We start from the raw sequence: 46440 nt of genomic DNA on the forward strand, positions 1-46440 counted from the left end.
ATAAAGTAGTCTATCCTCCATCCGATATTTCGTTCTCGGACGGTTTTCATGTAGGACCACCAGGTGAAGATGTCGTCACGGTCGGGATGGAAGTGTCTTAATGTGTCGATAAACCCATTGTCTAGTAAGCGGCTCATTTTCTCGCGTTCTTCTTTAGTAAAACCAGAGTTACCATGATTGGTTTTGTCGTTTCGTACATCAATCGTTTCGTGCGCGACGTTCATATCGCCACATAAGATGACGGACTTGTCTTGATCGAGTCTATGAATATAGTCAAAAAACTCATCTTCCCACTCAAGACGGTGAGGGAGTCTTGCGAGTGTACGTTGTGAATTTGGTACATAGACCGTGACAAAATAGTAGTTTTCGAACTCAAGTGTGATGATGCGACCTTCTGGGTGTGAGTCTCCGTTCATGCCGTACGTGACCTTAATTGGCGTTTGTTTCGTAAAAACAGCCGTTCCTGCATAGCCTTTCTTCTCAGCATAATTCCAATATTTTTCGTAGCCTTCAAGCTCTAAATCTATTTGGCCTTCTTGTAATTTAATTTCTTGTACGGCAAAAATGTCCGCATCGACTTCATGAAAATAATCTAAAAAACCTTTTCGAACGGCAGCACGTAAGCCGTTAACGTTCCATGATACGAGTTTCATAGCGTGTTAATCTCCTCTCTAATTTCCGACCACCATTTTACCACACAAAATTTTTTTCGAAAAAGTGATTGACTTTTAAAGTGTATTAACCATATAATACAGTTATCGGTGTATTAAGCGCTTAATACATATTTTTTTGCGCAAGGTGTATTATGGTGTTAATACACTAACGATAGTAAGCTTACGTCAAGATCAACGGGAGTGTGTGAGATGAATATGCAATTCAACAATCGAGATCCCGTCTATGTGCAAGTAGTTCGTCATTTTAAGAATCAAATTGCGAAAGGGTTTCTAGAGCCTGGGCAAGCGATTCCTTCTAGGAGGGAGTTAGCTAACCAGATTAAGATTAACCCGAATACGGCACAGCGGGCTTATAAGGAAATGGAGGAAGAGGCTTTGATTAAGACAGAGAAGAATCAACCGAGTCGTGTGACCTCTGATGAGAAAGTATTACAGAATTTAAGAGAAGAGTTAGTCGGTCAGGCTGTCAATGATTTTGTGACGTCAGTCAAATCGATTAATGTGCCTCTTGATGATGCGCTAAATCTCGTCAAACGAAAGTATGAAAAGGGGGATTCCAATGATTGAAGTGAAGGATTTAGTTAAGAATTACGGGCGTAAAAAAGTGTTAGATGGCGTCAGTTTTACTGCCGATAAAGGTGAAATTACATGTTTAATTGGGGTCAATGGTGTTGGTAAAACGACGATCTTAAACTCCATTATGAAATTAACGCCATTTAAGGGTGAAATTTTAGTTGATGGTGAAAAGGTGAGAAAGAACACGTTTGAGAAAATCACATTTATACCAGATTCAACAACGATGATACCGAGCTTTACAATCGATGAAGCGATGGATTTTATGAACGACTATTATGAGGCGTGGAATCAAGGTCGCGCGGATGATCTGCTTAAGTTTTTTAACTTAAAACGAGAAGAAAAAATATCGAGCTTATCTAAAGGTAATACCGCAAAAGTGAACCTGTTACTCGGCCTTGCATTAGATGTGGATTACATATTAATGGATGAGCCATTTTCAGGAATTGATATTTTCAGCCGTGAACAGATTGCGGAAGTATTTACGACACATTTAATCGAAGATCGTGGCGTGATTATTACAACGCACGAGATTCATGATATTGAGCATTTAATTGATAAAGTTGTGTTATTAGATGAAGGTACGATCTATAAAGAGTTCAGTACTGAGGAAATACGTGAGACGGAAGGTAAATCCGTTGTTGATGTGATGCGGGAGGTGTACCGAGGATGAAGAAGTTTTTAAAATTAACGAATTTTGAATTCAACCGTGTGAGTAAGATGTTGTTTGTGTTAATGGGATTTGTGTTAGTTGTTCAGTTAATCGGTGTTGTTTATGAAGTTTTAAGTTATAAGAGCAGGTTGGATGGGCTGATTAAAGAGGCGCAGATGACGCAAGAGCAGGCGCTGAATCAAATCGGCGAGTTATCATTTGAAATGATTATGTACAATATGTTCTTCTCCGGACCGATTTTTATTTGTGTAGGTGCGATCTTGTTTTATATATTTTTAATTTGGTACCGTGATTGGTTTGGGAAAAATACGTTTATTTATCGGCTTTTAATGCTGCCGACAGAACGTCTTAATATTTTCTTATCGAAACTTGTGACGATTTTATTGGCCACACTAGCGTTAGTTGCTTTTCAATACTTTGCGTTATTAATTGAAAAGTCGCTGTTTGACTTAATGCTGCAGGAACAGTTTAGATCTGATGTGTCATTAAGAATGTTAATCGTAAGTAATCCGATGTTTAACTTAATTTTGCCTAAAAGTATTGATGGAATTGTCATTATGTATGGATTAGGTGCTGTTACCGTCACTACCACTTTTACCGGCATTATAATGGAGAGAAGCTTTCGTATTAAAGGAATTGCGCTGGCAGTAATTTACGTTATCTTGAACTTAGCTATTGTTTTTGCGCCGGGTATACTTAATTATGAACTAATGGACCGCGGATTCTTATATGAATCCGAAGTGTTAATGGTGACAGGTGTTTTGATTTTAATTTTGACAAGTATTTCAATTTTAATTAGCCGAAAATTATTGAACGACCGAATTCGGGTGTAAGGGGGAGAAGACATGAGGAAATATTGGAAAGTTGTTGCCATTTTAGCGTTAATCGTTGTTGGAGTGAGTACTTATTTAGTTCAAACGGCACTTGCAAGTCAAGACTTGCCGCGATTTGAAATTGAACATAAAAACGGAGATGAAAGTGTTGTTGAAGACGTTAGTTTCTCAGGGGCTTATGTTCAGCATAACATCCAAAATGTTTTTAGGTTTGATGGTGAAGAGACAGAATACAGCATTGAGTCTAGCTTTATTGAAGAGATGATTGGTTCTAAGGGTCCGGTTGAAGAAGAGCTTATTGAAAAATATCGCGACTTTATGAGAGGGAAGCCTTACTTATACAATAACTTTTACAATGGTGACGATGCGTTAGTGATTGTCGAAGAAGACTGGAACTATACAGGACAGTCTAGAGCCAAATTAAATGTATCTTATTTGAATAAGGAAACGGAAAAAGAGCTTGAGACCGTCATTAATGTAGAAAACGCACACTATGCCAACGTGATCGAAGTGCAGTATATGGACGGAAGAATCCATATTTATGTTAATTATGCCGAGCAGGAATCGAGAATTTTGAGAGAATTTATTTATGATGTAGAAGGCGAAGCGATTGTAAGTGACAAAAAAATCTTAGAGACAAAAGAACCAGAGGGTCAAGGATTTACTGAAATTAACAAGTTAACCGAATCTGTTACTTATCAGCCAACTCAATTTATGGTGATTAGAGCAACGGACGTGTTGTTAGAGGAAGGACTTAATGGGGATTTTCATGAAAAAGAACGTGATGAAGGACTTTATCGTTACGATATTAAAAACGGTGAACTCTCTGAATTAGATCTTCCTAGTGAAGAATACGGACATGCGAATCGTTTTGATGGTAAGTATCTTTATTTTGAACAGCCGACTGAGGGAGAACAACTATTGATTAAGCCTTATGATATAGTAGAAGAAAAATTTATTAATGACATTGAGCTTCATCCATCTGGCCAAAAGAACCACCAAATGACTTTTTCCTATGAGGTCTACGATCAGAAGCTTTACGTATTAAACGGTCTAAATCTAAAAGTTATTGATGTTGCGACGGGTGAAACTATTTATGAAGGTGAGATTGTAACAAAAGGAAATGTTGATTTAGATCAAGTTCGATTGGATACTATTATAAATTTTGATTAATAATTAAGCCCTCATCGTTGCGATGGGGGTTTATTTTTGATTAGAATTCAGCTGATCAGCTCTTCTTATACTTAAAAATGAAATAATAAATGACAGTACAACACAAAGTACCCAAAAGTTATTTTCGCTGACAGCGAGCACTACGCCAAGTGCGGCGGTTAATATAGATAAGATTAATCCTGCAACAGTCTTAACATCTTTTAAGGCAGCCCAATTCATATGATCACTCCACTATTTGTTTATTGTATTAAATGTACCATAAAAGAAGGATTTGCGCATCGGAGCGAACGGGTCTAAAAAGTTTTTAAATTAGAAGCTATTGCGCGCCCGGCCGTGAAAAAGCACTATCCTATCATCCTCAAGTGTTAGATAAATTCGTTTGAAGGGTAGATAAAATGGTGATTTTTACTCCGTCGACAAATTTCTGGGTAGATATATTCCGAAATGGGGTAGATAAACTCGGAAAAGGAGTAGATAAAAAGATTCAAAAAAGAAGCTTTTGCGCACCCAGCGCAAAAGCCTCTAATTATAATTCATTTGGTCACTTTTTCGCATTAGCGAAAAAGCATCTACATTAAGCCTTAACCTCACTCGCCCTCTGAGCGGCATGCAGTCCTGCGACGAAACCAGTTGAAAAGGCCGCAGTTATATTGAATCCACCTGTGTAGCCGTGGATGTCCAAAATCTCGCCGCAGAAGAACAAGCGATCCATGAGTTTAGACGCCATTTCGTTCGGAACGATTTCCTTAAGCGACACGCCACCTCCTGTGATAAAGGCCTTTTCAATCGATAGGGTTCCGTTGACTCTCATTTTAAAACCTTTCATCATGGCTGCTAAGTCCAGCACCTCTTTTTTCTTGAGGTGGTGGTACGTTGTGCTTGGGTCAAGTCCGATTTGTCCCATTAAAAATAACAAATATCTTTCAGGTACAAGGCCTTTCCACACTTGCTTCACCGACTTGTTCGGACTTTCTTTGGCCATCTTCATTAGTTTATCGGCGACGTTTTGCTCCCCTTCATCTGGAAAGCAGTCGATCGCGACATCAAGCGTATCAACTTTAAACTTTTTAAGTGCTTTAACAACGAACTGGCTGAGTCTTAAGGCGGCTGGTCCTGATAAGCCTTGGTGGGTAAATAAGATGTCCCATCTGTGAGCTTGAATAGGTTTGCCGTTTGGTTTCAGGGCTGTGACCTCAACGTCGTACAAAGAAATGCCTTGAAGTGTTTTATCTTTAATAAACGACTCGTTTGACGTCAAAGGCACTTCGGTCGGGTACAATTCAGTTATCGTATGGCCAGCTTTCTTCGCCCAGGCGTACCCTTGTCCTTCACTGCCTGTGTTCGGAACGGACTTTCCGCCAACCGCGATGACAACACACGATGTCTTGATTTTTTCATTTTCCAAAATAATCTCATGCGAATCATCACCGTAATGAACAGCTTCAACCTTCGTATTGAGCCTGGCCTCAACCCCGAGCACGTCTAACTGTTTTACCAGTGTGCTCACGACTGTTTTCGCGCTGTCGCTCACGGGGAACATGCGGCCTTTATCTTCTTCTTTAAGCTTCACGCCTAGCGATTCGAAGTACTCAATAATCGAAGAGTTGTTAAAAATGGAAAAGGTGCTGTATAAAAATTTCCCGTTCCCAGGAATGTGCGCGATTAACTCTTCATCAGGTAGCACGTTGGTCACATTACAACGACCACCCCCGCTAATCGCAAGCTTGCGCCCTAATTTATTCCCTTTTTCGATCAATAAAGTGTTGGCTCCGTTTCGGCCTGCGGTAATGGCTGCCATTAGTCCGGATGGGCCACCGCCAATTACGACTACATCATATGTCAATTTATTCAAGCCTTTCTGTATTAAAATTCGTCATATTTCTACAACACGTGTGTTTTTCTTCATTTATATCGTTCTATTATATGATAAAATATAATGGTTAGATTGAACAACAATTGTAGGTGAAAACATGTCAAACAAGATGTTAAGGGGCACCATGCTGTTAACGGGTGCGAACTACACGTCTAAAATTTTAGGCTTATTATATGTGATTCCGTTCTATGCGTTAGTTGGAAATACGGGCGGGGTCCTTTATTCATACGCTTATAATCCATATCAAATATTTTTAACCTTATCGTCATTAGGCATACCAATGGCGATGTCGAAATTTGTCGCGAAATACGATGCTTTAGAAGATTATGAAACGAAACAATCCATGTTTAAAACAGGCATGATGTTTATGATGGTCATGGGACTTGTCATGTTTTTAATTATGTTTTTTAGTGCTGATTGGTTAGCGCAAATTTTTATATCGGATACTGATTTAGATAACTCCGTAGAAGATGCGGCGTTTGTTATAAAAATGGTCAGTTTTGCGCTGATTGTTGTCGCACCTATGAGTTTGATTCGAGGATATTTTCAGGGGCATCAATCGATGGCGCCAACTGCGTTTTCAATTGTCGTCGAACAAATTGTCAGGATTGGCTTTTTATTACTTGGGGCATTCATTGTAATGAAGGTGTTAGACGGAACGATCAGACTTGCGGTTGGACTTGCTGCTTTTGCGGCTTTAATTGGTGCAATTGCAGCGGCGTTTATACTTTATTATTTCTACAGGCGCCATAAACCACAAATGGAGCGTGAGCTTGAAGAAAGTGGAGGCGTTCTATCGTTTCCAAAATCAGAGCATTACCGGGAGCTATTATCTTATGCCGGGCCGTTCGTGTTAGTCGGAATTGCGACGCCCCTTTATCAAATGGTCGATCAATTTACGTTTAACCGAATTATGTCCTCAATTGGACAGGCTAAGATCTCAGAAGATTTATTGTCGGTTATTCTCGTTTATGGTCATAAGCTTGTGATTATTCCGGTGACTCTTTCGATTGGACTAGCGATGGCCGTATTACCGGCGATTACGAAAGCGTTCACCGAAAATGATAATAACCTATATAAACATTATATTAATCAGGCCATACTAATCGTCGTGTTGTTAGTGTTACCAGCTGCTGTTGGTTTGTCCATTTTATCGGTACAAGCTTATGGTGTGTTATATGAAGTGCAAGACGCTGTAAAATTCGGAGGTGCGATCTTAAGTTATTATGCTCCAGTATCGTTGTTCTTCGCGTTATTTACCGTCAGCGCAGCAATTTTACAAGGGATAAACCGACAAAACTTTGCCGTCATAAGTCTTGCGGTGGGGTTAGTGCTTAAGATTGTTTTGAACTTCCCACTCGTGTCATTATTCCAGGGTAAAGGTGCGGTTATGGCGACAGGTATTGCCGTTTTAACAGCGGCAGCCTTAAACTTGTATAAAATTCATCGCGTGACAGGATTTAATGTGAAACCTTTATATAAACAAAGCTTATTAATCGCTATATTAACCGTTGCCATGGCAGTTGTGGTCATCGCAGCTCGCTTTATTGCTGGCTTACCATTTAGTGACGACCCAAGCAGACTAAAGTTTGTCATTCAAACTCTTATTGCCGTTCCAACTGGGGGTTATGTTTACTTATGGCTGGCGTATAAAACAACGTTATTACAACGGTTATTAGGTGACAGGGTCAATCGTCTTGCGAAACTTTTCCCATAAGAGGTGTGGTCATGAGATTAGATAAAATATTAGCCAATCAAGGATTTGGTTCGAGAAAAGACGTGAAGAAGTTAATTAAAAAAGGAAAGGTTCAAGTGGATGGGAAGGCGATTAAAGATTCGTCTTTCCATTGTGAACCTAAGGAGTCTGAGATCGTTGTGAATGGACAGGTGCTCGATTATCGAGATTATGTCTATATCATAATGAACAAGCCTAAAGGCGTGATTTCTGCGACTGAGGACCACGTGGAAACATGTGTGACAGATTTATTAGATGAGTTCTATCAACCATTTTCACTATTTCCAGTCGGGCGCTTGGATAAAGATACGGTCGGTTTACTGTTATTAACAAATGATGGGGAATTAGCTCATAGGCTATTATCTCCTCAAAAACACGTTGAGAAGACATATGAAGCGCATATCGATGGTTATGTGACAGGTGCAGACGTAGATGCCTTTAAACAAGGCGTTGAACTTGACGATGGATATGTGACGAAACCTGCTGAATTAATAATTGCTGAAGCGGGTGACATTTCGTATGTACGTGTTGTGATTACAGAAGGAAAGTTTCATCAAATTAAGCGTATGTTCGCATCACGCGGTCATAAAGTGGTTGAATTAGAGCGTGTACAAATGGGAAGTTTAGTGTTGGATGAAGAATTAGCTCGTGGTGAGTATCGTGAGTTAACGGAACAAGAGCTATCATTACTACAAGCTCATTAATCGACTTTAGGCAGTTTAACTTTTTTATCAGTTGTTGTCCATTCGCCTTTTTTATAGCTTTCAACGAGTCCGTTATATTGTAAAATATTTATATCACGCTGAATCGTTCGCTCTGAAAGACCGAATTGCTCTGATAGTTCCTTTGTTGTGGCTGTTCCTCTCTCATTAAGGTACAAATAAAGATCCTTAATCCGATTTAACATCGTTTGTGATGGGTAACTCAAAAAACCACCTCTGGAATTTATTTGAATACATGATATTATTGATTTAGAAATATTGTACTATAAAATAAATAAAAAAATCAAAAAATTTTAAATAGAAAGAGAAGTGACGAGTAAATGCCTGACGATCCTCATTATTTTATTGGTTTTTCCGTGCCACAAGAGTACAAAGAGTTTTTAGTGAAGTGGCAGGAGGCTTTAAAACCTTTTGTGGATTATCATAAGTGGGTTCATGGAGATGACTTTCATGTCACCCTTAGGTTTCTTGGTGCTGTAAAGCCGAAGACGCTCCATCAACTTAAACGACTTTTGTCTACCCTTAAGAGTGCTCCATTAGAGCTTCAAATGAATGGTCTAAATTTCTTTGGTAAGGAAGAACAGCCGCGAGTGATGTATGCCGAAATTGAACGGGATCAAGAGGTTCTTGATTTTAAACGTGGTGTGGATGAATTATTAGACTCACTCGGAGTCGAAGAGGAAAAACGCCCGTACCGCCCGCATATAACACTTGCAAAGAAGTGGGGAAAAGGGAAGCTTCATTTATCCAAAGAAGCGCTTGAGAATAAATTAGATGACCCGAAGTCGTTTTCATTTGATGTAAGGCATGTGAACTTATACCGCGTCCATCCTGATCGCGAAAAAAAATATGAAGTCATTGAATCTTTTGATTTGAAGTAAGGTGTTGTTATGGGGCAATTAGTAAAGTTACAAGATTACATATCTAGATATGAAACCGATATTTATAAATATCCGGGCCAGTTCATTAGGTTAAAAAAAGATCAATATGAACGGTTAGTTGCGCGCTGGGAACAGGAGCAGCAAGGAGTGTTTACAGGTGAGCCTGATTTAGAGAATCATGCTGAGAAAGAACCTTCCTTTTTTAAGCGCTTTTTTCAACGTAAAGAGGAAGTGGATGATCCCGAAGATGAAGATGAGGTTATGGCTCTTCCGGAACGGGAAGAGGACGTAAAGCAATTTTTCTTAGATCAAGTGTTTGACACCCAGCTTATTTGGGCTTCGAGTACGCTTCAAGAAGTATCTTATTTTGATAAAGGTTATGAGCGCGACCCGTGGTTAAAATATTTTTTGCAGCGTTTTCCTGATACATATCTCGTATTCTATCAACCTTCTTTTAAGCTTAAAAATGCCACGCTTGATGCTGAAGTTATTATGTTAACGCCAACTGAAGTGATGTGCGTGTCCATATTAGATCGTGATTATCAAGATGCTGTATTTTATCCCTCTGATGATCGCAAATGGACGGTTATGAAAGATGAACAGGAGAAATCGATTGTTAACCCGGTTATTAAACTTAAGCGGATGGAAAAGCTCGTTCAAAGTATTTTTGATTATTATGAGGTTGATTTTCCTATTAAGAAGTATTTACTTGCCCAGCAAAATCAAATCGTCCATCAGTCATTGCCGTTTCAAACGGAGTACATAGATCAAACGAATTATCCAGAATGGTTTCATAAACAAAGAGAGTCCAAGTATCCGATAAAAGCCCAGCAGTTAAAGGCATGCGAAAAAATGTTAGAACATACGTTAAGGCATTATGTGAAACGTCCTGTTTGGCTGGATGATGAACGTCGAATTGGTTTTGAGGAGTCATGATATGTATGTTCTAATTATTAATCCAGTTGCAGGTAGAGGAAAAGGAATCAAAATTGTTAAAGAGTATTTGAAAGGCGTACAAAATCCCCAAAACTATAAATCTTATTACACGGAATATCCTGGTCATGCGACGAAGCTGGTGGCTCAAGTTGTTTCCCTTCACGAGGAGAAAATTGAAATGTTAGTAGTCGTAGGAGGCGATGGAACGTTTTATGAAGTCATAAACGGGGTAAAAGCCTATGGCGATTTGCCACTTGCCTTTGTACCAGTTGGGTCAGGGAATGACTTTGCTAGAGGCTGCAGCATGCCACTAGATCCGAAAGAGAGTTTAAGGACTATTTTTAAACAAAAACGTTTTCAATCATACTGGGCTGGTACTTATTTAACTGATGGACGGCCTGCTAGGTTAGAGAAGCTTTTTGCCTCAAGTTTAGGCATTGGCTTTGACGCTGAGGTCGCTGAACGGACGAATGAATCGAAGTGGAAGGCATGGTTTAACCGAATTCATTTATCATTTTTAGTTTATGTTATTGGACTTATTGTGACCATTTTTAAATTTCAGCCAAAAAATATTCATTTAACGATTGATGGCAAAGAGCGTGAGCTTAAGGGCATTTGGATGCTAACGATTACAAATCATCCTTATTTTGGTGGTGGCATGAAAATCGCTCCAGATGCTACAATAAATAAACAAACTTTTCATGTAACGATTGTTCATCAAATTTCTAAGTTGAAATTACTTCTTTTGTTTATCACGGTGTTTTTCGGAAAACATACTAGATTAAAAGAAGTGGAAATGCTGAAAGGTTCTGAGATTATGGTTCGTTCAGATGAATCTATAATCTACCATGCTGATGGTTACACTGGTAAATGCTATGAGTGTCACGTCAGAAAAGAACAGGGGCCACGTCGTGTCGTTAGAAAAAACTAGGAAATTTATGAAATCCTCTTGAAATTGAGTCGGTTTATAAGGTAATCTAATTAAGTATCTCTAAAAATTTGAGGTACCAAACACGAAGACTACATGTGCAAAAAGTGGGTGAGTGAATTGGAACAGTTTCTCGGTTCCGAATGGGCTATAACTCCTGCAGGTGGCACCACAGGAGAAGCTTTCTTAGCACAAAATGATCATCAAAAATTATTTTTAAAGCGTAACTCGTCACCGTTCTTAGCGGTTTTATCTGCTGAAGGCATTGTACCAAAGCTCGTTTGGACAAAGCGTTTAGAAAATGGCGATGTGATTACAGCTCAAAAGTGGTTAGAAGGCCGCGTTCTCACAAAAGATGAAATGAAAGAAGATCAAGTTGCCAAGCTACTCAGCAAAATTCACCACTCATCTGAAATCTTACATCTTTTTATGAGAATGGGGAAACAACCACTTGATCCGTCTAAATTATTGGTTAGACTTATTAACCAATACCGCGGGAATCAGCATGTGGATCAGGCACTGATTGCCCATGCGCTAGAGTTTTTACATAAGCATCTTGATCAAGTAAGAACGCAGGAAATGGTCGTTTGCCATTCAGATATTAACCACGAAAACTGGTTACTCGGTGAAGACGATCACTTGTATTTAATTGATTGGGATCAAGCTGTCATCGCGGACCCTGCTCTTGATTTGTGCATGCTTTTATATCAGTATGTACCAAGGGAAAAGTGGTCTGATTGGCTCAAGGTTTATGGCGTCCAGTTAGATGACAATCTATATTTACGCATACAGTGGTACATGATTGCCTCAGCGCTATCCTATTATATTTGGTACTTAGAGAAGGGTAATATGGAGTACTCGAATAAATGGAAAGAGCGTTTGATGCAACATAAAATGGTCATTTATTCATAGAGTTTAAGTCTATATCCTTAAGGTTAGCTTTTGGATATAGACTTTTTTTAGTATAATAGAGTTTAATAAATGAACTAGGAGTGACAGCATGCGTTTACGACATAAACCATGGGCAGCAGATTTTATAAAAGAAAATGAAGGGCTTATGGTCTTAGATCCGTTTGACCAAAAAGGGAAGTGGCAATCGTTATATGACGATGAACAGCCAATTGGACTCGAGATTGGAACAGGAAAGGGGCAGTTTATCGCTAATATGGCGAAGCAGCACCCTGAGATGAATTTCATAGGCATTGAAAAGGCTGAGAGTATCATTGTGACAGCTATTCAAAAGGTGTTAGATCGTGATGTTTCGAATGTTCATCTTGTACATGAGAATGCGGAAGACCTGAGAGACATGTTTGCCGAGAATGAAGTGGATACGATTTTCTTAAACTTTTCAGATCCATGGCCGAAAACAAGACATGAAAAACGTCGTTTAACTTATAAGACGTTCTTAGAACAATATGAGAATATTTTAAAAGATGATGGAAGAATTATTTTAAAAACGGACAACCGAGCGTTATTTGAATATTCGTTAGTTAGCTTTTCCCAATACGGGATGAAGCTTGAAGATGTCTCACTAGATTTACATGCAATAGAGGATGACAACAATGTGATGACAGAATATGAAGAGAAGTTTTCTAGTAAAGGACAACCTATTTATCGCTGCATTGCGACATTTCAGTAATGGATAAAAAGGAGAGGATCTCATGGAAACACTAACAGTTGGTCGTGCGAAATTAACTTGGTTAAATGGCGGTGTCACGCATATGGATGGCGGGGCGATGTTTGGAGTCGTTCCTCACCCGCTTTGGAGTAAAAAGTATCCTCACAATGATAAAAATCAAATCGAATTACGCTGTGATTTAATTTTACTTCAGTTAGATGGCAAGAATATGGTCATTGACTCTGGCATTGGCCGCGGGAAGCTTAATGATAAGCTAAAACGTAACTTCGGCGTACTTGAGGAGTCCAAAGTGGAAGATTCGCTTGGTGAGGTAGGACTGACACTTGAAGATATTGATATAGTGCTTATGACGCATCTTCACTTTGACCATGCCAATGGATTAACGAAGCCTGATGGCGATGACTTAGTAAGCACATTCCCAAACGCGACAATTTATACATCTAAGGTTGAGTGGGATGAGATGCGAAATCCTAATATGCGTTCAAAGAATACTTACTGGGAAGAGAACTGGAAGCCTGTTCAGCATCAGGTTAAGACGTTTGAAGTTGAGGTTGAGATTGCACCGGGTCTTACGATGCATCACACGAGCGGGCACAGTGACGGCCATTCGGTCATTAAATTTAAAGACGGGGATGAGTCATTTGTTCATATGGCAGATCTAATGCCAACCCACGCGCACCAAAATCCGTTATGGGTGCTAGCGTATGATGATTTTCCGGTTACAAGTGTTCATGAGAAGAAAAAGTTGCAAGATGAAGCATACGAAGCGGGAAGCTGGTTCGTGTTTTACCACGATGCTTATTACCGAGCGATTAAGTTTGATGATGAAAAACAAATCAGCGAGTCGATTGAACGTCCGCGTTATGAGTATAATTAGAATGGTCAAAGCCTGCCAGGACGGCAGGTTTTGTTTGTTTTTCATGGGAAAGGACTATTCCGATAAATTAAAGGACTATTAAACAGACTTTTTGCATCATTTTTTCTAGAGAAAAAACCATTCCTGCTGAACAAGGGTCCATTTGCATGATTCCGAGGACTATTCAGTTTATAAAAAAGTAGCATTTGCGCGCAAAAGCCACAATTATTTACTAGAAACTTTTCTCGTTTACTAGACAAAGTTGGTCGCTTACTAGACACTTTTAAAGATTTACTAGACAAAATCAGAATTTTACTAGACAATTTCGAGAATTAACTAGACAAAATCGCGATTTTACTAGAAGAATTTTTGAAATACTAGACATTTTATTCAAACAGCACTTTCTCTCGCCATTTTCCAAACCTGAAATATAGATAAGCGAACAAACTACTGATCACGAAGCTTCCTCCCATACCAATGGCGATACCAACTTCACCCATTAGATCGGCAAATAATGCTGATAGCGGAAACCGCAAAACCCAAAACGAGATGATGTTTAGAACGAGTACTTGATACATGGCGCCAGATGCGCGGACGATGCCGTTTAAGACGAAATTGATGCCTAAAAACGGGTAACAAAGCGCAATAATCTGTAGGTACGTGGTGCCGAACTCGATTGCTTCCGTCTCATCAATAAACAGTGAAACTCCATACTTCGCAAGTGGAATGACGAGTAGTCCAATCGTAAACATAATGCCGAAGTTGTATAGAACAGCTGTCTTGGCAATTTTACTGACTCGTTTCATGTTCCCGATTCCGATATTCTGTCCTGCCATACTGTTAACTGCCGTTCCTAAGGCGTGTGCAGGTAACATGATTAAGCTATCAAGACGCTGGGCTGCACTGAACCCTGAGACAACTGAAGGTCCAAACGATGTGACGACAGACATAATGGCTGCTACTCCAGCTGAAATCATCGTCATTTGCAAACCTGACGGGATTCCAAGGTGCAGAATTAATCTCACTTCTTCCTTACTTGGTAAAAATGGAATCGAAAATGGTGCCAGCTGCTTTTTTAATATATAAATTAATCCGATTAAAAATGATACGCCTTGCGAGAAGATTGTAGCAAACGCAGCACCTGAGATGCCAAAGCCAAACACGGAAATGAACAATGGATCTAAAATAATATTCAGAATTACAGCAATGGCAACAATTCTAAGTGGCGTCCGGCTATCGCCTAAAGCCCGTAGCACTGTGCTAATAAAGTTATATCCAAATAAAAAGATGATTCCTAAAAAGTTAATCTGTAAATAGAGCTTGGCCTCTTGTAACATGGCCTTAGGTGTGCCAAGCAGGTTCAATAATGACTCTGCGAATATATAGCCGAACGTTCCCATGATTATGGCCAGAACAGTCAGTACGATGACAAATCCATTCAAATAACGCCTTAAGCCTTCGTCATCATCACGGCCTTTTTGCTGAGACAAAATGGTGAGGGAAGCGTTGTTAATGCCAATCGCAAAGGCGAGCATCGTAAATATAATCGTACTTGAGATCGCTACTGAACCGAGCGCGTCATCACCTATTAAATTACCTACCCATAGGCTGTCGATAAATTGATAGGACGTTTGAAGTAAGCTAGCTAAAATTAACGGTCCTGAGAAGATGACTAATTGTTTTAGTATGTTTCCTTGCGTGAAATCCTGCTGGTTCTTCTTCATAACAAGACAACCTTTCAACTTTACTACTTCATATATTATCATTAATTGGATGTTCATAAAGTGTTTAGAAATTGACAGTTTTTTAAATTGATATGCTTTTAAATCAGCTAGTATAATATAGTTAAGAGATTTGGCTTTCACAAGCCGCTAAAGGTGATGGATAACATGAAAAAGCTTTTATTTTCACTTCTAGGATTCATATCGCTTGGAATAGGTGTAGCCGGAATTATATTACCGATTATTCCTGGAGGACCATTCTTTTTATTCTCAGCTTACTGTTTCGGAAAGAGTTCGGAGCGACTAGAAAAATGGTTCAAGCAAACGACTTTTTATAAAAATTACGTGGTCAGGTTTAAAGAAAATAGAGGGATGACACTTAAAGAGAAAATACGGATCAACATTATTGCCGATAGTTTTATCATATTATCGATTATAATGGTCGATATACTGATCGTACGATTGTTTATGATTTCACTTGCCCTTTATAAGCATTACTATTTTGTCAAAAAGATTAAAACGATTAGTCAAGAAGAGTATGAAGCGCAGTATATTAAAACGGATTCAGCAACATAAAACCGCCCCTTTCGCTATTCACGAAAGAAGGCGGTTTTTCTAATCTTTCTTAACTTCTTCTTTACTTGATGGTTCTTCAATTAGGTTGTTTGCAGACTTTTTAAACTCAGATAGCGTTTGTCCGATTGCTGATCCAATCTCGGGTAGTTTTTTCGGACCGAAAACGACTAAGGTGATGATCAGGATTAAAATTAATCCCGGTACCCCTATGCTGGAAATCCCCATTGAGGTTCTCTCCTTTCCATTAAGTTAGGCTACTTTTGCTCTTGCTTTTAACAAGGGCACCGCCGCCTTGTTTAAGATACTTCTGGATGCCGTCAGCTGCACGATAAGCTAGAGCTCCAACTGTGCCTGTTGGGTTATAGCCGCCATTATGAGCAAAAGCTGATGCACCAACAACAAACAAGCTTTCAGAATCCCACATTTGTAAGTAATTATTTACAGCTGAGGTTTCGGAGTCTCCACCCATAATGACCCCGCCTGTATTGTGAGTTGTTTGATAAGGAACGATGTCATAATGCTCATCCATGGAAGCTTCTTCGATAATGTCTGCACCCATTTCACTCATAATGTCTTTACAAACTCCTGAGATATGTTTGTGTAACTTGCGGTCTTGTTCAGTGAAATCATACGTTAATCTCAGAAGCGGGTTCCCGTAAAAGTCTGTATAAGTTGGATCTAGATCCATATAGTTGTTGCGATGCGGGATGGATGCCCCTTGTGAGCCGACATTTAATGTACGGTTATGATATTTTAATGTAGCTTTTTTAAACTCAGGACCCCAAGATGGTGTGCCTGATGGCGTTACGTTAGATCCAATTGGTCTTCTACCTGTTTGAGTAATTGAAATTGAACCGCCATGAATGAAGTCTAAATCGGAATGATCAAAGTTATCACCATTATAATCATCCACTGAAGCACCTAAGGAACCAGCTCCCATGAAAGTGTTAAACTTTTTCTCTTCAAAAAATCCAGCCGCACCAGGTAAGATCTGATAGCAATAGTTTTTACCAATAACACCTTCACCAGTCTTATGATTATAAGGTTGTCCAATATTGGATTGTAATAACAAGCGTGTATTGTTTAAAACATAACTCGTTAGGACGACTACATCCGCTGGTTGAATGAATTCTTCACCAGAATATACATCAACGTAACGAACGCCGGTTGCTTTTCCACCTTCTTGAATCACTTCAACCACTTCTGAGTGCGTTCGTAGTTCGAACTTACCTGTTTTCTTTGCGGTTGGAATGACCGTGACGTTCGGTGAAGACTTCGCTCCGTATTCACAGCCGAAGCGTTCGCAGAATCCGCAATACTGACACTGCGCAATTGTCTGGCCATCAGGGTTTTCATAGTTCTCAGAAAGGTTCGCAGATGGCATCTGGAAAGGGTTAAGTCCCATATTTTTAGTCGCTTCTTTAAACAAGTTTAATATCGGCGTGCTCTTCATCGGGGGTGTTGGATAGCCATTCTTTCTCGGCGCTCCTTTAGGGTTTTCCTCACCACTAATGCCGGCTGTTTGTTCGAATTTATAAAAATATGGTTCCAGCTCATCGTACGTGATGCCCCAATCTTGATACGTATACTCATCTCCAAGCTTTTGGCCATATTTTTCATCCGTCATCGATTTAATTTGAAAATCGTACGGTAAAAAGCGCCATGTCTGACCGTTCCAGTGAACACCAGCTCCGCCAACACCAGAGCCTGGTAAGAATGAACCTAATTGTCTCATTGGTAAAGCAAGTTCATCTGGATTATTTCTAAAGGAAATCGTTTCCCTAGAGGCATCTTGCATCAGTCCGTGACGAATATCATAACGATACTCATCATGAATCATTTGAAAGTCTTCTGTTGAACGATCTTCACCTCGTTCTAATCCGACGACATTAAACCCGGCTTTAGTTAATTCAGCTGCGATGATGCCGCCTGTCCAGCCGACACCGACTGTAACGACGTCGACTTTATCTTTTTTAGTTGCCATAAGCATCCTCCTTAATGTAAGTGGTCATAAAGTGCACTTGGCTCCATTTCCACAAAATCTTCGCTCTCGATTTCTTCAATGTAGCTCATCTTACTTCCAGGGAAATTCTTCATACGCCAGCCGTCCATGTTCGTGTTACCGCCGTATAGCGGGTCACTATAAGCTCCAGCTAAAGTTGCCTCGCGGAGTAGGCCGAAGAACGTAGAAGCTTTAACCCCTTTTAATTTCACTTCATCTTTTGCGAATCTGCTTAGAATTTGATCCTGTTGTTCAGCTTCTAAATTAATGAAGGAATCATTGAACTCATTTTGGCTTTCTTTTTCGATTGCCATTAACCCTTGCATGAAGATCTCTTTCCGTTTCAGACGACTTTGAAATCCTTGGAACTCTGTCCCTTCACGAAAAGGTCCTTTCATATAAACTTTTTCATTATTGCCATATTCTCCAGCCAGCTCGTGATCAATGAAATAAGGAACACCTAAAGCAATCGCCCCTGGTCCATTGTCATCCTCAGGAAATATTCGTTCAGTCGCAGCACCTAGTCGTTCGAAAGCGGCGCGGTTTTTGAAGAATTTCAAAGCACGGTTATAATCTTGTTTTCCGCCTTGATTGCCATCTTGATTTTGTCCTTTTGTCTCGGCATTGTCGTCCACTTGCCAGCCAATAACAGAACCTAGAATTCCACCTCCGACAAGTCCTCCAGCGAAGTAACCACTGTTTTTCAGAAACTGTCTGCGAGATTCATCGGTCTTATGCGTGTGTTCATCTGCCAAAATACATACCTCCCTATTTTAGATGTGTAGTTATTGTTTACCGCTATTGGTTAATTTATGTAAAAAAATTTAGAAGTAATGGACCTTTTATAAGCGTTAATGGTTTCGACTAAGAGGTTAATAGTCCTTTTTTCTAAAAAATTGATGCGATTTTTTGTTGAAATGGGAAAAAATTTATAACAATAGTCCTTTTAATATGATTATTGGGATTTTAAACATAAAAAAAGAGCGTCCACACAAGGACAACTCTCATAAAATATTATTCAAATTTAACAATCTCACCTGATTTCGCATCCATACAGAAATTGATCTGAACTCGTTTACCCTCAATTTCCTGAGTAACGCCGCCTCTATAGACTTTAAGAGTTTCACCATCTACCTCGATTTCTTCGAGTTTCATTAAAATCCATGAACCTGTAATCGGTCCGTTTGCTTCAAGTTGTTTCTTTACTTTTTTTAAAGCAAGCTCAGGGAACAACCATTTATCGGTTACTTTTTTGCCAATGATTGTGCCAACCGTTATGCCGACTGCAGTTGGCGCAATCAACTTATACCATTTCATGAAATCCTCTCCAATTTAAATATGTTACTGATATTATACGATTCTTTTGATAGGATTAAAATAAATTTAATAGAGATTGGAATAATTCGTGCTTTTTCGATAAAATAGAATAGGAACTAAAAAGAGACGGAGTGATACATAATGAAGCAAGATACGTTAGACCTATTTAAAACGTTAACGGAATTGCCTGGGGCCCCAGGTCATGAGCATCAAGTTCGTCACTTCATGAAGCAAGAATTAGAGAAATATTCAGATGATATCATCCAGGATCGCCTTGGCGGTGTATTTGGCGTACGTCGAGGTGACGGGCCAAAAGTTATGGTAGCGGGTCACATGGATGAAGTTGGGTTTATGGTAACTCAAATTACGAAAAATGGTATGATTCGATTTCAGCCATTAGGCGGCTGGTGGAATCAGGTACTATTAGCGCAGCGTGTTCAAGTGATCACAGATGAAGGACCTGTTACTGGAGTCATTGGCTCTATTCCTCCACATAACTTAACACCTGAACAGCGCAAGAAGCCGATGGACATTAAAAATATGTTAATTGATATTGGTGCCGATGATGAAGAGGATGTTAAGAAAATTGGGGTTAAACCAGGACAACCGATTTTACCTATTTGTCCTTTTACGCCAATGGCAAATGAAAAGAAAATCATGGCTAAGGCGTGGGATAACCGTTATGGCTGTGGTTTATCTATTGAACTACTAAAAGAACTTCAAGGTGAAACGCTAAATCATGAGTTATACTCTGGTGCTACAGTACAAGAAGAAGTTGGCCTTAGAGGAGCTCAAGCAGCCGCAAATATGATCAAACCTGATTTATTCTTTGCGTTAGATGCTTCACCTGCAAATGATATGGAAGGTAAAGAAAGTGAGTTTGGTCACTTAGGCAAAGGCGCACTGGTTCGAATCTTTGATCGTTCTATGGTAACGCATCGCGGGATGCGAGATTTCGTATTAGATACGGCTGAAAGTAAAGACATCCCGTATCAGTATTTCATTTCACAAGGCGGAACTGATGCAGGGCGCGTTCACATCTCAAACGATGGTGTACCATCAGCAGTGATCGGTGTTTGCTCTCGTTACATTCATACTAGCTCATCTATAGTACATGTTGATGACTATGCTGCAGCGAAAGAATTACTCGTCAATTTAGTTAAACAAGTTGACCAAACAACTGTAGACTCGATTAGACAAAATGGCTAAGATATAAAAAGAGAGATGACAAATTGTCATCTCTCTAATCATGCTTATTTAAAATAGTATTCTAATACTTCAAGAGCCTGGTCAATATTTTCAACAGTAACGGTTGCTTTATTTGATAATTCTTTTAGTGGATGAATCAATTTTTTTGGACGGATTAGAATAAGTGGCTTATTAAGCCCAATTGCAATTCCAGCGTCCATAGCAGTATTCCATTGTTTATAAGATTCACCGAATAATGCAATCACAGCATCAGCCTTGTGCATTAGAATATCAGTTCTGAAATTATTGACGCTAGCACCGACATCATCACGGTACTTTTGATTAGGTTGTTCACCTAATATGTTTTCACCGATATCATCTGATAAATCATGATTTTCTTGAGGTCCTGAAAATTGGATATCTAAATTCTTTTCAGCAGCGCGATCTTTTAATTGCTGCCTCCAATCATCGTGAATTTGTCCTGCTAGATAGATGTTAAGACTCATAGATTTATTACCTCCAAGACTATTTTTCTATTATCATCTAATGAAATAATTTTTTTGTCAAACAATTCAAAAATTAGGGGAGAGAGAAAGTGTTTAAAAAAAGATTAGTATTAGCGTTTATAGTCCTCATGTTGGTTATCATCATGTCAGGGTGTTTGAACTCTGAAGAAGACACGATTGAAGAATCAGAGACGGTTGTTAAGGAAATGTTTTTATCAGACGCTGAAATTGAGAGAAATTTTGAAGCAGAGGAGTTCAAAATGTACAAGCCTGAGTCTCTTGAATTCTCAGAATCTCGTGGTCAAAATCTTATATTTTTCGAAGAAGAACAGCCATACATATTATTTATCAATGAACTAGAGGCCCCGAATAGTAAATGGTACTATGATGAGCTAAAACAAAAAGAAGAACAGCTTCATCTAAGAACTTTTGAAACGGAAGAGCAATTCGCCTATTACAGTGTTAAAGAGAAAGAAGAAGGTCAATATGAAGTACAAGTAGGCATAGGCGGGGTCAAAATGGCTACTAAAACTGAAGCTGACGATCTAATTGACGATGTTCAAGAAATGATGAAAATGGTTAAATCTATTAATACGAAATAGTCGGAGGAAAACGTGATGAAAGAGTTCTTAAAACGTAAAGGCGTTGAGATTAGCTTTCAAGCTTATGCGATTACAGCATTGAGTTATATGGCATTAGGTTTATTCGCATCGCTTATTATTGGTGTGATTATACAAACTATTGGCACTGAGGTTCCATATGCCCCAGAGATCTTTGTTGAAGCAGGTGGCTATGCCATTCAAGGCGGAGTCTATGGTGGAGCGATTGGTGTCGCGGTCGCTTATGGGTTAAAAGCACCTCCGCTAGTTATGTTTAGTGCGTTATTTGCTGGGTCTTTTGCGGCGCACCCTGATTTTATTAATTCAGGTCCGGCTGGAAGTTTTATAGCAGCATTAATTGCTATTGAAGTTGGTAAGCTCGTTAGTAAAGAGACGAAGATTGACATTATTGTGACGCCTTTTGTGACGATTATGGTTGGCTATATTGTGGCAAAATTAATTGGCGTTCCGATCGCTGAATTTTTAACAGCATTTGGTGATGTCATCGAGTGGGCGATTCAGTTAAGACCGTTACTTATGGGGATTATTGTTGCTGTATTAATGGGGCTCGCTTTAACGGCACCTATTTCAAGTGTAGCGATTGCTATTATGCTTGATCTAAACGGCCTCGCTGCAGGAGCTGCAACAGTTGGTTGTGCTGCACAAATGATTGGCTTTGCAGTGAGCAGTTACCGGGAAAATAAATTTAGCGGGCTAATCTCACAAGGGTTAGGCACATCCATGCTTCAAGTAGCAAACATTATGAAGAACCCAGCTATTTTAATCCCGCCAACTATTGCGGGGGCCTTACTTGCACCCATTGCGACCGTTTGGTTAGAGCTTGAAAATAATGCCTATGGTGCTGGCATGGGAACGAGTGGATTAGTCGGACCTATTATGACACTAAAGACGATGGGCTTTACTCAAGACATCTTTTGGATTGTCATATTACTATTTTTCATCGCACCAGCTATGATTAGTCTGCTGATCTCAGAATGGTTACGCAAAAGAGGTGTGATTAAGGCTGGAGATATGAAGTTAGATGTGTAATCATGTTAGCATGACCATAGAAGGGGTCATGCTTTTTTATTCATTCATAAAATGGTAAAATAATGGCTAGTGTGGCTTTCGAAAAGGAGGCGAAGAACGATGAAAATGACTTCGATTAAAATGAAACGTAAACTAGAGGAACGTTTTAAACACGATGAGTGGCAGACGCACTTTGATCGTGATGAAGATACATTTCGAGTTGAATGGAAAGATTCCAAGCAAGGTGTAACAATTTCGTTACCAGGGGTGATTTCAAAATATGAAAATCGCCAAGAAGAAGCTTTAGATGAGCTTGAGCAGCACATTAAAGAAGCGCTTAAGATCATGAATGAAGAACAGACATTGGAAGGAAAAGAAGCGAATATTTTCCCTGTTATTCGTTCGGGTTCTTTTCCTAAAGAATCTAATAGCGGTGAGCGATTAATCTACAGTGACCATACGGCAGAAACGCGTATTTATTATGCAGTAGACCTTGGTAAATCCTATAGATTAATTGATGCGAAAATGTTAAAACAAGAAAATTGGGAAGAGGAACGCGTGAAGGAAGTTGCGATGTTTAATGTCCGCAGACTTAACACAGACATGAAGTCTGATGAGGTTGCTGGTAACACGTTCTATTTCCTATCATCAAAAGACGGATATGATGCTAGCCGTATTCTAAATGAAGCGTTACTTGAAGAGATGGCTGGTAAAACCGAAGGCGAACTAGCCGTTGGTGTCCCTCACCAAGATGTGCTCATCTTTGTTGATGTCAAAAATAAAACGGGGTATGACATCTTAGCCCAAATGATGATGCAATTCTTTGCTGAAGGGCAAATACCGATTACTTCCTTACCGTTTATTTATGAAAATAAAACATTAGAACCGATCTTTATATTAGCTCAAAATAAACCAAAAGATAAGGAGTAGTGGACCATGCAATTTGTCTATAATAAACAAGGCATTGGCGATGTCTTAATCATCACTTTAAATCAAAAAGAATCAGAGGTTACTCATGAGACCATTGGTGATGTAGTCAAACTTTTAGATGAAGATGGCCAAATTGTCGGCTATAATATTTTTAATGTCTCAAATTATTTATCTTTAACTGGTAACGGGCCCCTTGAAGCGACAGAAGAACTCGTCAATGATGTTAAAAGTGTCTTTGAGAAAAATGATGTTCAAGATGAATTAAATATAGATCTAACGCCTAAATTTGTAGTTGGTTATGTAAAAGAGATGGCGCCACACGAAGATGCAACCAAATTAAATGTATGCCAGGTAGATGTTGGTGATGAAGAACTTCAAATTGTTTGCGGTGCACCAAATGTAGAGGCAGGACAGAAAGTCGTTGTTGCTAAAGTTGGTGCCATGATGCCAACTGGTATGCTTATTAAAGACTCGAGCTTACGCGGGGTAGCATCAAGTGGAATGATTTGTTCAGCTAAAGAACTTAACCTGCCAAATGCGAGTGAGAAAAAAGGCATTTTAGTTTTAAGTGACGACTATGAAGTCGGAGCACCATTTAATATATATGCTTAAATAAAAAATATAAGGTGGCTGTCTACGAGAAAGACGCCCCCTAAATCTCACGAAGATTTGAGGGATATACGATGAAAGAATTTACATTAAAACAAAAAGGTGAAATTAAGCGTTTGACCAATGAAACATTTAAATTTGATGAACGTATTGGTGAAGGCTGGTTTTCTGCGGTTTACTTCTTAAAGACGAAGAAAATAGTGGAAGAGCATTTAAGAGATAATGTTGTTACCATGCAATTTTTCCAAAAGAAAGATGCCGTACTGTGCGGTACAGACGAAGCGATCGCATTATTACATACGTTTGCTGACCATCCAGAAGAACTAGAAATCCACTCTTTACAAGATGGGGATAAAATAAGTCCGTATGAATCTGTGCTAACTGTGACAGGACCGTATCAAAATTTTGGCTATCTAGAAGGCATTATTGACGGGATTTTAGGTAGACGTACATCTGTTGCAACAAACGTCTATAAGGTTGTAACAGCTGCGAAGTCTAGCGGGCGTGATAAGCCTGTTATTTTCATGGGTGACCGGGACGATCACTATACTCAGCAAGCTGGTGACGGATATGCTGCTTTTATTGGCGGGTCAACAGCCCAGGCAACTCACGCAATGAATGAGTGGTGGGGTAAGCAAGGAATGGGCACGATGCCGCATGCCCTTATTCAAATGTTCCAAGGAGATATTGTTAAGGCAACTAAAGCTTATAAAGAAACATTCCCTGAAGATGACTTAATCGCTCTAGTTGATTACAACAATGATGTCATTACTGATGCTTTAAAAGTCGCCCATGAGTTTGGCGATGAGCTAAAAGGCGTGCGAATTGATACGTCTAAAAACATGGTCGATCACTACTTCTTTAGAAACCCTGAAATTATGGGCTCTTTTGACCCGAGGGGAGTCAATCCTGAACTGATCTTTGCGCTTAGAGATGCATTAGACAAAGAAGGATTTAATCATGTTAACATCATGGCCAGTGGTGGATTTAATGAAGATAAAATTAAACGCTTTGAAGAAATGAATGTACCTGTTGATATGTACGGAGTCGGCAGTAATTTATTGAAAGTTAAAATTGGATTCACTGGTGATAATGTAAAATTAAACGGTAAAGATGAAGCTAAAGAAGGTCGCCGCTTTAATTTAAACCCAAGATTAGAAAAAGTTGATTATCCAGTTAATAAAGATTGATTGCTTTTGCAGTCAATCTTTTTAATGTTAGAAGGCCAAAAGTACCAAGTGACGTTCGAATTAATATAATATACGGACATTTGGTTTTTATTAAATGTTTTTAGGGTAATGATTTCTGATAACAGTTTTAAAATTCGATTACGAGTTCGAAGATTAATGTATTTATAGCTGTTTTCTGCTATAATGTATAAAAGCAAAATGAAATCATTATGCATATATTATACACAGGATGACTTAAGCGGAGGTTCGATTCATGCCGACTTACCATTTTATTGGAATAAAAGGAACTGGAATGAGTGCTTTAGCACAAATTCTTCATGATTCTGGAGAACACGTACAAGGTTCAGATATAGAAAAACATATATTCACTGAAGATGCACTAAGAGAGAAAAATATTAAAATATTACCGTTTGATCAGGCTAATATTACAGAAGATTTAACCATTATTGCAGGTAACGCTTTTAATGACGAACACGATGAGATTGTTAAAGCGAAGGAATTAGGGCTAGATTTTTATAGGTATCATGAATTTTTAGGTGAATGGTTGACTCGTTATACGAGTATTGCTGTCACAGGTGCTCATGGTAAAACATCCACAACTGGCTTATTAGCACACACGCTCAAACATAATGTACCAACTTCTTACTTAATTGGCGACGGAACGGGTCATGGCCATCCCGAGAGTCAGTACTTTGTTTTTGAAGCATGCGAATACAGAAGACATTTCCTAGCTTATAAACCGGATTATGCCATTATGACAAACATCGATTTTGATCACCCAGATTACTTTAGAAGTGTGGAAGATGTATTTGATGCATTTCAGTCCATGGCTATGAATGTAGAAAAAGGAATTATCGCTTGTGGTGATGATGAATATTTACAACAAATTCAGGCTAAAGTGCCGGTTGTTTACTACGGATTCACTGAAGGCAATGATTTTCAAGCGAAACATGTAAAAGAGTCAGAAGAAGGAACGACTTTTGATGTATATGTGAGAAGTACGTTTTATGACACGTTTACGATTCCGCAGTACGGTAATCATAGCGTGTTAAATGCACTAAGCGTTATTGCACTCATGCAGTATGAAAGTTTTTCTGCTCAGCAGATTAGTCACTTAAAATCATTCCCTGGAGTGAAGCGTCGTTTTACTGAAACGGAATGGCAAGATGGGCAGATTTTAATCGATGATTACGCGCACCATCCGAAAGAAATCGAAGCAACCATCGATTCGGCTCGTAAAAAATATCCTGAAAAAGACGTTGTGGCTGTTTTCCAACCACACACATTTACTAGAACGAAACAATTTATCGATGAGTTTGCGGATAGCTTATCTAAAGCAGATCACATCTATTTATGTGACATCTTCGCATCCGCTCGGGAAAAATCGGGTAATTTAACGATTGATCATTTGAAAGATAAAATCGAAGGTGCTGAGCTTCTACATGAAGGTGAAACAACGATTTTGAAGCAGCATGGTAACAGCGTTCTACTATTCATGGGAGCAGGCGATATTCAAAAATATGAAGAAGAGTTTAAGGAATTAGCATAAACATAACCAGGGGCAGTCGCTCCTGGTTTATTGCTGTTGACGGAGGATTTTACATATGTCTAAGATAAGCACTGTTACACTTGAACGTTATCAAGACAAGCATCGCGCTGGATTAAGTGATTATCATTTATCAGAAGAACAAAATCGTTACGCTTCTAAAGCTTTAGATGCTTTAAAGCAATTTCAGGAAGATCCATCGCGACATCCGATTGTCATTTTATATAATGGTCAACCTGCAGGCTTTTTTATCCTGCACGGATGGGAAGGCGTTCAGCGTTATAGCAACAATACCAATGCTTTACTGATAAGAAGTTATTCAATCAATGCAAAATTTCAAGGAAACGGGATTGCGAAACAGTCGCTATTCGAGTTGGAGGATTTTGTGAAAGAACATTTCCCTGATAAAGATGAAATAATTTTAGCTGTTAATAAGAAGAATACAGTCGCTCAGCAGGTATACCTGAAAGGCGGCTTTGTCGATTCTGGACAAAGGATGATGGGACGAAAAGGGGAATTATATATTTTCCGCAAGTCATTAAATGTCTCATAAAAAAGAAGAAATGTCTCACATATTAGGTTTGAAAGTCTCAATTTTAAAAAAAATGGTCCCATTAATTGCGCAAAACGTCTCATAAACTGATGAGAAAGGTCCGTTTCGACAAAATCAGACAAACCAGGATGGGATGTTGTGTATTTAAAAGGCTGCCCGTAAACTTAAGGCAGCCTTTTAACCAATTATTTTAATTGTTCAGGATTTAACCCTTCTAATTCAGGAATGACGAAACGCCCATCTTTACGAACTAGCTCGCCATCAAAATACATTTCGCCTCCGCCGTAATCTTCACGCTGAATGCAAACCATATCCCAGTGAATGGATGAATCATTGCCATTATAGGCATTGTCATAGGCTTGGCCAGGAGTAAAGTGGAAGCTTCCGTCGATTTTTTCATCGAATAAAATGTCTTTCATTGGATGTAAAATATAAGGATTAATGCCAATTGCGAACTCACCAATGTAACGAGCACCTTCGTCAGAGTTGATTACTTCGTTAATGCGGTCCGTATCATTTGCTTTCGCATCGACGATTTTTCCGTTTTCGAATGTTAACTGAACATTTTCAAACGTAAATCCTTGATATGGTGATGGTGTATTATAAGTAAGGGTACCATTTACAGAGTCTTTTACAGGTGCTGTGTAAACTTCACCATCTGGAATATTCATTTGACCAGCACACTTGATTTTTGGAATATCTTTGATTGAGAATTTAAGATCCGTTCCTGGACCTTTAATATGCACTTCATTCGTTTGTTCCATTTTCTTAACAAGTGCATCCATGGCCTTGTCCATTTTTGCATAATCGAGTGTACAGACATTAAAATAAAAGTCTTCGAATGCCTCTGTACTCAGACTTGCAAGCTGAGCCATTGATTCATTTGGATATCTTAACACGCACCATTTTGTATTAGGTACTCGAATATTACGGTGAACGCGCCCAACTGTTTGTCCGAACAGCTTATTGTTTTCATTAGGCACATCAGAAAGTTCGTTAATATTGTCGCCTGAGCGAATTGCTATGTAAGCATCCATGTCTTCCATAACCGTTGCTTCGTATTTTTCCCAGGCTTTAAGCTGCTCTTCTTTTGCTCCTTTTAAGAGAGAGCGCATGACTTTGGGGTCTTTTAATTCAACAAAAGGTTGACCTCCAGCTTCGTATGCTTTTTCAATAATTGCAGATACTAATTCCTGTTGAAGTCCTGTGTTTTCAATTAATAACTTTTCATCTTTTTGTAAATCAACAGAATAATTGACTAATAAATCGGCTAGTTTTTCGATTCTTGGATCTCTCATATGTATCCCTACCTTTATTATTTAACTTATATGAATATTTTATCATATTTCAATCTTAAATGAGAAAAAGGTTGTTTGACACAGGACCAATTCGGGTATAGATTAGAATAAAGAAGATATAGGAAGGTTGTGAGAATTTTGAATCTGCTACATATCTCAGCTTTGATTGCAGCAGTAGCCTTTTTAATACTCGTTGTTTATATTTCCTATACGCTTATTTCGGTACGTAAAACGTTTCATCACGTAGCGAACACAGTAGAGGGTATTGAAAAGCAAATGCAAGGTCTTACCCATGAAACAACGGAATTATTAAAGAAAACCAACCACCTTGCAGAAGATATCTCTGAGAAAACAGAAAAGGTGAATATCTTATTCGATGGGGTTAAAGGAATTGGTTACACTGTGCAGGATTTTAATGAGTCGTTGCAGAAATTATCAGATGAGTTGAAATCACAAGCAAATGAACATGCTGAAAAAACTACCCAAACCATTAAATGGGGAGAAGCAGCGATTCATCTTTGGAAGAAGTACAAAGATAAGTAATTATTAAAGAGGAGGAATTGATTATGACAAACGAGAAAGACGTTCAAAACAATCAAGAGAACATTAACAGTAAGGATTTTTTAATCGGATCATTAATTGGTGGTATCGTCGGAGCTTCTGTTGCGTTACTATTTGCACCTAAATCAGGCCGTGAAATGAGAGAGGATCTAAACACTGGAGCGCAAACGGTTCGTGAACGTGCAGGTGAGTGGAAAGATGTCGCTTATGAAAAAGGGACAGAATGGTCTACTCAATTACAAGATAGAAGCCGCGAGTTATCTGATCGTGTAAAAGATAAAACAGGTGAGCTTCAAGAACGTGTGAACCAGTTCAAAGAAGAGAAGTTCAACAAAGAAAATAAAGAAGCTTTAGAAGTTGCAGAGGCAATTGAAGAAGCAGCTGAAGAGCTTGAGCGTTTAGAAGCGGATCAAGCTTATGAAGAAGCCGTTCAAAAAAATTATTAATTCTTAAAAGGTTGTTGGGGAGGCCCGACAACCTTTTGTATGATAAAAGGAGTGTCATCCATGAAAGAATTAACGTCAGTGGAAGAATTCAAAGGAGTTATAGAGCAGCAAGATCAATTCGTTTTGCTAAAACATTCCTTAACCTGTCCAATAAGTGGTGAGGCTAAGTCACAGATTGAAGATTTTAAATCAGCAAATGAGGTGCCAACCTATATCATACCTATTCAAAATTACCGTGAGTTATCTAATTATGTGTCTGTATTTTTCGGGATTAAGCATGAATCTCCTCAAGTCTTCTATATTAAAAACGGACAAGTGGAATACCATACATCACATTGGCACATTACTCGCAGTAAAATGGAAGAAGTCACGAAGTAAAAAGGTGCGTCCAATTAGGGACGCACCTTTTAATTATAATTTATTCTCCACTTACAAGGTTTTTTTCGCTACTAGTGAAGATTTATTCCCCGCTTTGGGCGTTTTATTCCCTACTTTCTTGAAAATTTTCTCAACTTGAAGTATATATTCCCCGGTTCTAAATGATCATTATTAACTTTTTTGCGATGTTTGTCTGAACTCAATAGACAACTGGTCGCCATCTTGAATGTCATCGATAAACCCTGCTTCTTGATTGTTTTTCCATAACTTGAAGCGAGCGCCTTTCAGTTGATCTAAGTCAAGTTCGATATGGTTAAAAATATCCTGAAATATAAAGGACGCATGTTCTTGCTGTTCGAGAATGATGTGATCATTAGGATAAACTAACGAATCGAGATCGCATTTTTCACCATTACGGTAAACTGATGCGAGTTGCTTTGTTAATTGAACAGGTTTTCCGTTAAACTGTACCGTAATGGACTGTTCCACTTCATGAATTGTTGTATTTAATAATTTTTCAATCGTAATAAATTCGTGATGAATGACGTCTAACTGATCCTGATTTTTCACTTCATCTGATAGTTTAAGTACTTGTCCATTTCGTTTCACTTCAACCATTTGTTTAAATAAAACCTTTTCTTCATGGTTAACCCGAACTTTGAAAGCGTGATGTTTGGCAACTAAATTGCCTTTGCCAATTTGTTTTAGAACATGTTCTAGAGAACTCTTTGAATCCCACAAGATTTTGTCGCCATCAGATACCACGTAATGATTAGGAATAGTTTCACCATTTACCTTTACTAACATAGGAAGGTAGTATGTTTCATTATTAATCCGAACGGTTAATTCAGGTATCGTTCCTAGCAAATCCTCCACCGTATAATCAGGTGTGACACCATCTTCACCTTTAAGAACCTCAAGCTCATCATTATGTTGAATTGGTTCTTGAACGGATGCTTCACGCCCATTAATTTTAATGACTGGACCACTGCCATGAGTTCCTGGTAGAGTCATGCTCTTTCCATTCAAGTCCACCATGACAGCCATCCCTGGTTTACCGTATAGCTTATTGAGCTTTATCCCAGCTGCTAGTAAGCAATCACCAATGGTTAATTGTTTTAAATCAAACAATCGAATCGTCCGTTTGTTTACCGTCACACTAATATACTTAACTGGGTTTTGCTTCGCCGCAATGGCAATGCCAATAGGTGTAATATATTCAGGGCTATTAGGCAAATCTTCCTTTTCCGTTAAGTTTTGAATGGCATCAATTCCTCTAATGGCGACTCTGTTTTCCGGTAAACTTAAATGTTCCGATAATTTCCTAGGTAATTCTGGTGTTAGACTACCACCACCGACTAACATGACGGCTTGAGGTGGCTTTTGATTAAGTGTTAAAATTTCATCACTAATTGATCGCGCCAGTTGTTCAACTGAATCGTTAATCTCCTTAACCACGTCAGAATAGTCGACTTCATGCTGTATTCCTAATATATCTTCGAACTGAACGGCTTGTTGATTCATTAATTTCCTTTTAACATCTTCTGCGCGGTTAAAATCTAGTAAAAATTTCTCGCTAACAGATTCAGTTATTTCGTCGCCGGCTTTAGGTACCATGCCGTAAGCGGTAACTGTTCCTTCGTTTGTGATGGCAATATCACTTGTACCTGCCCCGATATCAACGAGCGCTACATTTAGTCGTCTCATTGATTTTGGGATTAAAACTTGAATTGCAGCAATAGGTTCAAGCGTTAACGCATCCATTTCTAAATCTGCCCGTTTTAAAGCCGAAAGGAGGGAATCGACTACAACTTTTGGTAGAAACGTAGCGATTATTTCTACTTTTGCCGTATCCCCTTGCTGATCAACTAAGGATCCAATCTCAGAACCATCTAAATAGTAATGTAAAACAGAGTAACCAACACAATAATAATTGGTCATATCATCAGTATCTTCTTCTTCAGCTAGTTCGTATTGGGCTTGTTGTACGGCTGTTAATTCTAAGTGGAGGATGTCTTCGGGTGTCATTAGCGGTTTTTCCAAAATAGACGTTTCATAAGCGGCGCGCTTTGTCTTTAAGGCTCTTCCTGCAGCTGCCACACAAACTTTTGATAATGGCCCGTGTTTAGCTTCTAATTTTGATTTAACACTCGATATGACATCTGAGACTTTAACTATATTATGTATTTGACCGTCTAACATGGAACGCTCTTCATGTTCTTCCGCAACTAAATCTAGAACGTTATATTGACCATTTGTTTGTTCTAACATGATCCCAATGACACTTCTTGTGCCGATATCCAAAGCAAATAGTTTTTGACTCATCATGATTAGACCCCTTTATGATGGATTAAATGACAACTGACTTCTGGTCATTTATAATACTAGGAAGAATAATTAGTTAAAGTTAATGTACCATAAAAATAGATTTCACAAAACTAGGGGAGGATTCATCATGAGCGCGAACCGATTAGATGAATTAAGAAAAGAAGTTGACCAAGTCAATTTGCGTCTATTAGATTTAATTAATCGCAGAGGAGAACTGATTAAACAAATTGGTGATATTAAGACTGAACAAGGAATAAACGTCTTTGACCCAATTAGAGAAAGAGAAATGTTAGATTTAATCTTAAAAAATCATGATGGGCATTTTGAATACTCAACTATTGAACACCTATTTAAGGAAATCTTTAAGGCGGCAAAAGAATTAATTGAAGAAGATCAGTTAAACGCCCTATTGGTATCAAGGCAGAAAAAACCGACAGATACGGTTGTAAATATTGGTGAAAACATTCAAATTGGAAATGGACATAGAGAATTTGTTTTCGGTCCGTGCTCAGTGGAATCCTATGAACAAGTGGATGCGGTGGCTGAAGCGATTAAAAAAGAAGGGTTAAGCTTATTACGCGGAGGTGCATTTAAACCACGCACATCTCCTTATGACTTCCAAGGTCTAGGAGTTGAAGGGCTTAAAATTTTAAAAGAAGTCGGTGACAAGCATGGACTTAAGACAGTTAGTGAAATTGTGAATCCAAATGATATTGAACTTGCGCACGATTATGTCGATGTGATTCAAATTGGCGCCAGAAACATGCATAACTTTGAATTATTAAAAGAAGCAGGACGAGCTAGTAAGCCAATCTTTCTAAAAAGAGGGTTAGCAGCTACCATTAATGAATTCATTAATGCTGCTGAATATATCATTTCTCAAGGCAATGAACAAATTATTTTATGTGAACGCGGCATTCGTACTTATGAAACAGCGACTCGAAACACGCTTGATATTACAGCTGTTCCGATTTTAAAAAAGGAAACACATTTACCAGTCTTCGTGGATGTAACGCACTCGACTGGGCGTCGTGATCTGTTATTACCTGCTGCAAAAGCGGCATTAACAATTGGCGCAGATGGTGTCATGGCCGAGGTTCACCCAGATCCTGCAACAGCTTTATCTGATTCACAACAACAAATGGATTTACCTACCTTCCATTCATTTATTAATGAGCTACGTCAATAACAGGAATACTAGTCATAGTATTTCTGTTTATTTTGTGAAAGAAAAAGAACAGTTTAAGGTAAACGGCATGCTTATTGTTGATAGAATTTTTAGAATGTCGTATGCTATTAGGAAAAGCGCAGGACGCCCGTTTAACCACGCAGTGAGCCGACTAAAACCGGCCACGTCCTATGGCCAACGTCGGCACTAGAACGTCCAGTTCGTCGCTGGACCGACTGAACTGAGATAAAGGAAACACGATGAGCATCGCGAATCGATGTTGACTTATCGTAGGTTTAGACGGGAAGTCACCCAGTGGTTGGGCACCTTGCGCTAGACAAGACTGAACAAGTATCTATAATAGCATAGGTGTATAACTATTAAAGAATAACGGTGCGAAGCGAGGGATTTCAATGAGTGTAACAATTTATGATGTAGCGAAAAAAGCAAACGTGTCCATGGCCACTGTATCAAGGGTGATCAATGGTAATACAAACGTTAAACCTACCACAAGAAAGAAAGTGTTAGCTGCCATTGATGAATTGGGATTTAGACCAAATGCGGTCGCAAGAGGACTTGCAAGTCGTAAAACAACTTCTGTTGGGGTTATTATTCCTGACATATCGAATATGTTTTTTGCTGAATTAGCGCGTGGGATTGAAGATATCGCCACTATGTATAAGTATCATATTATTTTAAGTAGTTCGGATCAAAACTTAAACCGTGAATTAGATTTGTTTGATAACATGTTAGAAAAACAAGTAGACGGTGTTATTTTTATGGGTGGTTCTGTTTCGGAAGACCATGTCAAAGCCTTTAAAAACTCAAATATTCCAGTCGTGTTAGCAGCTACAGTTGATGAATCGAATGAGATTCCATCAGTTAACATTGATTATTATACTGCGATCCAAGATGCCGTGCACCATTTAATTGAAGAAGGCGGGCACCAGACTATAGGATATGTGGCCAATCATTCACGCTCAACCATTGAACAATCTAAAATTCAAGGGTTTAAAGACAAACTAGAAAAGCAGCAACTTGAAGTTCCAAATCACTTAATATATGAGGGTGATGATACGTATCAATCTGGACTTAAAGCGGCCGATTATTTCTTAGGTTTAGATGAAGCTCCAAGTGCCATTATGACTTCTTCAGATGAAATGGCATTAGGTGTTGTTCATGGTGCACAGGACAAAGGGTTGAAAATCCCTGATGATTTATCAGTCGTCGGTTTTGATAACACAAGACTATCTGTCATGGTACGACCAGAATTAACAACTGTTGTACAGCCAATGTACGATATTGGTGCTGTATCGATGCGTTTATTAACGAAACTTCTTAAGAATGAAGAAGTCAGTGAAGATCAAGTCGTACTTCCGCATCGAATTATAAAAAGAAGCTCAACAAATCATTAATCCATCCGATAATATAGATATAGACAATTTTCTACAATAGGGTGAGAGGTTAATGAAAAAAAGAGATATAATGACACCGATTGGCATAGCGCTCGGTTCGACAATGATTCTTGTTGGGATTTATTTTAATAGTGGTTTAGATGGGTTTTCGACGTTTTTACAATTATCATCATTCATTATCGTGATTGGTGGTTTATTCGGCGCTTTAATGATTAACTTTAATATGAAAGAAATTAAATTAACAGGGAAAGTTTTTAAAGAAGCGTTTAGTAAATCTGACCACAATTTAAAAGAGCTCATTCAGCTATTTATTCATTTGTCTGAAAAGGCAAGACGTGAAGGGCTTTTAGCATTAGAAAGTGAACTTGAAGAACTAGATGATGAATTTATTAAAAAAGGTGTTTACTTAGCTATTGATGGCATTGAACCAGAAGTCATTAACGATATTATGAATGCTGAGATTACAGCAATGGAAGAAAGACATGGTAAGGGACGTTCCATCATCGAAAAGGCAGGGGAGTATGCTCCTTCTTGGGGGATGATCGGGACGCTAATCGGACTTGTGTTGATGCTTAATAACTTAACATCACCTGAAACGATTGGGCCTAGCATGGCTGTAGCATTATTAACAACATTTTACGGTATGGTTCTAGCTAATCTAGTATTTATTCCAATCTCAGGTAAGCTGAACAATATGACTGAAGAAGAAGTATTTATGAAACAGGTCATAATAGAAGGGGTTATTGGTGTACAATCTGGTCAAAATCCTAAAATACTAGAAGAAAAATTAAGTGCATTTTTATCTAATGAAGAGTTGAAAGAAGACGAAGAGGTAATAGAAGAGGAAGTCATTGGAGAGACGGCCAATGAATCTTAATCGTAAACGGAAAAAGAAGCAGGGTAAGCAGGCACCGTTATGGATGGTTACTTATTCGGATATGGTTACACTTATATTAGTGTTTTTCATTCTACTATTCTCTATGTCACAAATTGATGCTGAAAAACTAAAAACCGTAACAGAATCGTACCAACAACGGGTGATTTTCGATTATTATCCATCGCCTGTTGAACTTGAAAGGTCAAGTGATGTTAAGGAAGATGAAAAAGAATCTGAAAACATCACAGAACTTCAGCAGCCTGAACCTATAGCAAGTGATGATTTTGAAAAGCAAATTGATGAGTTAGAGAAGTTGCTACAGCAAATCGAAGAATACATACGAAATGAAGGCTTATCTGACGTTATTTCGGCAACACGAACGGATGAAGGTGTTGTGCTGGTTCTACAAGAAAATGTATTATTTGAATCTGGTGAAGCTCAATTAATAGGTGACGCTCTGCCATTACTCAATAAAGTTGCGACCCTACTTGAAAATATACCGAATTTAGTCAAGGTGGAAGGTCACACGGATCCAAGGCCGATTAAGACTAGTCGTTTTCCTTCAAACTGGGAATTGAGCGGCGCAAGAGCGAGTAGTGTTGTTCGTTACTTTGTGGAAGAACAAGAGCTTGGTAAGAGCCGATTCCAGATTGCTGGATATGCAGATACAAAGCCTATTGTATCCAATGATTCAAATAAAAATATGAAGAAAAACCGACGCGTTGAAATTATTATCCTTGAAAAAAATTAATAAACATAGAAAGTTGCTCCTATGGTTTAATTGGGGGCAACTTTTTTGACTGTATTATTCAACATTATTTCATGGTAAACTTTACATTGGAATTAAATAAACTTAAAAGGAAGTTAATTAATGGGGAGTTCAGGAGCAGTCTCAATCACCCTAGATGTTATAGCGTGGTGTGTTATTTTAATTCTTTTTGTAGTTTTATATAGAAAACAAGAGAATACACCAAAAGTTTGGAAGGCGTTCATTGTATTGCTGATCGGTATGATTTCATTTACATTTGAATATATCATTTTCGAAACAAAGATTAGTATTCCAGTAATTCCGATAGGGTTAGGGGCTTTATTTCTAATTCTAAATAATATAAATGATTACTGGAAGACTTATCAACCTTATGCTTGGTTAGGGTTTTTAGCTTTATTTATTTTCATTATTTCAACATTGCTAGCCTCACCTATACAAAAATTCTTTTATCCGAGTGATGAGCTTTCAACCTTTATAACGGATGCAGAGGAAGCTCAAGTAGTATCGATTCATCCATCTGGTAAAGAAGTAGAACTAATTCATGTGGCCAATCAATTAGAACAATTGGAACAACAAGAGATAAAAAGTGAACAATGGTATAGGGACATGACGGTTCGTAAAGAAAATCATGAAATTGAAGAACGTTTTCCTTATGTTCTAACCAATACCTCTCCCAAAAGTGGTAGCGGATTTAATGGCGTGATCTATTTGGAACGAGATGGGAAAGGAATTCTAGTAACGACTAAGGATCGTCAATATTATTTCCGTTCTAATGAATCCCTTTTAAAGGAGGGGGCCGATGAATAAATATAGAATGATCATGGTTAGCTTAACTATTTTAATCATTGCTGCATTAGTTTATTGGTACTGGTTCTCTTCACCAGAGTCCCTTCCATCTGATGAGCAATTAATAGCAGAAATGAATGATTTCTACCGAGAAGCTAACGTTAAGACAATTCAGGAGACCATCATGCTTGATGATGAACATGCATATATTCCATTTATATCAAAACAAAACGTCTACGGTGCAAGTTATTGGAAGTGGGAAAGACGAAAGTGGAGGCCAATTCGTATTTCCACCTCGGGAGACCCTATTGTGTGGAAGGTAGAACCAGACGACCCATCTACCTACCACATCGTATGGAATATGAATCCGAAACAACCATTAAGTTATGCAAGCTTTTATTTGACGCGTGATCGCAATTATCACATATCAGGGGAAAAGCATCGTTACTGGCCACAAATTCAACTAAAAAATGACGTCAATATTGCAGAGACATCATATGGATCGATGAAATTACCTATGGCTTGGAGCTCATTTTTAACTCAAATGAAAAACACCGTATCAGAACCTAATGAGTTTAATATATTCCATAGAATGGGCGTACAGTTTGCGTGGATTCCATACAATGAAGAAGGGGATCGAATTTTCCCAGAGAATATTAATGGTAGTACATTCTCAAATGGTGGAATGGAAACTCAATTTGTTGTTCTGATTGATGAATCAGAATTAGAATAATTAGATTTAAGAAGGCGTTGATCTGTAAAAGGGTTAACGCTTTTTTTGTCGAAATTAGTTGGAGGAAGGGGAGGGGAGAGGTTATGTTTTTAAAAAAACGTTTTGAACAAAAGGAAATCAATGGTGTTCAAATGGGGAATGGTCTGTTGTCATTTCGAGGTGTGAATTTAAATGTCCATAGCTTTTTTATAGATGGAGTTTTAATTGATACTGGCGCCAAATCACTTGAGTCATACTTTAAACCGTTCTTTAACCAATTGAATATCGAACAGGTTGTGATTACTCATTATCATGAAGACCACACAGGGAATGCCTCCTATTTGCAGAAAACTTTAGGCGTACCACTTTATATGAATCAAGGAATGATTGAAAGCTGCAAAACGAAGGCAGACTATCCATGGTATCGAAAGTTTTTCTGGGGAAAACGAAAGCCTTTTATTGCAAATCCAATCGGAGATTCGTTTACATCAAAGAGAGCTACGTGGAATGTAATTAAAACACCTGGCCATTCTAGAGATCATCTATCATTTCTAAATAATGAAACAGGTCAATTATTTACAGGGGATATATTTGTTAATGAAAAGGTAAAAGTTATATTGCAAGAAGAACATATTCCTGACACAATCGAATCCCTTCAAAAAATATTAACCTATGATTTTAAAGAAGTGTTTTGCAATCATGCGGGGCACTTAAGTGATGGGTACCATTCTTTAAAAACTAAATTAAATCATTTGACTGAGCTTCAAGATCGAATTCTTCATTTATATCATGAGGGAAGAAGTTCAGATGAAATTAACCAGATATTATTTCCAAGAAAATATCCAATTACAAAACTATCATTAGGAGAGTGGGACTCCTTACATATCGTGGAATCAGTCATTAATCACGAAGCAAAAGAAAATGCCTATCAAGCTCGATAGGCATTACATGTATTTCTGTTGATTGGTAATAAACTGTATGCTCTTATTTAAGGACAGTTTATTTTTCTCTGTTATCTCTGGTTTACGAGGAATTTCACGATAGATACCTTCTTCGTCATGCCAATGACTTGGTAATGTAACAGGGCTTTTTTCCTGCCACTGATCTAACCAAGTTTGCGGGAGGTTTCCAGTCATTGGTTTAGAGGATGACGCGATATTCCAGACTTGTCCCCAAGCACGAGGAACTACTCGCCACATGTCATAGCCTCCGCCGCCCAGTGCAACCCACCTACCATCACAGTACGTATGAGCAATTTCATGAGCTAACTTAGGAATCTCCTCAAACGTTTTCATCGTACTGCATAAATGAGTGAGTGGGTCGTAAGCATGCGCATCAGACCCATTTTGAGTGACGATCATATCAGGCCTAAAATACTCCGCAATTTCTTTTAATGCTTGCTCATAAACTTCTAAAAACGATTCATCTTCAGTAAAAGCGTCTAATGGAATATTAAATGAATATCCATAGCCTTCTAATCGGCCTCTTTCATTCGTGTTTCCCGTTCCTGGAAATAGATAACGACCAGTTTCATGAATAGATAATGTACAAACGTTAGGATCATCATAAAAGATCCACTGAACCCCATCTCCATGATGGGCATCCGTATCTACATATAAAACTTTATAATCAGTTTGTTCTCTAATATATTTTATCGCAATGGCTGCATCGTTATAGATGCAAAAACCAGAGGCTTTACGAATAAAACCGTGATGTAGTCCGCCTCCTAAATTAACGGCATGCTCATATCCATCTTTGAGCACCGCATCAACAGCCGTTAACGTACCGCCGACTAAAGTAGCTGCTGCCTCATGCATATTCGGGAAAATAGGTGTATCTTCAGTACCTATGCCATATTCTAATCCTTCACTTTCGGTTAACAGATCTTTTCCTGCTCGCTTAACAGCATCAACATAACGTGGATGATGAACACTTTCTATTTCCTGATCTGTGGCCATTCTAGGCGGAATAATTTGTTCATCAGTTAATGTACCAGCAGCTTTTAAAAGGTCATATGTTAATGTCACCCTTTGCTGATCGAAAGGGTGGTCTTCACGAAATTTGTATGAGTTAAAGTTATCTGTATAAATGAACGCTGCATGACAACTCATGGAGACAACCCCGGTATGTTAGGCCACAAGACTTCATAACCTCTATTTTTTAGTTCATCTATTAATGGCATAGGATTCATCGTTTGAATTCTAAGTACAATAATCTTTTGCGAACGATCTTGTTCATATGGGTAAATAAATACAGAAGAAATATTAATTTTTCGTTCACCGATAATTTGTGTAATCTCTGGAAGCATGCCAGCTTTATTAGGAACTTTAACTTCAACTTGTGAGCTTTGTTCATGAATACCAGTTAACTGGATTAGTGTATATAGTAAATCTTTTTCTGTTACGATTCCGACAATGCGATTATCCTTCGTAACAGGAACACAAGCAATCTCATGTTCATAGAAAATGGATGCAATTTCCTCAATGAAATCGAGTGGATGAACGGTGATGACTGGGCTTGTCATGATGGAGCTGACTTGGTGGTTTAATGTGTCTTCATTCTGAATTTTTTCTAAAGTGGAAGGGGCTGCATCCCGAATATCACGATCTGAAATGATCCCCACAACACTGTTATATTCATTAACAATGGGAATGTGGCGAATATGGTGTTCATTTAATAATGATAATGCTTCTTTAATTGTATGGTGAGGTTCTAAGGTGATGACGTCTTTTTTCATGATTTCTTCAACTAACAACTGCTTCACCTCTTTTACATAAATAGATCATTTCGTCCCATAAATCTTAATGAATCGAATGTTTTGATTGATTCATCAGTTACATTTTTTCCAATTCGTACTAACAAGCAGTTCGCAGGGTGAGAGATAATTTCAGGGTCGTCGGTTGTCATTGGTTTTAAACCTCCGTAACCCATCATCGTCTCCATTAATTTACGATACTGCCAAACATTTAAGCGAGTAGATTCCATATCCCAATGCCAATAATATTCAGTTGTGATGACAATGTAATTTTCCATTTGTTCATCCAGCATGGACACTTTTAAAATGGATGATCCAATACCTAGTCCTCGATAGTCGTTAGATACTTCAATTGCACCAAGCTCTAAAAGGTCATCCATTTTGATAGCAGACCATCTCTCTAAAGGGTCTGGGTGCAAGTAAGTCGCATACCCAACAATCTTATCTCCGTCTCGTGCAATCATGATACGGCCCTCAGGGAAATCAGCAATTGACTTAATGGCTTCAAATTGTTTCTTAGGTGGTCTGAATGCTGTGAGTCCCTCATCAAAATAATAATTGCTAAGTTCTTCAGAATTTAATGGGCCTTCTACGATAATGGTTTTGCCGTTCTTGTTTATTTCTTGTTTATGATAATTTTTAGGATGTTCCAACTCGTCACCACCTAGTTAGCCTATTAGTCTCTCTATCAACAGTATAACATGATTGAGAGGAATGATTTAGCAAAAAAATAGTTTGTAAAAAAGAAAATCCGTACGCGCTATAAATTTAAAGCGGTACGGATGAAATATGTTGCAATCGAAATGTTTACTAGTTTTACAAATACAAAGTATTTAATTTAGTGGAAATTAATAATACTTAGTTCCCATTAGTATCTCCTGAATCGTTGTTGGAGCTATCAGATCCACTTGATTCACCACTGGAGTCTCCACCAGTTCCATCAGAGTCACCACCAGTGCCTTCAGAACCACCGTTTGAATCACCGGAGCCATCACCAGAGCCTGAACCATCGCCAGATCCGTCTCCAGATCCATTGCCATTATCTTTGTCATCTTTTTTGTCTTTTTTCTTGTCTTTTTCTTTCTTATCCTTTTCCTTATCTTTTTCTTCTTCTTTTTTCTCTTCTTCAGGTTTTTCGATTTTACCGTAGGTCACGGAAGAAGAGAAGTCGGATTCGTTACCATAAAAGTCAACGGATTTAACAGCATAAATTCTATTTTGAGATACTTTCACGCCTGGTTCTTTTGTGTTTTCAATCAGTTGGAATTCGCCATCCTCCGTTGCTTTCGTATATACTCTATAGCCAATTACGTCGCCGCCACGTTCACTCCAATTCAATTTCGATCCATTCATTTGAACACCTTTTGGTGGATTAGGATTGCCATTATTTTTAGGGTTGCCATCTTCAGGAGCGATTAGGTTTTCAAAGGCTTTGTTATCTGGAACTAACTTACTCATGTCATCTATATCGTTCCAACCTTGTTCCTCAAGGAATCCAGGTCTTAAGAAATATCCTTCTTCAACGAATTCTTCAGGTGTACGGTCAATGGCTTCATAGTATTTGTCATCAATTTTGACATATTGACCTTCTGTGACGCTATCATCTTTTTTCGTAGGAACATGATTAACATTGAAGAGGTCAGTTTTAACTAATCCTAGTTCCTGACATTCTTTACTAGGTAATAACCCAGATAATTGGCAGTAGCTTCGAGAAACAATACCTCCAGGGCTTTGATGTCGCTGATCTGGTGCCATTAACTTAGGTTTTACTTCAGTTGCTGCATTAACTAATTCAGCCCAGAATCCTAAATTACGACTACTGTATCCAATACAGCCACTACATCCAGCCTCAAGATTCATGACACGCTCTCTTTCATAAGCAGAAACGGTTCCATCACCATTAGCATCGTACTCATCGTAACCAATCCATGTACCTAAGGTTACATTTGGATTGTAACCTATAAATAATGCATCCATCTTATCGTTAGATGTACCGGTTTTACCAGCCCAATCGACATAAGGATTATTTAACCTGCTTCTTGCATACGTTGCTGTACCACTTGTTACTACATCACGTAGAATATCTGTTGTTAAATAAGCCGTTTGTGGCGAGAACACTTTAGTTTCTTCGGCTTTATGTTCAAATACTAGATTCCCTTCGCCATCTGTAATTTTTTCTATCATAAATGAATCTTTAAATTTTCCTCCATTAGCCAAGGTAGAATAACCATTTGTCGTATCCTCTAATGTGACATAATCCGAACCGAGCACAAGTGGTGTCACCATTCTTCCAGGGGGGAATTGCTCGCTATCGAATCCCATTTTAGTTAAATAGTTTGAAAGTTCATTTTGACGTCCTTTTCTTCTGGTTAGATCATGAGCTAACCTTGCTGCAGGTATATTATCAGAGTCTCTTAAAGCTTCCCTAGCACTCACTAATCCACTGTAAGAACCTGTGATATAGTTTGTAGGACTCCAATTACCATCATATTGTGCGGATAATTCTGGTCCGAATTTTACGTCGGCTAGGGGAGAACCTGGGCTTATAATCCCCATATCTATAGCAGGTGCGTAACCGTATAATGTTTTCATCGTACTACCGTTTGGTCTAGTGTGGTAAAATACGTGATTAATCTTACTATGCTCGTAATTTCGGCCACCTACAAAGGCAATAATTGCGCCTGTTTTATTATTTTTTAGCATGGCCCCAGCTTCTACAGGCATTTTAACATCTATAGGATCACCGTTTTTATCATATCTTGTCACAGTTTTTGTTGGAGCAAAGTAAGCGTAATCCTTTGTCACATCCTGAAAACGTTTATAGATTTTCTTATTAATGGTCGTGTGAATTTCATATCCGTTTTGTCTTAAAGCTCTTTCAGCTTTTATTTTAAACTGTTCTAGTAATTTATCGTTTTCTTCTAATTCTTCCATTGTATAACCTTCTTCTTCAGCTAGCACCTTGGTCATACGGTCAGTTGCTCTACGTTCGATTTCTATAGTTAAGAATGGATAATCAGAAATAGTTGATTCTTTTTTGTCTGTTAGATTCCCAATCACATCATATTTTAAAGCTTTTTCATAAGTTTTTTTATTGATAAACCCTTCTTCGTGCATACGACTTAAAACGTGGCGTTGACGCTCTAAACCATCTTTTAATCCTTCTTTTGATTTTACCTTACCACCATTATCAAATGGCGTATAAGCGAAAGGACTTTGAGGAAGTCCAGCAATATAAGCAGCTTGAGCGACGTTTAATTCTTTCGCATTTACATCAAATAACCCTTGTGCAGCGGCTTGAATCCCAGCAATATTACGTCCTGAAGAATCACGGCCAAATGGGACAATGTTCAAGTATGCTTCAAAAATTTCATCTTTATCAAAGAACTTCTCTAGACGGAGTGCAATTAAAATCTCTTTAGCCTTACGTTCAAATGAGACTTCATTTGTTAGAATTTGAGATTTAATTAATTGCTGTGTTAATGTACTACCACCTGATTGGTTTGCCGTGTTACCGAATTCTTGAAATAGTGCACGAAAAATCGCTTTTGGCACTACACCATTATGTGTGTTGAAATATTCATCTTCTGTTGCTTTAATCGCGTTTTTAACATGTTCTGATACATTTTTCAGCTTAACTTCTTCACGGTGTAAATCACTTCTCATCTCACCCATATGTACATTATTTGCAAAATATATATGAGATGTTTGTGAATAGTTGTAAATTTGTTTCTCCATTGTTTGTTTGTCACTAATCTCAACATCTTCTGTTAAAGAGGCAAAGTAACCGACACCAAGGCCTCCTAAGAAAAATGCTAGGATTGCACCTAATAATATAAAGAACAATAATATATTCCATAAAACGTCTAAAGTAATTCGAGTCGTGGTTACGAATTTACCTTGTTGAAAGACTGATAGCCATTTATTATTCATGAACCGAACCTCCTAAAAATTCAAATCTATTATAGCATAATCTTGGCGTTCATCCTATTCTTGAATAATAGATTTTTTATTGCATTTTTTTAAAAGTTGTGGTAAAAATATTTCATAATACAAATGAATGAATTAATACGCTACGAATAGTTGAAGTAGATCTATGCCCAATATTTCAGAGAGCTGATGGTTGGTGAGAATTAGCATACGGTATAGCATTGAATTACGACTTGGAGCGTCTCATTTTGAGCGGTTATAATTGGCCGATATGACAATGAAGTGGTAGCGAAAAGCTACAACTAGGGTGGTAACGCGAATCCTTCGTCCCTATTTTGGGGCGTGGGATTTTTTTATTTATATCTTTCGGAGGTGCCATGATGAAATTTTTAGAAGAATTAAAAGCACGTGGATTAGTGAATCAAATAACAGATGAAGAAGGGCTTGAGAAACACCTAAATGAAAATAGAGTGTCGTTATATTGTGGTTTTGATCCAACTGCCGATAGCCTGCACATAGGTCATCTATTGCCTGTGATCATGCTTAAGCGTTTCCAAGAAGCAGGACACCAGCCCATCGCTTTAGTAGGTGGTGGAACGGGAATGATTGGTGACCCTAGTGGAAGGAATGAAGAAAGACAGCTCAATGAAGCAAGCGTTGTTGAACACTACAGTAATAGTTTAAAAAATCAATTAGCTAACTTTCTTGATTTTGAAGATGAAAAGAAGGGTGCCATTGCGGTTAACAATCTTGACTGGCTTAAAGAGATGTCTGTTATTGAGCTTCTTCGTGATGTGGGTAAGCATTTCAGCGTAAATTATATGTTGGCAAAAGATTCAGTTGAGTCCAGAATCGAAAATGGTATTTCGTTTACCGAGTTCTCTTACATGCTACTACAATCATTAGACTTCTATAAGCTAAACCAAGAACAAAACTGTACGCTACAAATAGGTGGTAGTGACCAGTGGGGTAATATCACAGCTGGCTTAGAGTTCATTAGACGTAAAAGTGAAGAAGGGGAAGAGGCTAAAGCATTTGGTTTAACTATTCCGTTAATCACGAAAGCTGATGGTTCTAAATTTGGTAAAACTGCAGGAGGCGCTATTTGGTTAGATCCTGAGAAAACGTCACCATACGAATTTTATCAGTTCTGGTTAAATGCCGATGATCGTGATGTCATTAAGTTCTTAAAATACTTTACGTTTTTATCATTAGATGACATAAAAGAATTAGAAGGTGAAGTTCAAGCACGACCAGAGGAGAGGGCAGCTCAAAAACGTCTAGCAGAAGAGATGACAAAACTTGTTCACGGTGAAGAGGCACTTAATCAAGCAATCAAAATCTCAAATGCTCTGTTTAAAGGGGATATCAAAGCATTAAATAAATCTGATATAGAAGCAGGATTTAAAGATGTACCTTCTTACGCTCTTGAGGAAGAAGAAAAAGGACTTGTTGATTTATTAGTAGAAGCGAACATTTCTTCATCAAAACGACAAGCGCGTGAAGATATAAAAAATGGAGCGATCTATATTAACGGTGAGCGTGAGCAAGATGCAAGTTACGTCTTAGATCATAAAGATAAATTAGACGATGCGTTTACAGTGATTAGAAGAGGGAAGAAAAAGTATTTCTTAATTAGGCATTAATAGTAAAAAGAGGCTGGGACATAACTAGCTTAAAATAACGTAAAAAAGGCACCAACCATGAAAAGTTTATGGTTTGGCGCCTTTTTTTGCTAGGACTATAATATTTTAA

48 protein-coding genes and 1 other annotated feature (1 of these 49 cut by a window edge) are annotated in these 46440 nt (G+C 38.3%); of the genes, 32 read left to right on the plus strand and 16 right to left on the minus strand.

Annotation, left to right across the window (positions count from 1 at the left end):
* A protein-coding gene (locus ACFSW4_RS15255) for an exodeoxyribonuclease III (protein WP_377330338.1) crosses the window boundary here: on the minus strand, positions 1-653 show its 5' portion. It extends 100 nt beyond the left edge of the window; the window shows 653 of its 753 coding nt (coding positions 1-653); its start codon is at positions 651-653; its stop codon lies off the left edge, out of view.
* Between the two features lie 210 nt (positions 654-863).
* Here ACFSW4_RS15255 and ACFSW4_RS15260 point away from each other — a divergent pair, with 210 nt between their 5' ends.
* The 4 genes from ACFSW4_RS15260 to ACFSW4_RS15275 are packed head-to-tail and all read left to right on the plus strand — an operon-like array spanning position 864 to position 3926.
* Positions 864-1241, plus strand: coding sequence for a GntR family transcriptional regulator (locus ACFSW4_RS15260; protein WP_054753291.1), 378 nt, complete (start codon positions 864-866; stop codon positions 1239-1241).
* Positions 1234-1920 (plus strand): ABC transporter ATP-binding protein, encoded by a 687-nt coding sequence (locus ACFSW4_RS15265; protein ID WP_054753289.1) that lies wholly within the window; start codon positions 1234-1236, stop codon positions 1918-1920. Before ACFSW4_RS15260 ends, ACFSW4_RS15265 begins: the two co-directional genes overlap by 8 nt.
* On the plus strand, positions 1917-2753 hold the full coding sequence (locus ACFSW4_RS15270) for a hypothetical protein (RefSeq protein ID WP_377330340.1): 837 nt from the start codon (positions 1917-1919) through the stop codon (positions 2751-2753). The genes ACFSW4_RS15265 and ACFSW4_RS15270 overlap by 4 nt, the downstream gene beginning before the upstream one ends.
* Before the next feature lie 12 nt (positions 2754-2765).
* The gene (locus tag ACFSW4_RS15275; RefSeq protein ID WP_377330342.1) at positions 2766-3926 is read left to right on the plus strand and encodes a hypothetical protein; all 1161 of its coding nucleotides are present in this window, start codon (positions 2766-2768) and stop codon (positions 3924-3926) included.
* A 30-nt stretch (positions 3927-3956) separates the two neighbouring features.
* Here ACFSW4_RS15275 and ACFSW4_RS15280 read toward each other — a convergent pair whose 3' ends face one another.
* Together ACFSW4_RS15280 and ACFSW4_RS15285 are read right to left on the minus strand one after the other, a co-directional pair.
* Positions 3957-4145 carry a hypothetical protein gene (locus ACFSW4_RS15280; protein WP_054753279.1) on the minus strand — a complete coding sequence of 63 codons (189 nt, stop codon included), beginning with the start codon at positions 4143-4145 and terminating at the stop codon, positions 3957-3959.
* Positions 4146-4500: 355 nt separating this feature from the next.
* Positions 4501-5769 (minus strand): BaiN/RdsA family NAD(P)/FAD-dependent oxidoreductase, encoded by a 1269-nt coding sequence (locus ACFSW4_RS15285; protein WP_377330344.1) that lies wholly within the window; start codon positions 5767-5769, stop codon positions 4501-4503.
* A gap of 127 nt (positions 5770-5896) precedes the next feature.
* On the opposite strand from ACFSW4_RS15285, the gene ACFSW4_RS15290 reads away from it, so the two are divergent.
* Positions 5897-7516: a putative polysaccharide biosynthesis protein gene (locus ACFSW4_RS15290; protein WP_377330346.1), complete on the plus strand. Its 1620-nt coding sequence runs from the start codon at positions 5897-5899 to the stop codon at positions 7514-7516.
* 11 nt (positions 7517-7527) lie between these two features.
* Positions 7528-8238: a pseudouridine synthase gene (locus ACFSW4_RS15295; protein ID WP_377330348.1), complete on the plus strand. Its 711-nt coding sequence runs from the start codon at positions 7528-7530 to the stop codon at positions 8236-8238.
* Here ACFSW4_RS15295 and ACFSW4_RS15300 read toward each other — a convergent pair.
* Positions 8235-8441: a DeoR family transcriptional regulator gene (locus ACFSW4_RS15300; protein WP_377330418.1), complete on the minus strand. Its 207-nt coding sequence runs from the start codon at positions 8439-8441 to the stop codon at positions 8235-8237. The two genes, ACFSW4_RS15295 and ACFSW4_RS15300, sit on opposite strands and share 4 nt — an antisense overlap.
* A 135-nt stretch (positions 8442-8576) precedes the next feature.
* Between ACFSW4_RS15300 and thpR the strand changes: the two genes are divergently transcribed.
* The 6 genes from thpR (at position 8577) to ACFSW4_RS15330 (ending at position 13517) form a co-directional block, all read left to right on the plus strand.
* Positions 8577-9137, plus strand: coding sequence for an RNA 2',3'-cyclic phosphodiesterase (gene thpR, locus ACFSW4_RS15305; RefSeq protein WP_377330350.1), 561 nt, complete (start codon positions 8577-8579; stop codon positions 9135-9137).
* A gap of 9 nt (positions 9138-9146) precedes the next feature.
* A complete protein-coding gene (locus tag ACFSW4_RS15310; RefSeq protein WP_377330352.1) occupies positions 9147-10073 on the plus strand; it encodes an NERD domain-containing protein in 927 nt (308 codons plus the stop codon).
* Between the two features lies 1 nt (position 10074).
* Complete coding sequence (locus ACFSW4_RS15315) at positions 10075-11004, plus strand: diacylglycerol/lipid kinase family protein (RefSeq protein ID WP_377330354.1); 930 nt, start codon at positions 10075-10077, stop codon at positions 11002-11004.
* 108 nt (positions 11005-11112) lie between these two features.
* Positions 11113-11913: a phosphotransferase gene (locus ACFSW4_RS15320; RefSeq protein WP_377330420.1), complete on the plus strand. Its 801-nt coding sequence runs from the start codon at positions 11113-11115 to the stop codon at positions 11911-11913.
* 88 nt (positions 11914-12001) lie between these two features.
* Positions 12002-12640, plus strand: coding sequence for a tRNA (guanosine(46)-N7)-methyltransferase TrmB (trmB, locus tag ACFSW4_RS15325; RefSeq protein WP_054753270.1), 639 nt, complete (start codon positions 12002-12004; stop codon positions 12638-12640).
* A 22-nt stretch (positions 12641-12662) separates the two neighbouring features.
* On the plus strand, positions 12663-13517 hold the full coding sequence (locus ACFSW4_RS15330) for a YtnP family quorum-quenching lactonase (protein ID WP_377330356.1): 855 nt from the start codon (positions 12663-12665) through the stop codon (positions 13515-13517).
* A 365-nt stretch (positions 13518-13882) separates the two neighbouring features.
* Here the strand turns inward: ACFSW4_RS15330 and ACFSW4_RS15335 are convergent, their stop codons facing one another.
* Positions 13883-15220 carry an MATE family efflux transporter gene (locus ACFSW4_RS15335; protein WP_377330358.1) on the minus strand — a complete coding sequence of 446 codons (1338 nt, stop codon included), beginning with the start codon at positions 15218-15220 and terminating at the stop codon, positions 13883-13885.
* Positions 15221-15385: 165 nt separating this feature from the next.
* Here ACFSW4_RS15335 and ACFSW4_RS15340 point away from each other — a divergent pair, with 165 nt between their 5' ends.
* Positions 15386-15793: a YbaN family protein gene (locus ACFSW4_RS15340; protein ID WP_377330360.1), complete on the plus strand. Its 408-nt coding sequence runs from the start codon at positions 15386-15388 to the stop codon at positions 15791-15793.
* Between the two features lie 39 nt (positions 15794-15832).
* Here the strand turns inward: ACFSW4_RS15340 and tatA are convergent, their stop codons facing one another.
* The 4 genes from tatA to ACFSW4_RS15360 form a co-directional block, all read right to left on the minus strand.
* On the minus strand, positions 15833-16018 hold the full coding sequence (gene tatA, locus ACFSW4_RS15345; RefSeq protein ID WP_377330362.1) for a twin-arginine translocase TatA/TatE family subunit: 186 nt from the start codon (positions 16016-16018) through the stop codon (positions 15833-15835).
* Between the two features lie 19 nt (positions 16019-16037).
* Positions 16038-17777: a GMC family oxidoreductase gene (locus ACFSW4_RS15350; RefSeq protein WP_377330364.1), complete on the minus strand. Its 1740-nt coding sequence runs from the start codon at positions 17775-17777 to the stop codon at positions 16038-16040.
* 11 nt (positions 17778-17788) lie between these two features.
* Positions 17789-18550, minus strand: coding sequence for a gluconate 2-dehydrogenase subunit 3 family protein (locus ACFSW4_RS15355; RefSeq protein WP_377330366.1), 762 nt, complete (start codon positions 18548-18550; stop codon positions 17789-17791).
* Positions 18551-18809: 259 nt separating this feature from the next.
* A complete protein-coding gene (locus ACFSW4_RS15360) occupies positions 18810-19112 on the minus strand; it encodes a peptidase M4 (protein ID WP_377330368.1) in 303 nt (100 codons plus the stop codon).
* 141 nt (positions 19113-19253) lie between these two features.
* Here ACFSW4_RS15360 and ACFSW4_RS15365 point away from each other — a divergent pair, with 141 nt between their 5' ends.
* Complete coding sequence (locus tag ACFSW4_RS15365) at positions 19254-20321, plus strand: M42 family metallopeptidase (protein WP_377330370.1); 1068 nt, start codon at positions 19254-19256, stop codon at positions 20319-20321.
* A gap of 44 nt (positions 20322-20365) precedes the next feature.
* On the opposite strand, the gene ACFSW4_RS15370 is transcribed toward ACFSW4_RS15365, so the two are convergent.
* Positions 20366-20806 carry a YtoQ family protein gene (locus ACFSW4_RS15370; protein WP_054753266.1) on the minus strand — a complete coding sequence of 147 codons (441 nt, stop codon included), beginning with the start codon at positions 20804-20806 and terminating at the stop codon, positions 20366-20368.
* 89 nt (positions 20807-20895) lie between these two features.
* Here ACFSW4_RS15370 and ACFSW4_RS15375 point away from each other — a divergent pair, with 89 nt between their 5' ends.
* The 7 genes from ACFSW4_RS15375 to ACFSW4_RS15405 all read left to right on the plus strand — a co-directional run bounded on the left by ACFSW4_RS15375 (position 20896) and on the right by ACFSW4_RS15405 (position 27262).
* Positions 20896-21408: a hypothetical protein gene (locus tag ACFSW4_RS15375; RefSeq protein WP_054753264.1), complete on the plus strand. Its 513-nt coding sequence runs from the start codon at positions 20896-20898 to the stop codon at positions 21406-21408.
* 15 nt (positions 21409-21423) lie between these two features.
* Positions 21424-22455: a PTS transporter subunit IIC gene (locus ACFSW4_RS15380; protein ID WP_377330372.1), complete on the plus strand. Its 1032-nt coding sequence runs from the start codon at positions 21424-21426 to the stop codon at positions 22453-22455.
* Positions 22456-22554: 99 nt separating this feature from the next.
* Positions 22555-23364, plus strand: a complete 810-nt coding sequence (locus ACFSW4_RS15385; RefSeq protein WP_377330374.1) for a DUF1444 domain-containing protein — start codon at positions 22555-22557, stop codon at positions 23362-23364.
* A 6-nt stretch (positions 23365-23370) separates the two neighbouring features.
* On the plus strand, positions 23371-23976 hold the full coding sequence (gene ytpR / locus ACFSW4_RS15390) for a YtpR family tRNA-binding protein (RefSeq protein WP_377330376.1): 606 nt from the start codon (positions 23371-23373) through the stop codon (positions 23974-23976).
* Between the two features lie 71 nt (positions 23977-24047).
* The gene (locus tag ACFSW4_RS15395; protein WP_377330378.1) at positions 24048-25163 is read left to right on the plus strand and encodes a nicotinate phosphoribosyltransferase; all 1116 of its coding nucleotides are present in this window, start codon (positions 24048-24050) and stop codon (positions 25161-25163) included.
* Positions 25164-25416: 253 nt separating this feature from the next.
* Positions 25417-26712: a UDP-N-acetylmuramate--L-alanine ligase gene (gene murC, locus ACFSW4_RS15400; protein ID WP_377330380.1), complete on the plus strand. Its 1296-nt coding sequence runs from the start codon at positions 25417-25419 to the stop codon at positions 26710-26712.
* 55 nt (positions 26713-26767) lie between these two features.
* Entirely contained in the window at positions 26768-27262 is a 495-nt protein-coding gene (locus ACFSW4_RS15405) for a GNAT family N-acetyltransferase (protein WP_377330382.1), read from the plus strand.
* A 185-nt stretch (positions 27263-27447) separates the two neighbouring features.
* Here ACFSW4_RS15405 and ACFSW4_RS15410 read toward each other — a convergent pair whose 3' ends face one another.
* On the minus strand, positions 27448-28560 hold the full coding sequence (locus ACFSW4_RS15410) for an aminopeptidase (protein ID WP_377330384.1): 1113 nt from the start codon (positions 28558-28560) through the stop codon (positions 27448-27450).
* 129 nt (positions 28561-28689) lie between these two features.
* On the opposite strand from ACFSW4_RS15410, the gene ACFSW4_RS15415 reads away from it, so the two are divergent.
* Genes ACFSW4_RS15415 through ytxJ form a run of 3 tightly spaced genes read left to right on the plus strand, consistent with a single transcriptional unit; the run spans position 28690 to position 29945 of the window.
* Positions 28690-29103 carry a DUF948 domain-containing protein gene (locus tag ACFSW4_RS15415; RefSeq protein ID WP_369404890.1) on the plus strand — a complete coding sequence of 138 codons (414 nt, stop codon included), beginning with the start codon at positions 28690-28692 and terminating at the stop codon, positions 29101-29103.
* A gap of 23 nt (positions 29104-29126) precedes the next feature.
* Complete coding sequence (locus ACFSW4_RS15420) at positions 29127-29567, plus strand: YtxH domain-containing protein (RefSeq protein WP_377330386.1); 441 nt, start codon at positions 29127-29129, stop codon at positions 29565-29567.
* A gap of 60 nt (positions 29568-29627) precedes the next feature.
* A complete protein-coding gene (gene ytxJ, locus ACFSW4_RS15425) occupies positions 29628-29945 on the plus strand; it encodes a bacillithiol system redox-active protein YtxJ (RefSeq protein WP_377330388.1) in 318 nt (105 codons plus the stop codon).
* 171 nt (positions 29946-30116) lie between these two features.
* On the opposite strand, the gene ACFSW4_RS15430 is transcribed toward ytxJ, so the two are convergent.
* Positions 30117-32270 carry a cell division protein FtsA gene (locus ACFSW4_RS15430; protein ID WP_377330390.1) on the minus strand — a complete coding sequence of 718 codons (2154 nt, stop codon included), beginning with the start codon at positions 32268-32270 and terminating at the stop codon, positions 30117-30119.
* A 130-nt stretch (positions 32271-32400) separates the two neighbouring features.
* On the opposite strand from ACFSW4_RS15430, the gene ACFSW4_RS15435 reads away from it, so the two are divergent.
* The 7 genes from ACFSW4_RS15435 to ACFSW4_RS15465 all read left to right on the plus strand — a co-directional run bounded on the left by ACFSW4_RS15435 (position 32401) and on the right by ACFSW4_RS15465 (position 38941).
* Positions 32401-33462, plus strand: coding sequence for a bifunctional 3-deoxy-7-phosphoheptulonate synthase/chorismate mutase (locus ACFSW4_RS15435; RefSeq protein ID WP_377330392.1), 1062 nt, complete (start codon positions 32401-32403; stop codon positions 33460-33462).
* A gap of 392 nt (positions 33463-33854) precedes the next feature.
* Entirely contained in the window at positions 33855-34856 is a 1002-nt protein-coding gene (gene ccpA / locus ACFSW4_RS15440; RefSeq protein ID WP_377330394.1) for a catabolite control protein A, read from the plus strand.
* 52 nt (positions 34857-34908) lie between these two features.
* Complete coding sequence (gene motP / locus ACFSW4_RS15445) at positions 34909-35733, plus strand: flagellar motor protein MotP (protein ID WP_377330396.1); 825 nt, start codon at positions 34909-34911, stop codon at positions 35731-35733.
* Entirely contained in the window at positions 35723-36484 is a 762-nt protein-coding gene (gene motS / locus ACFSW4_RS15450) for a flagellar motor protein MotS (RefSeq protein WP_377330398.1), read from the plus strand. Before motP ends, motS begins: the two co-directional genes overlap by 11 nt.
* A gap of 120 nt (positions 36485-36604) precedes the next feature.
* Positions 36605-37309, plus strand: a complete 705-nt coding sequence (locus ACFSW4_RS15455) for a hypothetical protein (RefSeq protein WP_377330400.1) — start codon at positions 36605-36607, stop codon at positions 37307-37309.
* Entirely contained in the window at positions 37302-38021 is a 720-nt protein-coding gene (locus ACFSW4_RS15460; RefSeq protein ID WP_054753250.1) for a hypothetical protein, read from the plus strand. Before ACFSW4_RS15455 ends, ACFSW4_RS15460 begins: the two co-directional genes overlap by 8 nt.
* Positions 38022-38104: 83 nt before the next feature.
* Complete coding sequence (locus tag ACFSW4_RS15465; protein ID WP_377330402.1) at positions 38105-38941, plus strand: MBL fold metallo-hydrolase; 837 nt, start codon at positions 38105-38107, stop codon at positions 38939-38941.
* A 3-nt stretch (positions 38942-38944) separates the two neighbouring features.
* Here the strand turns inward: ACFSW4_RS15465 and ACFSW4_RS15470 are convergent, their stop codons facing one another.
* From ACFSW4_RS15470 to ACFSW4_RS15485, 4 genes are all read right to left on the minus strand, one after another.
* A complete protein-coding gene (locus ACFSW4_RS15470; protein ID WP_377330404.1) occupies positions 38945-40111 on the minus strand; it encodes an acetoin utilization protein AcuC in 1167 nt (388 codons plus the stop codon).
* Positions 40108-40755, minus strand: coding sequence for an acetoin utilization AcuB family protein (locus tag ACFSW4_RS15475; protein WP_377330406.1), 648 nt, complete (start codon positions 40753-40755; stop codon positions 40108-40110). Before ACFSW4_RS15475 ends, ACFSW4_RS15470 begins: the two co-directional genes overlap by 4 nt.
* A 14-nt stretch (positions 40756-40769) precedes the next feature.
* Positions 40770-41408: a GNAT family N-acetyltransferase gene (locus ACFSW4_RS15480; RefSeq protein WP_054753248.1), complete on the minus strand. Its 639-nt coding sequence runs from the start codon at positions 41406-41408 to the stop codon at positions 40770-40772.
* A gap of 205 nt (positions 41409-41613) precedes the next feature.
* Positions 41614-44688 carry a transglycosylase domain-containing protein gene (locus ACFSW4_RS15485; RefSeq protein ID WP_377330408.1) on the minus strand — a complete coding sequence of 1025 codons (3075 nt, stop codon included), beginning with the start codon at positions 44686-44688 and terminating at the stop codon, positions 41614-41616.
* Positions 44689-44821: 133 nt separating this feature from the next.
* Positions 44822-45020, plus strand: a binding site (T-box leader).
* 45 nt (positions 45021-45065) lie between these two features.
* Here ACFSW4_RS15485 and tyrS point away from each other — a divergent pair.
* Entirely contained in the window at positions 45066-46331 is a 1266-nt protein-coding gene (tyrS, locus tag ACFSW4_RS15490) for a tyrosine--tRNA ligase (protein ID WP_377330410.1), read from the plus strand.
* Positions 46332-46440 lie beyond the last annotated feature (109 nt).

It is taken from the genome of Piscibacillus salipiscarius (genome assembly GCF_042685285.1).
Lineage (GTDB): Bacteria > Bacillota > Bacilli > Bacillales > Alkalibacillaceae > Piscibacillus > Piscibacillus salipiscarius.

Bases quoted from the DNA above. Each gene is read 5' to 3' on its own strand.
- ACFSW4_RS15260 (WP_054753291.1), top strand. From the start codon at position 864: ATGAATATGCAATTCAACAATCGAGATCCCGTCTATGTGCAAGTAGTT.
- ACFSW4_RS15265 (WP_054753289.1), top strand. From the start codon at position 1,234: ATGATTGAAGTGAAGGATTTAGTTAAGAATTACGGGCGTAAAAAAGTG.
- ACFSW4_RS15270 (WP_377330340.1), top strand. From the start codon at position 1,917: ATGAAGAAGTTTTTAAAATTAACGAATTTTGAATTCAACCGTGTGAGT.
- ACFSW4_RS15275 (WP_377330342.1), top strand. From the start codon at position 2,766: ATGAGGAAATATTGGAAAGTTGTTGCCATTTTAGCGTTAATCGTTGTT.
- ACFSW4_RS15280 (WP_054753279.1), bottom strand. From the start codon at position 4,145: ATGAATTGGGCTGCCTTAAAAGATGTTAAGACTGTTGCAGGATTAATC.
- ACFSW4_RS15290 (WP_377330346.1), top strand. From the start codon at position 5,897: ATGTCAAACAAGATGTTAAGGGGCACCATGCTGTTAACGGGTGCGAAC.
- ACFSW4_RS15295 (WP_377330348.1), top strand. From the start codon at position 7,528: ATGAGATTAGATAAAATATTAGCCAATCAAGGATTTGGTTCGAGAAAA.
- ACFSW4_RS15300 (WP_377330418.1), bottom strand. From the start codon at position 8,441: ATGTTAAATCGGATTAAGGATCTTTATTTGTACCTTAATGAGAGAGGA.
- thpR (WP_377330350.1), top strand. From the start codon at position 8,577: ATGCCTGACGATCCTCATTATTTTATTGGTTTTTCCGTGCCACAAGAG.
- ACFSW4_RS15310 (WP_377330352.1), top strand. From the start codon at position 9,147: ATGGGGCAATTAGTAAAGTTACAAGATTACATATCTAGATATGAAACC.
- ACFSW4_RS15315 (WP_377330354.1), top strand. From the start codon at position 10,075: ATGTATGTTCTAATTATTAATCCAGTTGCAGGTAGAGGAAAAGGAATC.
- trmB (WP_054753270.1), top strand. From the start codon at position 12,002: ATGCGTTTACGACATAAACCATGGGCAGCAGATTTTATAAAAGAAAAT.
- ACFSW4_RS15330 (WP_377330356.1), top strand. From the start codon at position 12,663: ATGGAAACACTAACAGTTGGTCGTGCGAAATTAACTTGGTTAAATGGC.
- ACFSW4_RS15335 (WP_377330358.1), bottom strand. From the start codon at position 15,220: ATGAAGAAGAACCAGCAGGATTTCACGCAAGGAAACATACTAAAACAA.
- ACFSW4_RS15340 (WP_377330360.1), top strand. From the start codon at position 15,386: ATGAAAAAGCTTTTATTTTCACTTCTAGGATTCATATCGCTTGGAATA.
- tatA (WP_377330362.1), bottom strand. From the start codon at position 16,018: ATGGGGATTTCCAGCATAGGGGTACCGGGATTAATTTTAATCCTGATC.
- ACFSW4_RS15350 (WP_377330364.1), bottom strand. From the start codon at position 17,777: ATGGCAACTAAAAAAGATAAAGTCGACGTCGTTACAGTCGGTGTCGGC.
- ACFSW4_RS15360 (WP_377330368.1), bottom strand. From the start codon at position 19,112: ATGAAATGGTATAAGTTGATTGCGCCAACTGCAGTCGGCATAACGGTT.
- ACFSW4_RS15365 (WP_377330370.1), top strand. From the start codon at position 19,254: ATGAAGCAAGATACGTTAGACCTATTTAAAACGTTAACGGAATTGCCT.
- ACFSW4_RS15370 (WP_054753266.1), bottom strand. From the start codon at position 20,806: ATGAGTCTTAACATCTATCTAGCAGGACAAATTCACGATGATTGGAGG.
- ACFSW4_RS15380 (WP_377330372.1), top strand. From the start codon at position 21,424: ATGAAAGAGTTCTTAAAACGTAAAGGCGTTGAGATTAGCTTTCAAGCT.
- ACFSW4_RS15385 (WP_377330374.1), top strand. From the start codon at position 22,555: ATGAAAATGACTTCGATTAAAATGAAACGTAAACTAGAGGAACGTTTT.
- ytpR (WP_377330376.1), top strand. From the start codon at position 23,371: ATGCAATTTGTCTATAATAAACAAGGCATTGGCGATGTCTTAATCATC.
- ACFSW4_RS15395 (WP_377330378.1), top strand. From the start codon at position 24,048: ATGAAAGAATTTACATTAAAACAAAAAGGTGAAATTAAGCGTTTGACC.
- murC (WP_377330380.1), top strand. From the start codon at position 25,417: ATGCCGACTTACCATTTTATTGGAATAAAAGGAACTGGAATGAGTGCT.
- ACFSW4_RS15405 (WP_377330382.1), top strand. From the start codon at position 26,768: ATGTCTAAGATAAGCACTGTTACACTTGAACGTTATCAAGACAAGCAT.
- ACFSW4_RS15410 (WP_377330384.1), bottom strand. From the start codon at position 28,560: ATGAGAGATCCAAGAATCGAAAAACTAGCCGATTTATTAGTCAATTAT.
- ACFSW4_RS15420 (WP_377330386.1), top strand. From the start codon at position 29,127: ATGACAAACGAGAAAGACGTTCAAAACAATCAAGAGAACATTAACAGT.
- ytxJ (WP_377330388.1), top strand. From the start codon at position 29,628: ATGAAAGAATTAACGTCAGTGGAAGAATTCAAAGGAGTTATAGAGCAG.
- ACFSW4_RS15430 (WP_377330390.1), bottom strand. From the start codon at position 32,270: ATGAGTCAAAAACTATTTGCTTTGGATATCGGCACAAGAAGTGTCATT.
- ACFSW4_RS15435 (WP_377330392.1), top strand. From the start codon at position 32,401: ATGAGCGCGAACCGATTAGATGAATTAAGAAAAGAAGTTGACCAAGTC.
- ccpA (WP_377330394.1), top strand. From the start codon at position 33,855: ATGAGTGTAACAATTTATGATGTAGCGAAAAAAGCAAACGTGTCCATG.
- motP (WP_377330396.1), top strand. From the start codon at position 34,909: ATGAAAAAAAGAGATATAATGACACCGATTGGCATAGCGCTCGGTTCG.
- motS (WP_377330398.1), top strand. From the start codon at position 35,723: ATGAATCTTAATCGTAAACGGAAAAAGAAGCAGGGTAAGCAGGCACCG.
- ACFSW4_RS15455 (WP_377330400.1), top strand. From the start codon at position 36,605: ATGGGGAGTTCAGGAGCAGTCTCAATCACCCTAGATGTTATAGCGTGG.
- ACFSW4_RS15460 (WP_054753250.1), top strand. From the start codon at position 37,302: ATGAATAAATATAGAATGATCATGGTTAGCTTAACTATTTTAATCATT.
- ACFSW4_RS15465 (WP_377330402.1), top strand. From the start codon at position 38,105: ATGTTTTTAAAAAAACGTTTTGAACAAAAGGAAATCAATGGTGTTCAA.
- ACFSW4_RS15470 (WP_377330404.1), bottom strand. From the start codon at position 40,111: ATGAGTTGTCATGCAGCGTTCATTTATACAGATAACTTTAACTCATAC.
- ACFSW4_RS15485 (WP_377330408.1), bottom strand. From the start codon at position 44,688: ATGAATAATAAATGGCTATCAGTCTTTCAACAAGGTAAATTCGTAACC.
- tyrS (WP_377330410.1), top strand. From the start codon at position 45,066: ATGAAATTTTTAGAAGAATTAAAAGCACGTGGATTAGTGAATCAAATA.